The sequence below is a fragment of the Butyricicoccus pullicaecorum DSM 23266 genome, from assembly GCF_900167005.1.
In the GTDB taxonomy this organism is placed as follows: domain Bacteria; phylum Bacillota; class Clostridia; order Oscillospirales; family Butyricicoccaceae; genus Butyricicoccus; species Butyricicoccus pullicaecorum.
In genome coordinates, this window is the sequence record NZ_FUXW01000018.1 from 1 (window position 1) to 43295 (window position 43295).

The 43295-nt window shown below is 53.4% G+C and carries 33 protein-coding genes; 22 read left to right on the plus strand and 11 right to left on the minus strand.

What is annotated here, in order from left to right; translation table 11 throughout:
- Nucleotides 1-256: 256 nt before the first annotated feature.
- The 4 genes from spoVAE to B5D52_RS14410 form a co-directional block, all read right to left on the minus strand.
- Entirely contained in the window at nucleotides 257-616 is a 360-nt protein-coding gene (gene spoVAE / locus B5D52_RS14395) for a stage V sporulation protein AE (protein WP_016149151.1), read from the minus strand.
- A gap of 6 nt (nucleotides 617-622) precedes the next feature.
- A complete protein-coding gene (gene spoVAD / locus B5D52_RS14400; RefSeq protein WP_016149152.1) occupies nucleotides 623-1630 on the minus strand; it encodes a stage V sporulation protein AD in 1008 nt (335 codons plus the stop codon).
- 435 nt (nucleotides 1631-2065) lie between these two features.
- Nucleotides 2066-2887: an AIM24 family protein gene (locus tag B5D52_RS14405; protein ID WP_016149153.1), complete on the minus strand. Its 822-nt coding sequence runs from the start codon at nucleotides 2885-2887 to the stop codon at nucleotides 2066-2068.
- A gap of 38 nt (nucleotides 2888-2925) precedes the next feature.
- Nucleotides 2926-4371, minus strand: a complete 1446-nt coding sequence (locus tag B5D52_RS14410) for a S1 family peptidase (RefSeq protein WP_016149154.1) — start codon at nucleotides 4369-4371, stop codon at nucleotides 2926-2928.
- 207 nt (nucleotides 4372-4578) lie between these two features.
- On the opposite strand from B5D52_RS14410, the gene B5D52_RS14415 reads away from it, so the two are divergent.
- From B5D52_RS14415 to B5D52_RS14460, 10 genes are all read left to right on the plus strand, one after another.
- Complete coding sequence (locus B5D52_RS14415; protein WP_016149155.1) at nucleotides 4579-5529, plus strand: HpcH/HpaI aldolase/citrate lyase family protein; 951 nt, start codon at nucleotides 4579-4581, stop codon at nucleotides 5527-5529.
- Nucleotides 5526-6635 carry a phosphoribosyltransferase domain-containing protein gene (locus B5D52_RS14420; protein WP_016149156.1) on the plus strand — a complete coding sequence of 370 codons (1110 nt, stop codon included), beginning with the start codon at nucleotides 5526-5528 and terminating at the stop codon, nucleotides 6633-6635. The genes B5D52_RS14415 and B5D52_RS14420 overlap by 4 nt, the downstream gene beginning before the upstream one ends.
- Nucleotides 6626-7690: a cysteine protease StiP family protein gene (locus tag B5D52_RS14425; protein WP_330396418.1), complete on the plus strand. Its 1065-nt coding sequence runs from the start codon at nucleotides 6626-6628 to the stop codon at nucleotides 7688-7690. The genes B5D52_RS14420 and B5D52_RS14425 overlap by 10 nt, the downstream gene beginning before the upstream one ends.
- A gap of 375 nt (nucleotides 7691-8065) precedes the next feature.
- Nucleotides 8066-10504 carry a YceG family protein gene (locus B5D52_RS14430; protein ID WP_016149158.1) on the plus strand — a complete coding sequence of 813 codons (2439 nt, stop codon included), beginning with the start codon at nucleotides 8066-8068 and terminating at the stop codon, nucleotides 10502-10504.
- Nucleotides 10501-11637 (plus strand): toxic anion resistance protein, encoded by a 1137-nt coding sequence (locus B5D52_RS14435; protein WP_016149159.1) that lies wholly within the window; start codon nucleotides 10501-10503, stop codon nucleotides 11635-11637. The genes B5D52_RS14430 and B5D52_RS14435 overlap by 4 nt, the downstream gene beginning before the upstream one ends.
- A 41-nt stretch (nucleotides 11638-11678) precedes the next feature.
- On the plus strand, nucleotides 11679-12260 hold the full coding sequence (locus tag B5D52_RS14440; protein ID WP_016149160.1) for a TerD family protein: 582 nt from the start codon (nucleotides 11679-11681) through the stop codon (nucleotides 12258-12260).
- Nucleotides 12261-12290: 30 nt separating this feature from the next.
- On the plus strand, nucleotides 12291-12872 hold the full coding sequence (locus B5D52_RS14445) for a TerD family protein (protein ID WP_016149161.1): 582 nt from the start codon (nucleotides 12291-12293) through the stop codon (nucleotides 12870-12872).
- A gap of 37 nt (nucleotides 12873-12909) precedes the next feature.
- Nucleotides 12910-13506, plus strand: a complete 597-nt coding sequence (locus B5D52_RS14450; protein WP_016149162.1) for a TerD family protein — start codon at nucleotides 12910-12912, stop codon at nucleotides 13504-13506.
- 79 nt (nucleotides 13507-13585) lie between these two features.
- Entirely contained in the window at nucleotides 13586-16225 is a 2640-nt protein-coding gene (locus tag B5D52_RS14455) for a calcium-translocating P-type ATPase, PMCA-type (RefSeq protein ID WP_016149163.1), read from the plus strand.
- Between the two features lie 65 nt (nucleotides 16226-16290).
- The gene (locus tag B5D52_RS14460; protein WP_016149164.1) at nucleotides 16291-17055 is read left to right on the plus strand and encodes an HAD family hydrolase; all 765 of its coding nucleotides are present in this window, start codon (nucleotides 16291-16293) and stop codon (nucleotides 17053-17055) included.
- 35 nt (nucleotides 17056-17090) lie between these two features.
- Here the strand turns inward: B5D52_RS14460 and B5D52_RS14465 are convergent, their stop codons facing one another.
- Nucleotides 17091-17351 (minus strand): hypothetical protein, encoded by a 261-nt coding sequence (locus B5D52_RS14465; protein ID WP_178139606.1) that lies wholly within the window; start codon nucleotides 17349-17351, stop codon nucleotides 17091-17093.
- Nucleotides 17352-17475: 124 nt separating this feature from the next.
- Here B5D52_RS14465 and B5D52_RS14470 point away from each other — a divergent pair, with 124 nt between their 5' ends.
- Nucleotides 17476-20505, plus strand: coding sequence for a glycoside hydrolase family 2 TIM barrel-domain containing protein (locus B5D52_RS14470; RefSeq protein WP_016149166.1), 3030 nt, complete (start codon nucleotides 17476-17478; stop codon nucleotides 20503-20505).
- Between the two features lie 24 nt (nucleotides 20506-20529).
- Nucleotides 20530-21030, plus strand: a complete 501-nt coding sequence (locus B5D52_RS14475; protein ID WP_016149167.1) for an HD domain-containing protein — start codon at nucleotides 20530-20532, stop codon at nucleotides 21028-21030.
- 98 nt (nucleotides 21031-21128) lie between these two features.
- On the opposite strand, the gene B5D52_RS14480 is transcribed toward B5D52_RS14475, so the two are convergent.
- Together B5D52_RS14480 and B5D52_RS14485 are read right to left on the minus strand one after the other, a co-directional pair.
- A complete protein-coding gene (locus tag B5D52_RS14480) occupies nucleotides 21129-22214 on the minus strand; it encodes an ester cyclase (RefSeq protein WP_016149168.1) in 1086 nt (361 codons plus the stop codon).
- Between the two features lie 528 nt (nucleotides 22215-22742).
- The gene (locus B5D52_RS14485) at nucleotides 22743-23768 is read right to left on the minus strand and encodes a LacI family DNA-binding transcriptional regulator (protein ID WP_016149169.1); all 1026 of its coding nucleotides are present in this window, start codon (nucleotides 23766-23768) and stop codon (nucleotides 22743-22745) included.
- Nucleotides 23769-24122: 354 nt separating this feature from the next.
- Between B5D52_RS14485 and B5D52_RS14490 the strand changes: the two genes are divergently transcribed.
- The 6 genes from B5D52_RS14490 to B5D52_RS16170 all read left to right on the plus strand — a co-directional run bounded on the left by B5D52_RS14490 (nucleotide 24123) and on the right by B5D52_RS16170 (nucleotide 32837).
- On the plus strand, nucleotides 24123-25220 hold the full coding sequence (locus tag B5D52_RS14490; protein WP_016149170.1) for an ethanolamine utilization protein EutH: 1098 nt from the start codon (nucleotides 24123-24125) through the stop codon (nucleotides 25218-25220).
- Nucleotides 25221-25262: 42 nt separating this feature from the next.
- Nucleotides 25263-25790, plus strand: coding sequence for a nuclear transport factor 2 family protein (locus B5D52_RS14495; RefSeq protein WP_016149171.1), 528 nt, complete (start codon nucleotides 25263-25265; stop codon nucleotides 25788-25790).
- A 50-nt stretch (nucleotides 25791-25840) separates the two neighbouring features.
- Nucleotides 25841-26386, plus strand: coding sequence for a hypothetical protein (locus B5D52_RS14500; protein ID WP_016149172.1), 546 nt, complete (start codon nucleotides 25841-25843; stop codon nucleotides 26384-26386).
- A 51-nt stretch (nucleotides 26387-26437) separates the two neighbouring features.
- The gene (locus B5D52_RS14505) at nucleotides 26438-26650 is read left to right on the plus strand and encodes a hypothetical protein (protein ID WP_016149173.1); all 213 of its coding nucleotides are present in this window, start codon (nucleotides 26438-26440) and stop codon (nucleotides 26648-26650) included.
- Nucleotides 26651-26677: 27 nt separating this feature from the next.
- The gene (locus B5D52_RS14510) at nucleotides 26678-28324 is read left to right on the plus strand and encodes a sodium:solute symporter family protein (protein ID WP_016149174.1); all 1647 of its coding nucleotides are present in this window, start codon (nucleotides 26678-26680) and stop codon (nucleotides 28322-28324) included.
- Nucleotides 28325-29777: 1453 nt separating this feature from the next.
- On the plus strand, nucleotides 29778-32837 hold the full coding sequence (locus B5D52_RS16170) for an S-layer homology domain-containing protein (protein ID WP_143149498.1): 3060 nt from the start codon (nucleotides 29778-29780) through the stop codon (nucleotides 32835-32837).
- Between the two features lie 102 nt (nucleotides 32838-32939).
- Here the strand turns inward: B5D52_RS16170 and B5D52_RS14520 are convergent, their stop codons facing one another.
- The gene (locus B5D52_RS14520) at nucleotides 32940-33242 is read right to left on the minus strand and encodes a cation:proton antiporter (protein ID WP_016149176.1); all 303 of its coding nucleotides are present in this window, start codon (nucleotides 33240-33242) and stop codon (nucleotides 32940-32942) included.
- Between the two features lie 671 nt (nucleotides 33243-33913).
- Between B5D52_RS14520 and B5D52_RS14525 the strand changes: the two genes are divergently transcribed.
- Nucleotides 33914-35566, plus strand: a complete 1653-nt coding sequence (locus tag B5D52_RS14525; protein WP_016149177.1) for a putative manganese-dependent inorganic diphosphatase — start codon at nucleotides 33914-33916, stop codon at nucleotides 35564-35566.
- Nucleotides 35567-35639: 73 nt separating this feature from the next.
- On the opposite strand, the gene B5D52_RS14530 is transcribed toward B5D52_RS14525, so the two are convergent.
- From B5D52_RS14530 to B5D52_RS14540, 3 genes are all read right to left on the minus strand, one after another.
- Nucleotides 35640-36512: an aminoglycoside 6-adenylyltransferase gene (locus tag B5D52_RS14530; RefSeq protein WP_016149178.1), complete on the minus strand. Its 873-nt coding sequence runs from the start codon at nucleotides 36510-36512 to the stop codon at nucleotides 35640-35642.
- Between the two features lie 413 nt (nucleotides 36513-36925).
- Nucleotides 36926-38374, minus strand: coding sequence for a YfcC family protein (locus tag B5D52_RS14535; protein WP_413813337.1), 1449 nt, complete (start codon nucleotides 38372-38374; stop codon nucleotides 36926-36928).
- Nucleotides 38328-39572 carry a M20 metallopeptidase family protein gene (locus B5D52_RS14540; RefSeq protein ID WP_016149180.1) on the minus strand — a complete coding sequence of 415 codons (1245 nt, stop codon included), beginning with the start codon at nucleotides 39570-39572 and terminating at the stop codon, nucleotides 38328-38330. Before B5D52_RS14540 ends, B5D52_RS14535 begins: the two co-directional genes overlap by 47 nt.
- A gap of 225 nt (nucleotides 39573-39797) precedes the next feature.
- Between B5D52_RS14540 and B5D52_RS14545 the strand changes: the two genes are divergently transcribed.
- The 3 genes from B5D52_RS14545 to B5D52_RS14555 all read left to right on the plus strand — a co-directional run.
- The gene (locus B5D52_RS14545; RefSeq protein WP_016149181.1) at nucleotides 39798-41402 is read left to right on the plus strand and encodes an amidohydrolase; all 1605 of its coding nucleotides are present in this window, start codon (nucleotides 39798-39800) and stop codon (nucleotides 41400-41402) included.
- A gap of 45 nt (nucleotides 41403-41447) precedes the next feature.
- A complete protein-coding gene (locus B5D52_RS14550; RefSeq protein ID WP_016149182.1) occupies nucleotides 41448-42542 on the plus strand; it encodes a putative NPN-dependent ornithine cyclodeaminase in 1095 nt (364 codons plus the stop codon).
- A gap of 176 nt (nucleotides 42543-42718) precedes the next feature.
- The coding region (locus B5D52_RS14555; RefSeq protein ID WP_078689247.1) for a tyrosine-type recombinase/integrase at nucleotides 42719-43295 on the plus strand (577 nt) is incomplete at its 3' end.

The window sequence follows — 43295 nt, forward strand, 5'->3', positions numbered from 1 at the left end:
AAACCACCGCACCCCTAACTGAAAGTTTCGCCAGCCTTTTCAAAGGCTGCGGGTTCTCAGGGCAGAGCCCTGAGCCGGACTCCGCAGAGTCCGGAACCTCCTCTTGAAACCCGGTGTCGGACCCGGGTTTCAACCCAAAAATAATAAAAAGCGCGCTCCGCAGAGCGCAAGACCTCCGCGGCCAATGGCCGCTCATGAAAAAGACCGTCCCGAGGGACGGTCTTTTTCTTACTTCCTCCGCACTTCAGCTTGCGCTTCACTTCGACTTGTCTTCCGGCTTGCTTAACAGCGCAAACAGACAGCCGAACACAATCGCCGCCGCAATACCACCCGCTGCACCGGTCACACCACCGGTAAACGCACCGAGCAGACCGTCCTGCGCCACACCAACCTGTACGCCTTTGGCCAGCGAATACCCAAACCCTAACAGCGGCACAGTCGCACCCGCACCGCCCCAGTCGACCAGCGGCTGATATAGCCCCAGACCGGTCAAAATAACACCCAATACCACACAGCCGACCAGAATACGCGCCGGGGTGAGCTTGGTCTTGTCGATGAGCACCTGCGCCACGGCGCAGATCGCGCCGCCCATGATAAACGCCTGAATATATTGCATTTTGCGTTAGCTCCCTTCCAGAATAACCGCATGACAGATGCCCGCGATGCCTTGACCCTGCTGCACAGAAGTTGGACTCATCAAAGCACCCGTACCCGCGAAAATGACCCGGTGCAGCGCACCGCGCTCCATGCGGTCGAGAATGTCGCCGCACAGCACAGCCGCCGAGCAACCACAGCCCGAACCGCCCGCGTGCACGTCCTGTTCGGTGTCGTAGAGCAGAACACCGCAGTCGTCGTAGGTTGCACCCAGATCAACCCCGTCGCGCCCAAACAGATCGCGCAGCAATGCGCTGCCCACGCGGGCCAGATCACCGGTTAAAATGCGGTCGTAGTCGGATGGCTGGGTGCCGGTGTCCTCGAAGAGATGGGTCAGCGTATCGTAAGCCGCGGGCGCCATCGCCGCGCCCATGTTGTTTGCGTCGGTCACGTCCAGATCGACCATCTGACCGAAAAGCGCGTGGGTGATGCGCACCGGCGTGCGGTCACGGGTCAGAACCGCGGCACCGGCAGCGGTCGCTGTCCACTGCGCCGTCGGTGTGCGCTGGCCGCCGTAGGCCAGCGGAAAACGGTACTGTCGTTCGGCTGCGCAGAAGTGTGAGGATGCCGCGGCACACAGCCGACGTGCGGCACCACCGTCGACCAGACATGCACCGACAGCCAGACCTTCGGCCATGGTGGAACACGCACCGTACAGACCGATAAACGGAATATTACTCGAGACCGACGCCATTGCCGAGCCGATACACTGGTTGAGCAGGTCGCCCGCGAGAATAAAATCGAGGTCGGAAAGATTCAAACCGGCTTTGCCGGTGGCGGTTTCAATGGCGATGCGCTGCATACGGGATTCGGCGAGCTCCCAGGTTTTCTGACCAAAGTGCGTATCACCGGAGACCATATCGAACGTGCCCTGCAACGGGCCTTCGCCTTCTTTTTGTCCGACGATGGCGGCATGCGCCGAGACATAGACCGGACGATCGAAGCTGACCGTGCGGCAGCCCTGTCGTTTTGCCATAAAAAGATCCCCTCCTGTCCGGGTTAGTGTGGCCGGGGAGAAGGGGATTTATACTGTTGGAGAAAAAATATGGCGGATTTCCCGCCCGCAGGCGAATTGAAGCTTTCGATCAAGCCTTTCTCGAAAGGCTTGCAGGTTCTCAGGGCAGAGCCCTGAGTCGCGCTCCGCAGAGCGCGAAATCTCCTCTTGATTCCGGCCTTTTGACCGGAATCAACTAAAAAAGAATAAAAAAGCGCGTCCACAGACGCGCAATTCTCTGGAAAGACCGTCCGATTGGGACGGTCTTTCCTTTTTGTATGTTTTGATTGAAACCCGGGGCGGACACCGGGTTTCAAAAGGGGATTCCGGACTCTGCGGAGTCCGGCTCAGGGCTCTGCCCTGAGAACCCGCAGCCTCCCCCAAGGCTGGCGAAACTTTCAGTTATGGGTGCGGTCGTTAATCCTTCTTGCTTACCGGAGGCGGCGGACACAGTGCAGCGGTAAGATTATCATACACCTTGAGTGTGGGTGCGAGCCAAACCTGACCAGTACCGCGATAAACATTGACTAGACCTTCGCCGCTGACTGCCGAGCCGATGAGCGTTTTTGCGCTACGTTCGACGGTGAAGTCCAGATTTGCCGAGCGCAGGACGGCGAAGTTTCCGTCAACGCGCAGGGTATCATTCGCCAGATCGATGACATCAATTTCACTCATGGGTACGGCCGATTCCAGAATGATGATGCCGGGGCCGGTCAGTTCGGTCTGGAACAGGCTCTCGCCGCCGAGGGCTGCCGAGGAGACCGTGCGCTGAGCCGCTGCGCGGACGCTGACGCTGCCCTGTGCGCAGAAGAACATGCCGTCGTCCACGATGACGCGCTCACCGGGGGCAAGCTCCAGCACGAGGAAGTGCTTAAGGGACGGCTCGAGCACGAGCAGACCGGTGCCGGTGTACTCGGGCTGGGACATGGACTCGCCGGTGACAGCGCCGCGCAGCATGCGTCCCAGGGCGTTGCCCACGGTCACGCCGCTGACCATTTGCAGGTTGCCCTGAAAATAGCTCATTGCGCCGCGGTTGACCGTGACTTTCTCGTCGGTTAAGTACAGAGCGATCTGGCGGGCACGGATGTGCTGCTGCTCCATGAAGTAGACGGCCTGCGCCATGGAAGGCGCGGTCAGACCGCACAGTTTTTCGTATTCGAGCACTTCGACGCGCAGGCCGCCGCTCTCGAATTCTTCCAGTACGCGCATATTTTCGCGCGTGCCGATTGCTGTTCTCATAAAATGACCTCCTTTTTTGTTGGGGGGATGCGATAATATTATAGGAAACCGCGGACAAAGGGTTTGATTGCGGTGTAGGACACAGCAAGGTTGAGGTTTTGACCACCCTCGAAGCCCGCGGTGACAATGCCGATCAGACGGCCAAAACGGTCGAGCAGCGCACCGCCCGAGCTGCCGGGTGAGGTGGGTGCGGTGAACTGAATCATATCGGTGTCGCCCAGACGGCGGAACCCGGCGATGATGCCGTCCGAGACCGAGTTAAACAGGCCGAGTGGACTGCCGATGGCGACGACCGGTTGACCGCGCTTGACCTCCGCGCCGGTATAGAGTGGAATCGGACGCGCTGGGCAGCCGGACAGGCGGATGAGTGCGAGGTCGTCATCTGCATGATATTTGAGCAGCTCGCTCGTATAGAACACGGTGTCGCAGTTTTCCAGATGGATGGCGTAGGATACGCCGCGGGATGCGACATGGAAATTGGTCAGAATGATGCCGTTTGATGCGATGAGTACACCCGAACCCGAGGAACAGGGCTGACCGGAAGCGTCCAGTACGTCGATCATGACCACCGAGGACGCGAGTGCAGCGAGCGCTTCGTAGTCCGGGGGCGTGTCGGGCGCTGACGACTGTGACTGTCGGGGAGGTGTGCCCGGTGCAGAGGAAACTGCGCGGGATGGTCGGGGCGGGATGGAGACTGCCGGACGGGCAGCCGGTTGGGGCTGCATTTGGCTGGGGATAGACTGCGCGGGTGTGCGTGAAGCGGCCGGACGCGGTGACTGTTTTTGCGGTTTTTCGGCAGGTTTTGCGCTCTGTGCGGTGCGCAGCAATGCGTTCACGTCCAGATCATCCTGTGCCAGACCGTGCAGGACGACGGCATCCGTGCCGAGCAGCGGGAGCGCACCGCCTTGGGGCTGAATGAGTGCGGTGTCACAGCCAAGCTCGGGCAGGACGCGCAGCAGCAGGCAGGCGGTCTGGTCGGGGACACCAAGATAGACGCACTTGGGCTGGTCGGTCAGCATGCCGGTCGGGAAGAGCGCGGGCAGCAGGCCGGTGAGCGCACACAGCAGGCGCACGGCGCAATTTTTGACCATGGAGTCCGATGCGGACGGGTGCGCAGCGCGGTAGGCATCCAGCGCATATCCCAGCGCGCGCTCGGGCACACCCTCCAGCAGCGGGTCGGACAGCCCGGGCAGGGACAGCCTGCCGCCGGACAACAGGGTGTCAGCCTGCGCAGCCAGACGTGCCGTGTCACCCGGTGCCGGTCGGGTCTGGAGCGCAGTCACACAGACAAAACCGGTCTTGTGCGCCCTCGCCTGTGCGATGGCTGCACCAAGCTGACGGGCAAAAACATCCGGGGAGTCGGGCAGCCCCAGCCATTCGAGCAGATAAACGTCTTTTTGTTCGGCGTGCACCCGGCTGCGAATGCCGCAGAAGGCAGAGAACAGCGATAGATGCATGGGATTCTGACGGATGGACAAGGACATGGAATCGACCTCCCCGGTGAAAAAATCACTTCAAATCAATGCTATTGTATCACGGATTTTGAGTGTCGGATAGAGCCAAAAGGAGAATGTTTTACAGAAAATTTACTGGGCGTCCTCTGGCAAATAGCGGGGCAGAGCGATATAATGACATAGAATACCTTTTGGGTGTCTCAAAACACAGACACCGGGAAAGAAGGACAGGCAAACATGAAGATTTCCCCTTATGCAGTCGGTGCGCTGCTGTACGCGCCGGCCAATCAGGAAAACCTTGCACGGCGTGTCATTCAGGGGCAGATGGATGCGCCGTACTCCCTTGCACTGTGCCTCGAAGACAGCATCAGCGACTGTGCCGTGCCCGAAGCCGAGGCACGAGCCGTACAGACTTTAGACGAAATTGCACGGGCGGACGAGGACGTTTACCGTCCGCTTTTGTTTATCCGGGTGCGTCACCCCGACCAGATCCCTTCTTTGTGGACAAGACTGGGCGCGGGACGGGAAATTCTGACCGGATTTATCGCACCCAAGTTCACGCAGACAAACGGTCCGGCATACTTAGCGGCTGTGCGACAGATCAGCGAGCAGTCCGGACGGCCGGTTTATCTCATGCCCACGCTGGAATCGTCCGATCTGGCAGAGCCCGACCTGCGCCCCGAGTGCCTGCGCAGGCTCAAAACCCTGCTCGATGCCAACCGCGATCTTGTGCTGAATGTGCGCGTGGGCGGCAATGATTTTTGCGATGTGTTCGGCGTGCGCCGCGCACGTCACCAGACCATCTACGAGATCGGTTGCGTCGAGCGCATTCTGACCGATATTTTGTCTTGCTTTTCGCGGGATTACGTCGTTTCCGGCCCTGTTTGGGAGTACTTTGACGCACCGGAGGGATTAAACGGTCTGGCGCGGGAGCTGGAACGCGACTTGCTGGCAGGCTTTGTCGGCAAGACGGTCATCCATCCCAATCAGATCGTGGTCGTGCAGAACGGTCTGCGCGTGTCCAAGGCCGACGCGGACGACGCACGGCGCATTCTGGGCATGGCGGATAACGACCGGGTGCTGGTGGAAAAGAGCGCGGACGGCGGACGCATGAACGAATACAAGACCCACACGCGCTGGGCACGCAAAATCTGTGCGCTGGCCGCGATTTACGGAGTAAAACCATGAAGTTTACAGTGAGTGATCTGGTACGCGCCGCACGGCGCGACAACAATACAAAACGCCCCTATCTGCTGGTCAATCCCGCACAGGGCAAGCACATCTCGGTCGAACCGCACACCGCGCTCAGCGTGTTCGGTGCACTGGGGGAGCAGGTGCGGCAGGCCATCCCGGACGGTCAGGCGGTTCTGGTGATCGCCTTTGCCGAGACCGCGACCGCCATCGGTGCGGCCATCGCTGCCGCGCTGCCGGGAACGGTCTATTTCATGCAGACCACACGGGAAAACGTCCCGGATACCGATTACCTGTACTTTTCCGAGACGCACAGCCACGCGACTGAGCAGCGCCTGTGCACCCGTGGATTGGATGAGGTGCTGCCCAAAGTCCAGCATATCGTCTTTGCCGAGGACGAGGTCACGACCGGAAACACCATTTTGCATCTGATCGATGCCCTGCGGGCACGGTACGACCTTGCACATATTACCTTCGGCGTGGCTTCGCTGCTCAACGGCATGACCCCGGAAAGCTGGGAAGTTTACCAGAATAAGGGCATCTGGACAAGATACCTGCTCGCGACCGATAACGCAAAGCTGTCCGAGACCGCCGCGCGCTTTCCGGCCGACGGTGACCGCTTTGCCGTGCAGTCTGTGCATGGCCTGCAAGCTGAGCATGCTCAGGTGCCCGGTCTGGTCGACCCGCGGTGCGTGTGCGCGGCCGAAACCTATTACAGCGCATGCGGCGCTCTGGCACGAAAGGTCGTGCAGCTTATCCCAGAGGATGCCGCACGGGTGCTCGTACTCGGCACCGAAGAGTGCATGTACCCCGGACTGATTGCCGGATGCGTGCTCGAGCGCGTAGGTCACGACGTGCGCTTTCACGCGACCACGCGCAGCCCCATCCTGACCGACGCACACCCGGACTATCCGCTGCACGCACGGTATGAACTGCGCAGCCTGTATGATGCCGACCGCGTGACCTATTTATATAATCTGGACGCTTACGACCATGTGTGCATCGTGACCGATGCCCAGAACCCGGACAAGGGGCTGGATACCCTGCTGGCCACACTCGAACGGACGGGCAACCGCAGCGTCACCGTGCTGGAATGGAGATGAACAAGATGCGCACTAGCTACCGTCCCGAGGACGTGACCCTGCTGTTAAAGGACATCACCGGCAAGCTCGAACCACTGGACACGCGCGCCCGTGAGGCGAAAATTCAGTCGGGCGTGCATTATTCCGAAATGCTGCCCGCCGAGTATGTTCCGACCGCAAAATACATCGAGGCTTACGACCGCGCGCTCGCGTGCGAGGCCGATCACACCGCCGCTGCCGTGCGTACCTGTGCCCGTAAGATCTACGAGCAAAAAGGCAAAGATGTCGTACTCGTTTCCCTCGCACGCGCAGGCGTGCCCATCGGCATTTTGTTCCGCTGGTACCTCAAGCAGCACTACGGCATTGACGCACCGCATTACGCCATCTCGATCATTCGTGGACGCGGCATCGACCACAACGCCATGCGCTATTTGCTGGAGCGTTACCCGGCACAAAACTTGCAATTTGTGGACGGATGGATTGGAAAAGGCGCGATTTTGACCGAATTGCGTAAGGTATTGGCCGATTATCCCGGCGTCAGCACAGAACTTGCCGTCCTGTCCGACCCTGCGGGACTTACTACCCTGTGCGGCACGCATGAGGATTTTCTCATCCCCAGCTCGTGCCTCAACAGCACGGTCTCCGGCCTCATCAGCCGCACCGTGCTGCGCGATGACCTCATCGGCACAGATGACTTCCACGGTGCTGCTTACTATGGGGAACTGTCCGCGGATGATTGCTCGTATGAATTTTTGAATGCCGTCGCGGAGCGATTCGATACTGCACCCGACTTCCCGGAAATCACCCTGACGCATAGCGGATACGACGAGGCAAGAACGGTCGCAGAGCATTTCGGCGTGCCCGATATCAATTTCGTCAAACCGGGTATCGGTGAGGCGACCCGCGTGCTGCTCAGACGCTTGCCCTGGAAACTGCTGGTCAGAGAAGACCAGACCGATGCCCCCGAGCTTGCCCACCTGTATCAGCTCGCGAAGGAAAAGGGCGTCACCGTCGAACCCTACCCGCTGAAAAACTATAAAGCCTGTGGTATTATCAAAAAATTAGCCGATACCTGACGATTACCACCGCACCCAACATGGAAAGTTTCGCCAGCCTTTTCAAAGGCTGCGGGTTCTCAGGGCAGAGCCCTGAGTCGCATCCCGCAGGACGCGAAATTCCCCGTGGAAACCCGGTGTCCGCCCCGGGTTTCCATCAAGCTCTTTCTACAATCGCGTCCCGCAGGACGCGAAACTCCCTCACTCTAGCCCAAAACCCGACAAAAATCTTCCTGTCTCAGCAATTTTTACAAACTGGACATGAAATTGAGTGGGCTACATATTGAAAAACTACCAAAAAGATGGTAAAGTGATAGTATCGTTTGATGGATTAGTCCATGAAAGCGTAAAAATATCTTTCCCTTGTTTCGGGAATGCAATCAGGATGCGGAAACTATGCTCAAACGCTTGCAGCTCAGCCAATTTCAAGACTTTTGGACCCCTCTTTCTACCCGCCCTCAGCCCGGTGTCTACTTCTGCCGTGCGGCGGGTTATAGCCCTGCCCTGGAACAGTTCATCGAGCAGGCGCTGCAAAAGCGTACCGAGCTGCCCATGCGCCTGACCGGAAAACTGCAAAACCCGGATGGGGGACAACTGGCCTATTTGCGCGAGACCCTGGGCGACGACTTCGCCTGCGATCCCGCGTTTTTCGATACACAGCTGAAAAAATGGCTGCCGCGCCTGTCTGATGCACAGAGACAGAACCTATCCGGTTCTATGCATCAGACCTTGCTTTCGCTGCGCGCACAGGGCAAAAACGATAACATGCTGCGCAATGCGTACTTAAAATTCCTGTGCTGGATGTATTATCGCTTTGAACAGCTGCTGCACCGGCTGGGACAAGACCCGCTGCCCAAAATCCTGTACGACGGACAGCTGAGCGCACATGAATTGCAGCTGTTCTGCGTGCTGGCAGACGCGGGATGTGATATCATGCTGATTGAGCCGCAGGGCGACAGCGCTTATCTCGCACTCGACCCGCAGAGCCGGGAAACTTACCTGTGTCCCTTCGCCGGACAACAGCCCTTCCCGAGTGGTTTTTCGCTGGAAACCCGGATGAAGCAGTACCGACCGCCGCGCCCGGCGCAGCCTGCCCGACCGGCTACCCCGTCGGCTGCACGTCCGACCGCTCCGTCATCATCCCGTCCGGCTACCCCGTCGGCTGCACGTCCAGCCGCTTCGGCTCCATCCCGACCGGCTCCATCGACCCCATCGCCCAGCAGTCCGGCGCAAGCCTCGCGCCCCGCGCCCAGACCCTCCCGCACGCCGGCAGAACTGTTCCCCAATGCACCGGTGTGTGCGGTCAATACCTGGCTTTCGGGCGACCTCATGGCCGACTCGCTACGCGACCCTGCCGAGCGCGGCACGGAACAATCTTACATTTACAACATGTTCGTCCGCATTTTGGGCGTATCCGATAAATCTTCGTACACCCGTGACCTGTTCCTGTGGCGCAAGAAACTAGCCGACACCGGCAGGCACGTGACCGTACTCGAAGAGCTTCCCATCCCGACCCCGAACGAGACGGCAAAGGTCGCCCAGTGCAGCGCGCAGTCGGCCGCGCAGGTCATCGCCGGACTGCTGCCCATGCTCCAGCCCACGGCTAACGCCAAGCTGGACGCGGCTGCTGGTCGGGCACTCGTCGAGCTGCTGACCGAGATGGAGAAGGCAAACGAGTCGCCCATGCGCATCAAAAACCGTGCGGTGTACATCATCTGCTGGTTCAATCGCTACTTCCGTACCTTGTTCGAGGGCTATTCCAATGGAAAACTGCCCGTTTTGTTCTACTTCGGCATCTGCCGGACGGCGTTCGAGGCCATGTTCCTGCGTTTTCTGGCACGCATGCCCATCGATGTGATCGAAATTTACCCCGAACACGCGTCAGACTGCCGTCTGACCGACAAGCTGCTCTTTGACCGGGTGTACGACGACACCCTGCACCTTGACCGCTTCCCGCAGTCGGCAGACGCGGCCGAGTACAGCACGGCAGCCTACCATGCCGAGCAGGAACTGACCGAAACCCTGTATCAGGACTCCGGCTTGTACCGCGACCGCCAGCACCACAAGGCGACTGCGGTCACGCTGCGCACCATGTGCGAGGAAGTCTACCTGCTGTGGGACAAGGAAGCGCTGCTGCGTCCGGGCTTTGAGACGGTCGATGACACCGTACTTGTTCCCGTGCTGACCGCCAAGGTCAGCGGCGTGAAAAACGCCGATACCGGCGCGTACTGGTCGCAGATCAAGCGTCTGGTCGACGAGGACACTCAGGTCGTCACTCGCTTGCCCTATCTGGGCGCGGTCGATCAGAGTCGACTCAACCCGGTACCGTTCATCAAAAACCGCAAACTCCAGCGCGATGCGCTCAAAAATAGTCCGGCCTATCCCTACGCCTTGCTCCGACCGGAAATTCAGGACTTCCTGCTGGACAAGGTACAGGCGCTCTTGGACAGCGGACTCATCCGCGGCACGTTCTCGCAGGGAATGGAATACAAGATTTTGTCTGTCGCCATGAACCTGCCCAAGGACATTGTGCGCATCCTGCAAAAGGCCGACTTCACCAAGACCGTGCCCAAGCTCATGGTCGTATCGACCGGCGAAGCCCAGTGCAGTCTGGAAGACGCGATTTTCCTCGCACTTCTGCACCTGTGCTGCTTCGACGTGGTGCTGTTCGTGCCGACCGGCTATCAGATCGTGGAGAAATATTACGCCGAGCCGCTCTTTGACGAGCATCAGGCAGGCGAATATCTATATGACTTGCAGCCGCCCTATCTGGGCGGGCCTGCATCCGCAAATGAAGGAATCTTCACCCGATTTTTTAGGAGGGGACATTTATGAGCATCAATTTCGGCTCCCGCGCACCCAGTCCGGCGCCCGCACAGCCGCAGGACACCGGGATGGAAGTCGTGCCGTACAACATTCAGGACGATCGCGCCCAGATGACACAGGCGCTGACCGGTACCAAGGAAGTTGACGACATCGTATCCACCATCGAGGTGTACAACCTCGAAACCATCGTCGGGTTTGGCGGTGAGGTTGCATCCGAGATCGCCAAGTGCTCGGATGCGGTGCTGAGCGGCATGAACATGCGCCAGATCGACGATTCGGGCGCGATGCTTGCCGCACTGAGCAAGATCATGGACAAGTTCGACATCGAGGAGATCCGCGAAGACCCCGGATTCTTCGGTCGTCTGTTCTCCAATATGCGCAAGCAGCTGGACAAGATCCTGGATAAGTACCGCACGATGGGCGACGAGGTCGACAAGATCTACGTTCAGCTCAAACAGTACGAGTCCGAGATCAAGGAGTCCAACCGCAAGCTCGAGCAGATGTTCCAGTCCAATCTGGGTTACTATCACGAGCTGGTCAAGTACATTCTGGCAGGCGAACAGGGCTGTCAGGAGATCGCGGCCTACATCGACCAGCGCCGCACCGATCTCGAGCAGAGCGGTGACCAGTCCATTCAGTTCGAACTGCAAACCCTCGAGCAGGCACAGATGATGCTCGAGCAGCGCACCCACGACCTGCGCATCGCGGAAAATGTGGCCATGCAGTCCATTCCGATGATTAAGACCATGCAGTTTGCCAACATGAATCTGGTGCGCAAGATCAATTCGGCCTTTATCATCACTCTGCCGGTATTCAAGCAGGCACTGGCACAGGCTATCCTGCTCAAGCGCCAGCGCATTCAGGCCGAGGCCATGAGCGCACTCGACGAAAAGACCAACGAGATGCTGCTGCGCAACGCGCAGAACACCGCCGACCAGTCGCGCATGACCGCACAGCTGGCGTCGGGCAGCTCGGTCAAGATCGAGACGCTGGAAAAGACCTGGAAGACCATCGTGCAGGGCATCGACGATACCCGCCGCATTCAGGAGGACGCACGCAAGCAGCGTGAGAGCGATACCGAGCGCCTGCGCGTCATCCAGGGCGAGTTCGAGCAGATGATGCGCGGACAGAACAGACAGTGATATATATAACACAGTAAACACCCTATAAAGGAGGAAATATTATGCCGATCAGCTTACAAAAAGGACAGAAAGTCGACCTGACCAAGGGAAACCCTACACTCAAGCACGTCCTCGTCGGACTGGGTTGGGATGTCAACCGCTATGACGGCGGCTTTGCCTTCGACCTCGACGCGTCGGCGTTTCTGCTGGGCGCGAACGGTCAGACCCCGAATACCGATGCGTTCATTTTCTACGGCAACCTCAAGCACCCCTCGGGCGCGGTCGAGCACATGGGCGATAACTTGACCGGTGAGGGCGACGGTGACGACGAGCAGATCATGGTCGACCTGACCAAGATTCCGGACTCGATCGAAAAGATTGCGTTTACGGTCACCATCTACGAGGCAGAGCAGCGCCGCCAGAACTTCGGACAGGTGGACAACTCGTTCATCCGCATCGTGGACAACGATACCGGCAAGGAACTCATTCGTTACGATCTGGGTGAGGATTTCTCCATCGAGACCGCCATCGTTGTCGGTGAAATCTATCGTCACGGCGGCGGATGGAAGTTCAACGCCGTTGGTTCGGGCTTCCAGGGCGGTCTTGCCGCACTGTGTGCAAATTACGGTATTGAGACCTGCTAAGGTTCAATCGATAAAAAGGAGCGTATTATTATGCCAGTATGTTTACAGAAGGGTCAGAAAGTCAGCCTGACCAAGGATAATCCGGGACTGACCAAGGTAGTTGTCGGCATCGGCTGGGACATCAACCAGTACGACACCGGTACGAGCTTTGACCTCGACTCGTCGGCTTTCCTGCTGACCGGTGCAGGCAAGGTCAGCTGTGCAGAAGACTTCGTCTTCTACGGCAACTTGAAGCACCCGTCCGGCGCTGTTGAGCACCTCGGTGACAACCGCACGGGCGCAGGCGCAGGCGATGACGAGCAGATCAAGATCGATCTGTCCAAGGTACCCGCAAACATTGAAAAGATCGCCTTCACCGTCACCATCTACGACGCTGAGACCCGCAACCAGAACTTTGGTCAGGTGGGTAACGCCTTCGTCCGCATCTACAACGAGGCAACCGGCGAGGAAATGATGCGTTACGATCTGGGCGAGGACTTCTCCATCGAGACCGCAGCCGTATTCGGCGAGCTGTACAAGCACGGCAGCGAGTGGAAGTTCAACGCCATCGGTTCGGGCTTCTACGGCGGTCTGGCTGCGCTGTGCGCAAACTACGGCGTCGAGACCGAATAAAAAAGAAAGATAACTCTGTTTCAGGAGGGATTGTATTATGGCAGTCAGCTTACAGAAGGGTCAAAAAGTCAGCCTGAGCAAGGAAAACCCCGGCCTGTCCCGCGTCATTGTCGGACTGGGATGGGATGAAGCCAAGCCCGCAAAGCGCGGCCTGTTTGGCTTCGGTGCACGCACCCAGGCCATCGACTGCGACGCATCCGCACTCGTATGCGTGGACGGCAAGATTCAGAACACCAAGGATGTCGTCTTTTACAACAACCTGACCCATCCGTCCGGTGCAGTCAAGCACATGGGCGATAACCTGACCGGCGCAGGCGAGGGTGACGACGAGCAGATCGTGATCGATCTCGACCGCCTCCCCGAGCAGTACGACCGCGTTGTCATGTGTGTCACCATCTATCAGGCACGCGAGCGGGGTCAGCAGTTCGGCATGATTCAGAACAGCTTTATCCGACTGGTCGATGCGCGCAACAATCAGGAAATCTGCCGTTACAACCTCAGCGAGAGCTACGACGGTGCAACCGCTGTCGTATTCGGTGAGGTGTACCGCAGAAATGGTGAGTGGAAGTTCAACGCCATGGGCCAGCCGCTCCAGGTGGGCGGTATCGCCGAGCTGGTCGAGCATTTCCGCTGATCTACAATAGATAGAAAGATGGGGAGAGCGTCCGCCCTCCCTGTTTTTCCGAGATTTTTTTGAGAGAGGTAAGAACCCCATGCATAAGAAGTTAAACGGCTTGACCGCGGCTGAGGTCGAGGAAAGCAGGAAAAAACACGGCGCGAACAGTATCCCGGAGGCAGAGCCCGAAACCTTCTGGCAGCTGTTCCTCGAGGGATTCCAGGACCCGATGATCCGCATTCTGTGCGTCATCGCGGTTATCATGTTCGGTATGTTCCTCGTGGGCGAGAGCGACTGGTATGAGCCGGTCGGCACCATCATCGCCATTCTGCTGGTAAACTTTGTCTCGGCACGCACCGGTGTGGCCAACGACCGCGCATACCGTGACCTTAAAGCATCCCAGAAGAAGGATACGGTCAAGGTACTGCGCGAGAGCGTCATCAAGGTCATCCCGGCAGACGAAGTCGTTGTCGGCGACGTCATCCTGCTCCAGTCGGGCGATAAGATTCTGGCCGACGGTATTCTGGCAGAAGGCGCGCTGTCGGTCGATAACAGTGCGCTCAACGGCGAGGCCGAGGAGTGCCCCAAGAGCGAAGCCCCCGACGGCTTTGCCATCCCCGAGACCATCACGGGCGACACCTTCGTTGACGCACACAGCCTGTTCCGCGGCGCAACCGTGCTCGACGGTGAGGGCTACATGATCGTCCAGAAGGTCGGCCTTGACACCATGATGGGCAAGATGGCCAAGGACATGGAAGACAAGGAGCCCGACTCGCCGCTCAAGGTCAAGCTCAACAAGCTGGCCGGTCAGATTTCGGTATTCGGCTACATCGGCGCAATCATCATTGCACTGGCTTACTTTGTCCACTTTGTCATGTTGGCAGGCGGTCTGTCCGCTTATCTGGCAACCGGCGGTCTGTCCATTCTGGGCGACGTTATGAACGCTATTGCCATCGCCATCACCATCATCGTCTGTGCGGTTCCCGAGGGTCTGCCGCTGGTTATCGCCCTCGTGCTCATGCAGAACACCGGCAAGCTGCTCAAGGTCAACGTGCTGGTGCGTAAGTCCATCGGTATCGAGACCGCAGGTTCGCTCAACATCCTGTTCAGCGATAAGACCGGTACGATCACCAAGGGTCAGCTGGAAGTTGTCGAGTTCTTCGACGGCTGCGGCCGTACGACCGACATCAATACGGCAGCTGCGATGCGCGAAGCGCTGCACCTGTCCATCGGTAAGAACACCGGTGCGCTGTTCGACGACCAGCATCACGTCGTCGGCGGCAACATGACCGATCAGGCGCTGCTGAAATTCCTCGGTGAGGAGGCATTCCACGCGCTGGCAGCCCGCGACGACTGCGAGATCGGCGCACAGCAGGACTTTAACAGCGCCAATAAGTTCAGCCAGGCGTATCTGCCCGGTCAGGGACGCACCTTCTACAAGGGCGCACCCGAACGCCTGCTGGCCAAAGCCAAGAAGTGCCTGGACACGCAGGGCAACGAGGTTGATATCGATGAGACTGCCCTGGGTCAGAAGATCGACGATTTGGCAAACCGCGCCATGCGCGTGCTGGCCTTCGGCTACAGCCGTGAGAAGCTCGTCCGCGACGAGATTCACGACGATCTGGTGCTGATCGGTCTGGTTGGTATCCGTGATGACGTACGTCCCGAGGCGCGCGAGGCCATCGAGGAGGTACAGAAGGCGGGTATTCAGGTCGTTATGATTACTGGCGACCGCCGCGAGACCGCAATGGCCATCGCACGCGAGGCAAATCTGTACCACGGCGGCGACGAGCTGGTTCTGACCTCTGCCGAGCTGGCTGAGATGAGCGACGACGAGGTCAAGAAGATCATCCCGCGCATCCGCGTCATCTCCCGTGCGCTGCCGACCGATAAGAGCCGTATGGTGCGCCTGTGTCAGGAAATGAATCTGGTTGTCGGTATGACCGGCGACGGTGTCAACGACAGCCCGGCGCTCAAGCGTGCCGATGTTGGCTTCGCGATGGGTTCGGGTACTGAGGTCGCCAAGGAAGCCGGTAAGCTGGTTATTCTGGACGATAACTTTAACTCCATCAAGAACGCTATCTGGTATGGCCGTACCCTGTATATCAACATCCTGAAGTTCTGCAAGATGCAGCTGGTCATCAACCTGGCGGCGGTCTTTGTCTCGGCAATTTCGCCCTTTATCGGCATCGAAAGCCCGCTCAAGGTTACCCACCTGCTGTGGATTAACCTCTGTATGGACTCCCTCGCATCGCTCATGTTCGCGGGCGAGCCGGCACTCAAGAAGTATATGCGCATGAAGCCGCGCCGTCGTGATGAGAGCATCATCAGCCGTCCGATGGCCATTCAGATCGTCATTATGAGTATCTGGCTGACCATCCTGAGCCTTGTATGGTTCAAGGTGCCCTTCTTCCGCGCATGCTTTGCCACCGAAGCCCAGTGGTACACCGGTTTCTTCTGCATGTTCGTCTTTGCCTTCATGGTCAACGCGTTTAACGTGCGCTCGGACAGCCTGAACGTCTTCGAGCACATTGGTGAGAACAAGCGCTTCATCCATATCTGGCTGGCGATCATGGCAGTACAGGTGCTTCTGGTTTCGATCGGCGGCGTGATCGGCGAGATATTCAGCTGCGTACGCTTCGGTTTGGATGGCTGGATCGCGGTCTGCCTGATGGCACTGACCATGTATCCGGTCGACCTCATCCGCAAGGTACTCACCCCCAAGCCCAAGGCATAACAAACAATTCGGTGTCCCGTACCCGTCTTCGGGGTGCGGGGCACTTTTTTGGTCAGGAGGCGTTTATGGATCTCTTTGCGTCCGATCTGGACAATACCCTGATTTATTCCTACAAGCGGGATATCGGGACGGATACCGTGTGTGCCGAGGTGTACGAGGGAAGACAGGTATCGTTTATGACCAAACGGTCACGCGAGTTGCTCGAAAAGGTGAACCAGACCATGCACTTTGTACCGGTTACCACCCGGTCGGTGCAGCAGTACGAGCGTATTCGTTTCGGGGATACTTGGTCGCCGCGCCTGGCATTGGCCGCAAACGGCGGTGTATTGCTGCGGGATGGTGTATCCGACCCCGATTGGTACAAAGCGTCGTGCGACCTCATCGCACCGGCAGAACCGGCTTTACAGCAGGCCGAAGCCGTGCTCGAACATGACCCGAACCGCACGCTGGACGTGCGGCGGGTAGACGGCCTGTTTGTGTTCACCAAGAGCGCGGATGTGCCGCGCACGCTGGCATGCCTGCGGGATGCACTCGACCTGACCCACGTCGAGTTGTTCGAAAATGGGGTCAAGGTGTACGTCGTGCCGCGTGTGCTCAATAAGGGCACCGGCGTGCGCCGCCTGCGCGAGTGGTTTCCCGAAGCCCGGGTGTTTGCCGCGGGGGACAGTTTGTTCGACCTGCCGCTGCTCGCGGCTGCCGACACGGCATTCTGCCCCGATGCGCTGGATTATACCGGTCAGCCCGGACAGACAGTCGTCACCGTATCCCCGCAGGATGGAATCTTTTCCGACGTGGTGCTCGGTCGGTTGACCGCAAACATAGACGGATAATAGGAAAGGCTCCCAATCGGGAGCCTTTTTGTGCGTTATACCTGCGGAACAACGGTCTCGGGGACGGGCGGTACCACTTCACCGCAGCCGGTGCAGATGTCCTGATCGGAAGCACCGTTGCAGCTGATGTAGCTGTCGCCGACCGACGCGACCGCGCCGAACTCAACCGGGACAGCGACGCAGATGTCCTGCGAGATGGTGAAAACGCAGTAGCCACTGTCATTGTATGTGACAGACCAAAAGAGATTCCATAAAAATAGGAAAAATCCCGCCGGGGACTGCACAGAGGGTTTCAAAAGACGAGAAGGTAATCTCGCTTGCCGCAAACCGTGTGAAAGAGAACTGGTATTCGATAGCCTGTCATGGTAAAATGAAGCCAGAGCCCAAATAAAAGAATTTGCGCAAGATGGAGGCATACCGATGAACCTGCCCACATATAATGAAGATCCCGCCGTGCTGCACGTCGGGACGATAGAAAATCACGCGTATTTCATCCCGTTTTCGGACGAGGAGAGCGCACGCACGCACGACCGCACACGCTCGGCGCGTATGACCTTGCTCAGCGGCACCTGGCGTTTTGCCTACTATCCGAACCAGTGGGACGTGCCCGATGCATTCAAAGAAGCCGACTTTGACGCCGACAGCTGGGATGCTATCCCGGTGCCGAGCTGCTGGCAAATGCTCGGATATGATCGGCATCAGTATACCAACATCCGCTATCCCTTCCCGTTCGACCCGCCGTACGTTCCCGAGGACAACCCCTGCGGCGCGTATGTGACCGATTTTACGCTGGATACCCCGGACGACGTGACTGAACTGCACTTTGAGGGCGTGGATTCGTGCTTTTATGTCTGGGTCAATGGCAATTTGGTGGGATACAGTCAGGTTTCGCACTCGACCAGCGCATTCGATATCAGTGCCTTTGTCCATGCCGGACGCAACCGGCTGGCGGTATTGGTGATGAAGTGGTGCGACGGCAGCTATCTGGAAGATCAGGACAAGCTGCGCATGAGCGGTATTTTTCGCGATGTGTACCTGCTGCACCGTCCGCAGCACCACATTTTTGATTACACCGTGCGCACACCGGTGTCGGACGATCTGCGCGAAGCCGCGATTGACTTGTCGGTGGTCTGGAACGATGCACCCGGGCAGGCGATGTGCACGCTGTACGCACCGGACGGCACCCTGCTGGCACAGCAGCCGACCGACACGAGCGGGAGCGTGCACTTTGCCCTTGACCATCCGGTGCTGTGGAATGCCGAGCACCCGGCACTCTATGAACTGGTCATCTGCGCTGACGGCGAAACCATCGTCCAGCAGGTCGGTGTCAAGCACATTGCCGTTCGGGACGCGGTGTTGTACGTCAACGGCGTCAATATCAAGATCAAGGGCGTCAATCGTCACGACAGCGATCCCTTTGTCGGCTATGCCGTCGGACGGGAACATGTTCTGCGCGATTTGCGCATGATGAAACAGCATAACTTCAACGCCCTGCGCACCAGCCATTACCCGAATGCGCCGTGGCTGCCCGAACTATGCGCACGGATGGGCTTTTATATGATCGCTGAGGCCGATTTGGAGACGCACGGCGCGTTCAGCATCTATAACAGCCAGCCCTATGCCGAAGGTGAGTTCGATTATGAGCGCGAACATCCCTCGTTTGGCATGCTGTGCCACGATCCCGGGTTTGCCGATGCCATGCTCGACCGCGTTCAGCGCTCGGTCATCCGCGATAAGAACTGCGCAGCGATTTTGATGTGGTCGCTGGGCAATGAATCGGGTTTTGGTCCCAATCTGGAGCGCGCAGCGCACTGGGTCAAGACCTACGACCCCACAAGGCTGACGCACTACGAGAGCAGCATTTATTATTTGCCGGACAAGCCAAACGACCTGTCGGACATCGACGTGTACAGCCGCATGTACTCGTCTCCGGCAGCGTGCGACATGTATTGCGAAGAAGACGTGGTGCAAAAGCCCTTTGTACAGTGTGAGTTTGTGCACGCGATGGGCAACGGCCCGGGCGATATCGAGGACTATTTCGCACGTATTTACCGATATGACCAGTTCATGGGCGGCTTTGTGTGGGAGTGGTGCGACCACGCGGTCTGGATGGGCAAGACCCCGGAGGGCAAAGACCGGTATTTCTACGGCGGCGATTTCGGTGAGTTCCCGCACGATGGCAATTTCTGCATGGACGGTCTGGTCTATCCCGATCGTACCCCGCATACCGGCCTCAAAGAATGGAAAAACGCGGCGCGTCCGGTGCGTGCACAGTGGAAGAGCGACGACATCGGACGGGTCACGCTCAAAAATTGCCTGGACTTTACCGATTTGTGCGACGCAGTCACCTTGCGGTACGAAGTCACACAGGACGGCGCAGTCACCCAGAGCGGCACCTGTGATTTGCCGTCCATCCATCCCCACACCGAAGCCGAATTGAACTTGCCGCTTTGCATCCCCCAGACCGGCACCTGCTGTGTCAACCTGTATTATCTGCAAAAGCAGGCTGACGGTGTGCACGAGGTCGGCGAGGAACTGGGCTTTGACCAGTATGTTGTGCGGCGTGAGCAGCCGAAACAGCCAGAAAAGGCATCCTCTGCTGTGACTTGGCAGGAAGATCGTCGTATGGTGATCGTCACCGGAGCTGACTTCCGCTACGTGTGGAACCGCTGCACTGGGCTGTTTGACGAGATGACCGCCGGACAGATGACCTACTGTAAGCAGCCGCAGCAGTGGAATATCTGGCGTGCGCCGACCGACAACGACCGGGAAATCGCGCCGGTGTGGCGGCAGGCCGGGTACGATCGCGCACTGGTGCGCGTGTACGACAGCGGCGTGCGGCAGACCGAGGACGGCATCGAGCTGTGGGCGAATGCGGCACTGAACGCCATCCACATCCAGCACATTGTCGATCTGACGGTTTGTTGGACGATCATGGGCGACGGCAGCGTGCATCTGCGCGTGGATGGCAAGCGCAATGGACAGATGCCGTTTTTGCCGCGTTTTGGCCTGCGTCTGTTCCTGCCGCATGACTTTGAAACCGTGGATTATCTGGGATACGGCCCGCTGGAAAGCTATATCGATAAACATCAGGCATCTAAATTCGGACGCTACCGGGCTACCGTCACCAGCCTGCACGAAGATTACATCAAACCGCAGGAGAACGGCAGCCATTACGGCTGTACACGGTTGGAAATTGCGTCCGACCGCGGCGCAGCCATCGCGGTGACCGGTGACAGCTTCAGCTTTAACGCCTCGCACTACACCCAGGAGGAACTTGAGCACAAAGCGCATAACTTTGAGCTGACACCCTGCGACGCGACCGTGCTGTGCCTGGACTATAAGATGTCCGGTGTCGGCTCGAACAGCTGCGGTCCCAAGCTGGCCGAGGCTTACCAGTTGTGCGAAACGCAGTTTACCTGGGAGCTGGATCTGCGGCTTGGCCGGTGAGATAGAAAGGAATTTAAATCATCAATGAATCAGGAAAGCATACTGCTGCAAAACGCACTGCGCTACGAAGCTGGACACAATCGGCGCACACAGCACATTTTAAAGGTTTATGCCTTAACCCAGCTGATCGGGGAAGCGATGGGATTGGATGCACACGAACGCCGGATTGCGCAGGCAGCCGCCATTCTGCACGATATCGCAATCAAATATTGTAAGGAGCACTTTGACGGCGATGCCAGTCAGCAAAATCAGCGCCGTGTGGCACCCGAATTGGTGCACGAATTTTTGCAGCAGGCTGGGTATCCGATGGAGGACGAGCCCGAGATTGTGGCACTCGTCGAACAGCATCACGACTATGACCACCCGCACAGTCCCATGCTGCAAGCCTTGATTGAGGCCGATCTCATTGTCAATTGCTATGAGAGTGCACCGGATGAAGCGCAGCGGGCACGTATTCGCTCGTATTTTGTGAGCGATTTGGGCCGGGAACTGTTTGATTTGTACGTGCAGGGCTGCGCAAAATAATGGGTTCTGAACAGATAGCAAAAATCCCACCTGTTTTCAGGTGGGATTTTTTGCGCTTCCTTGGATGGTATATAAATATAGTATGGTTGCTTTTTGTTTTATGCTTCGGTTGCAGGTTGGTCTCCTAAGCAGAGCTGGCGCATGACATCCAGACCGTCATAGATTTCCCATGCCTCGACGATCTTGCCGTTTTCAAAGCGATATTGGGTGATGCCCAGAATCTCGACTGGCTTGCCGGTCGGTGCGCCGTACATACCGATACCCTCATGCAGGCCGCGCAGACGCCAGCGTGCCGATACATGCCATGAGCCGTCGGCACTGTCGTTGCAGGTCACACGGTCGACGATCATACGTGCATTGGGGAAAGAGGACAGCAGGCTGATGACCGCGCCCTGAATTTCATCATGACCGATCTGATCTTGGTTGCAAATACTGTGTACCACCGCGTTATCGGCATAGAAATCGCAGATTCGATTGATGAGCTTGCGATTGTATACCTCGTTGAGCAATTCAAGTACCTGTTCGCCGACCGAGCTATCCTTTGCACGATAAACTTCAGGGAGAAATTGACCTTCCATACACTCATCCCGTCCATACACTTGCTTTTCAGGCTGACTGGCAGCCATTTTTGCAGCCAATTCCCACGGATTCAGACCCAGCTGCTGCACAATCCACAGATTGTCGCGCACCAGCCATTCCTCGAAGATCTTGTTTTTGGTGCATGCACAGTCGGCAATGGTGCGGAAATAGACTTTTTTGCCGGTTGCCGGGCCGAAATTGCTATCGCCAAGGTTGGTGCCGGTGGACAGAATACGGTGGGAAGACAGAAAAACACCGGGGCTGTTTTCCGACCACACGACATCTTCTGCCATCAAACGGCGATCGGGGAAAGCGTGCAGGGTCATGAGGGTGTTGGCGATAACGCCGGACACGCCGGTCGAGGTGCTGTCACCAGAGTGAACCAGACAGTTATTGGCATAGGTATCATAAATCACGCCGATGCCCTTTTCCTCCCAGATGCGATGGGTGATTTTGAGGATATAGTCGACGATGTCCAGATATTCCTCGTCAAAACCGGGCAGTTCCTGCTTCTTTTCGGTGTGTTTGAGGAATTCTGCATAATTCTTGTGATCGATTGCGTTGACCTGAGAGCTGTCACCGTAATATACAACTGCATCTTTCATTGTGATACCTCCGTTGGGAATACATGATATTTTACTGGCGGGAATGTGCCAGAATTCGGATCAAAACAACCGAAAGACTCGGGCAGACAAGGGAATTGGACGAAGGCTGTACGGCCATATTGTTGCGTGGCTGCAACAAGTGTGCGCAAAAATGCATACACTGATATTGTGAATGACAATTTTTGCATTGCACTTTAAAGCCGAATTTTATCTGATTTGAGTCGATAACCGGATGAAATCAGAGCGGAATGGGAAGACATTTTTGCGTTCTTATCATCGAGATGGAGAGAACAAGACGTGCGTGACACGAGCCAAGCACCTGATATTTTAAATATGCAGCAAAAATTATGCCAAGTGCGGAAATACCCCGAAAACTGGAAAGGCAAATAAAAAAAACAGTCCCCAGATCGTTATGATCGGCATGGGACTGGTTTCTTTGTTTCAGTTTTTGATGTGAAAAAGTTCTGAACTGGTTGTAATACATAGGAAATCACGCGGAAACAAATAGGGGGTTGCGAAGGATGTATTTTATGCCTGCGGAAGCTCGTATTTGGGTGCAACACTTCCGCGCTTGATCAGCTCCATGTCAAAGACACGTTCGACGTGGGTGGAAGGCGAGCTGAGAATGCGCTCCAACAGGTCTACCGTGCATGGGATCATGCGTTCAAACGGGTAACTGATGGTCGTGAGATCATAGGCATCGAAGGAGCTGGCCGGGATGTTATCGAAACCAATGACCGAGATATCCTGCGGGATGGATTTGTGGAATTTCTTCCGAATCACATCCATAACACCCAGTGCAATGATATCAGAAGTGCAAAAAATGGCATCCGGCCAGGGCTGTTCGCTCAATGTAGCGAGAGCGGTTTCGTGTCCGGCGGTATAGCTGAAATCACATTCCTGCGTCCAGAGAATGCTTCCGCCGCGCTTGTTCACTTGCGCCGTGAAGCCATCAACACGCTCGATTTCCTTGGCGATGGTTGCGCTGCCGTTGAAAATACCGAAGGTTTTATGGCCTTGCGCCATCAAATAGTCGGCAGCCTGCGCGGTTGCAGCCGTGACATCGCAATAGACCGCGCTGAAATTGGAGTCGGGAATGTATCGGTTGAAGATGATAATGGGGATGTTGGTGCTGAAGAAGGGATTGATGATCTCGGAGCTGGTTGCGCTGGACGCGATGATGATTGCGTCTGTGCGGTATCGATGTACCTGCGTCAAAATGTTTTCCACACCGACGACAGGGTCAATTTCAAAAATCAGCACCTGTTTGCCGCGTTCTTGCAGCAGCGGCAGGAACTTTTTGACAATGTCGATGTAGAAATCACTTACACTTTTTCCGATAACGAAAGCGATAATGCCAGATCTTTGCGTAAACAATCCGCGCGCAAGCGCATTGCTTCCGTGATAACCCAGTTGATTTGCCGTTTGCAGCACAATTCTTCGTGTTTCCTCACGGATGCGGCCGTTCCAGCTCGGATCGAACACTCTGGATACGGTGGAGGGGGAAACACCGGCCTGCTGCGCGACATCAATGATGGTTGGGTTTTTCTTCATAATTCACCTCGTCACACTGATGACAATATTTGAACTTTTATATTACTCCTTTCATTACACAGATTCAAGCCTAAAATACAACAAAAAAATATGCATATTTTTGAAATATACATTGGTTGACAATCGCGTTGTTGCCATATTATACTGTGAGCAGACAAAATCTTGCAACTTATGAAAATATTGTCATTTGCATTAAGAGCGAGAATATGTGAAAATAAGGCTATATAGCCAGATATATGTGAGCAATTTTGAATATATCTGGGAGCAATATTTTTAACATGAAAATGTTACCATTCACAAAATTTCGTTTGGTGATTTTGCATATATGAATATATATACAGGTGGTGAGTAGAGGTGTCATTGGATCAGATCATTCTCTGGTTTGTCGCGATCGGCTTTGTGCTGGGCGGTATCGATAAGATTTTGGGTGGTCGATTTGGACTTGCACCCAAGTTTGAAGAAGGTTTTCATGCGATGGGCACGCTGGCCCTGGGCATGGTGGGTATTATCTGCCTGACGCCGCTGATTACAGACACCCTTGGTGCAGCAATCACGCCGCTGTTTACCGCGATCGGCGTAGATCCCGGCATGTTTGGCTCGATTTTGGCGAACGACATGGGTGGATACCCGCTGGCGATGGAGCTTGCGATTGATGAACGAGCCGGGCTTCTGGGCGGCGCGATTGTCGCTTCCATGTTCGGCGTCATTCTGGTGTTCCACATTCCGGTTGGCTTGGGACTGATTCCCAAGGAAAAGCATCCGTGGTTCGCACAGGGCCTGCTCATTGGCTTTATTGTCACCCCGATTGGCAGTATTCTGGGCGGTCTGGTAGCCAGATTCCCGCTGACGTTCATTCTGCGTAATATGGTGCCCATCATTTTGATTTCGGTTCTGCTGGCCATCGGCCTGCGCCTGGCGCCGAATGCCATGGTCAAAGGGTCGCTCTGGTTTGGACGTGCCGTCACAGCGCTTATCTACTTTGGACTGATATGCGCGGGGTTTGAAACCATCACCGGCGTCACAATTTTGCCCGGTATGACGCCGATTTCCGAAGCAATGCAGACGGTTGGACACATTGGTGTCATCCTTGCGGGTACATTCCCGGTGCTGTTCATTCTCCTGCGTGTGCTCGACCGGCCGCTGAAGGCTGTGGGACGGCACTTGGGACTGGACTCCAACGCGACTGCGGGACTCATTTTTGCATTGGCAAACTCGGTTCCGGTGTTCACCATGATTAAGGACATGGATCGAAAGGCGACCATCATTAACACCGTGTGGGCGATTACGGTAGGCGCTGCGCTGGGCGATCATCTGGGATACACCGCAGGCGTGCGGCCGGATATGATCGTGCCCATGATCGTCGCTAAAGTTTCGGCAGGTATCTGCGGCGTTGCCATTGTCATGGCACAGGAATGGCTGCGTGGGAAAAAACAAGTAAAAATCAGCGGCTGAGACCGTTGACATAGAACAACGACTCTGGGAGGTAATGAAGTAATGGAAACCATGTACAAGGCGGATCGGCTTTACAACGAAATGATGGAAGTCGATCGAAAGATCAAGGCTCTGGAAGTGAAGGATGAGCAATCCATCACGGAGTATTTCCGACTGTATAAAGAGCTGATTTACAACCATAAGTGGATTGGTAGCGTATACGACATCTATGCGGACGATGCAAAGTTGTATCGCGAAAACGGTGATCTGTACGATGGCGCACATGCAATCATGCAGGAAGCGCTCAAGTTCACCGCAGCATTCCCCGATCTGAAGATTCACATGCGTGATTGCTTTGCAGTCAAGAAGGGTGACGAGTACAAGGTATGGCAGTACTACACCATGGAGGGCAGCAACCGCAATCAGAGCATTTACGGCCCGGCAACCATGCGCGAGCTCAATCCCAACGAGTGCATCACCATGAGCATGGCAACCGTCCGCAACATCAACGGAAAGTGGCGTATTGTGCGTGAGTTTACCATGTACAGCATGGAGTGCATCAAGGCCGCCTGCAAGCCTGCGGAGCAGTAAGGCGATCCTTCTATCAAAAAACAGATTTGAGAAAGGCTGGTTAGAGTCCAATGTTGGCCAATATCACAGAAAATAAAAAGATCACCGAAATGACGGTGGATGAAATCATGGCGGAGCGTGCGCTCTATGAAGAGGTCATCCGCAACTGTACGTACAAGGAACCCCAGGAGATTGCAGATTTGTTCGAGGCATACACCATGCTGATCTGGAAGCACAAGCAGGTGGGCCGCGTGTATGATTTCTACTTTGACGGCCTGAAGGAAGAGCGCGACGGCGGCGCGAACCTGGAAGGTTCGGATCATGTCGTTTGGGATACGCTGCGCACGCTCGCACAGTTCCCCGATCTGAATGTAGAGTTTGTAGATATTCACTGTGTCCGCGATGGCGACAACTACCGCTTCGGTCAGGTCGTTTACAATACTGCCTGCGGTAAGGGCGGCGTTGGCCCGAATGGTCCCGGCAAGGATCTGAGCTTCGAACCCTACGAAGACTTGGAGATGTGCGAATGCTGGATCCAGTTTATTGATGGCAAGTGGCGCGTCGGTAAGGAGGCGAGCATCCGCAGCAATGATGCATACCGTCGTCTTCTGGAGTAATTAACAGCGAGAAAAAAGAGAAAAAGAGATTGAGAAAGGAGATTTATCCTTATGGTACGTAAGATCGTTATTGTACTGCTCGGCATCGTTTACCTGTTCGGATGCGGCGTAATTCCGCAGCTGATGAATGTCTGGAATGTAGAAGGGTTTATAGGTCCTTTCCCCTGCTTCTTTGTTGGCCTGTATGCAATCTCTGGCCTTCTGGTTTTGTTGACCTTGTTCCTGTTCTTGTATGAACGGAATGATAAGACATTCGAAGACTGATTCTAGAGAAAGAGAGGAAAGAACCCAATGGATGTTGAACTGATTAAAAGCCCAATTCCGATCATCATGATGGTGATTTACATTGCCATTGTCATTTGGATGGCATGGTATCAGGGATTTTCTAAGAAGGCACTGGAGCGCAAAAAGAACCAGACCTTTGAGGATTATCTCACCGGCGGTAAATCCAGAAATGCAATCATTGTATTCCTGATTACCTGTGTCACATTCTATTCCGGTACTACCTTTACCGGCCGTGTCGGCTTCTTCTACAACTTCGGTGTAGCTGGTTTGAACTCGGTTATCACTTGTGCGGCTACAGGCCTGGTTATGTACTTCCTTAGTGAGAAAGTATGGCCGATTGCAAAGAAGTATCGTCTTTCGACGCTGCCCGATATCATGGAACTGCGCTATCAGAGCCGTTATGTCAAGATGCTGGTTTCCCTGATTATCGTTTGCTTTAACATCATCTGGCTCATTACCGAGATCCGCACGCTGGGTCTGGCGATGAATCTGGCTTCCGGCGGCACCCTCCCGATCGTGGTTGGTTCTGCAATCGCATTCACCATCATCATTATCTATGTCGCAACTGGCGGCGTAAATTCGGTATCCATGGTCGATAGCTTCTCTGCATGTGTCATGCTGGGCGGCTCACTGATGGTACTGGCCTACATCATCAGCCATTTCTTTGGCGGCAGCCTGGGCGATATGTTCCACTCTGCACAGGAAGCAGCTTCGACGCTGTATGCCGGCGAGACCCAGGCCTCCATCTTCACCCTTGCTAACAGCGGCGATTACAACCGTCCGTACTGGGTTTCTAATGTTGTTCTCGGTACCCTGGTTATGCTGGTATATCCCTCGAACTTCATGAGCATCTGCCTGGCTAAGAACGTACGCGAAGTCAAGAAGTCCTCTCTGGCGACTGCGGCTTCCGGCATCTGGCTGAGCATTTACGGTATCTTTGGTGCGTGCGTTCTGGGCGCTGTTGCCAAGGGCTACACCATCCAGAACCCCGAAGCAGGTCTGCTGGAACTGTGCTCGCTGGGCGGCAATCCCATCATGCTGGGTCTGGTCTGCACCTTCATTCTGGCTGCTGCACTGGGCACTCTGGACTCGACGCTGATTTCTCTGTCCGGTCTGGTATCCAACGACCTCATCACCAATGTAATGCATATCAGAAAGGGCACGCCTCCGGTCGGTGCCGACGGTATCCAGAGTGCAGAAGCAATCCAGCAGCGCGTACAGAGGGATGCAAAGAAGGAAGTATTCCGTACCCGTGTTATCGTTGTCATCCTGGGCGTGATCGGTTTCTGCTTCAGCCTGACCGATCTGCCGCTGCTGACCCTGCTGACCGATATGGCAACCAACGGTATGGTACTGGTTACCCCGACGATCGCAGCGGGTCTGTTCTGGAAGAAGGCAACTCCGCATGGCGCAATTGCGAGCATGGTTGTAGCGGAAGCTGTTTACCTCGGAATGTATTTCTCTGGTATCCGCTATGTATGGGGCGGTTTCTTCCTTGGCTTCCCGGCAATTTTCTGCGGTATCATTACGATCATCGTGGTTTCTCTGGCAACCGAGAAGAAGTTCTACGAGAAGCACAGCGCACAGACCGATATCTTCAAGGATTTCTTCATTCGTGGTCGCGTTTCTGCTTGGATTCGCGAGAACATGTAAAAATTTGATTCCAATGCTGCATGCGCCGTGTGCACGCGGCGCATGTATAGACGCAATCAGGCTGATGTGAAATATCATCGGTTTGCATTGGATACATAAATAACTCCCCCTCAGTTTTGTGAGACCTCTCCGGACATGTACGTTGCATGCCTGGAGAGGTCTTCGTCTTGTTTGCGGGATTGAGGTGACCCGGATGCATGCATGATTATGTGGGGGGATGGTAAATATTATTTGTTGGAATTTAACCGTGTGATCTTAAAATGTACAGGGACTGTATCGAAATCGTGTGATTTTCAATTATAAGAAATTATAACATCCACGCAGATGTACTGTTCTTTGAAGCTGTTTTGCTTGGAGAAAATGAGGAAGTTTACTGTGCAGTAGAACATAAAAACTGCCTTGGACTGGAATGACCGCATACAAAAAGAGAACGATCAAAATTCCCGTATCGAAAGATACGGGAATTTTTTATGAAGTGGGCAAAGCCTCTACATCATCTCTTGTTTAAGTTTGAGCCCTTCAATCGTATCACATAACTTGATAATTTCGTCGGGATAAATGTCAGCTTTCAACATACTTCATCCTCCACAGTATTCGTCTGGACAGTTGGCGCAACATCCATGATCATGATACGGTTAATCAATTCTTCACTGCGTGTGATTCATTCTTCGATAATCTTCTAGAATACGAAGTCATGGTTTTTTATATCTTTCGTTTCAGATGAATAGAAATTTATCTGAGATAGATCAGAATTTTGCTTAAATGTGTCGATAATCGAAATTAGAAGAACTTGATAGATGGAACCATGATTGAATCGTTTTGGCTGGGGTAACGGGGGAAGAAGATGCTTATTTGAGTGTTCTAATTTGCTGTTACAAAACAAAGTTAGTTTTTGCAATTTAATTGCAAAAATAGTTATATTTTTATAAAAATTCAAATGAATCCCTAGATGTTCATATCCGTTTCTCTCGTGAGCAGAATTTATTTAAAGAGTACATAAATAATAAAAATATGGAATTTAGTCACAATATACAATTGAAATAGCAACAGAATAGTGCTACAATACATATATTATGTGAAGCTGGAGGATTCAAAATAAGAAAGATATTAAAGTTATAGTATTATCGATAATATTATAAAAACATTAAAATATAATAAAAGGTTTGCACGTTAGATTCATTTGAAGCTGTATTTTAGATAGAGAAGTGTATAAAAAGGAGGAAATAATATGAAAAAAAGATGGCTAGCCGCATTATTGTCACTGTGTATGACAGTGACAATGGTTCCTGTGGGGGCGATGGCAGCTGATATCGAAAATGATATCGCAGAGTCCCCTGTCAACCTCACAGAGATTGTGCCGCAAGACCCGTCAGCGCTGGACGAACAACCTGTATCGTCTGAGACGACCCTGCTGGAAGAATCTGAGCCAGCAGAAGATGAGCCGAAAGCTGAAATGGTAGCCGAGGTAGAGGGAAAGCAGTATGAGACCCTGGAAGCGGCCATTGAGGCGGCTCAGGATGGAGACAAGGTAGAATTACTGCAGGATGTTACGTTAAATACCATTATTACCATCAGTAATAAATCCATTACATTCGATATGAATGGAAAAACGATTACTTATGGTGCAACGGTAGAAGATGCTGGTGCGTTTATTTTTTCTGAGAATTCTAATGTTGTAATCTGCGGCAACGGAAAGGTTACTTTTAACGATAGTTATATGGCTGACGATGCAAACAGTACAGGACGTATGTTTGAAGCGGAGAACAACGCTGTATTAACGATTGAAAATGGTACATTCTTCGGGGGTCTAACTTGTGTTTTAGCAGACGGAGACTCACGGGTATATATTAAAGACGGATCATTTTCTGCGTACGTAAATTCCGATGGCAGAAGCTGGGTGCTAAATCGACAAGATAAGTCTAATTCGCGCTTTATTGTTACGGGAGGTATCTTCGAAAATTATGATCCATCTCATAGCAAAACAGAAAATCCTGAAGAAAATTTCTGTGCGGAAGGCTATGTCACGACAAGTGAGGAAAATGATGGCAGTACGTTTTACACCGTAGAAGCTGCTACTGCCAAGACTGACAGCGAGTATTATGCTACCCTCGCTGAGGCGGTTCAGGCAGTTGTATCTTCCAAAAGCAAAACTGGTACAGTTACCCTCCTGAAGGATGCTGTTGGCGGTGGTATTGGCCTTTTCAACGCGAAAGATGCGGTCAATGTCAATCTGACCATTGATTTCGGCGGTTTTACCTACACCTGTGATGATCCTGCAGTTGGTTCTGTTGGCACCGAAAGTCAGGGCTTCCATCTGGAAAAGGGCAATACAGTTACCCTGAAAAATGGCACGATCAAGGTATCTCCCGATAGCCAAAATACGAGTATGTTGATTCAGAATTATTGCGACTTGACGCTGGAAAATCTGGATCTATATGGCAGCAATATTACAAAGTACATAATTTCTTCCAACTATGGAGATACCGTACTGAAAAATGTCAATATTGATGGTACGAATAATAATATTGTTGCAATCGACTTGATGCATTGGTTGAACGACAGCTATAAGGATCAGTCACCGACAATTCAGATCCTTAATGATAGCAGTAATACAATTAACGGTAGTATTGATGTATATTGCTGGGGCACTGATGCTGCCGAATGTCAGGACAAGCCGACGCTGACTATTTATGGTGGTCATTATACAGTTGATCCGTCTGCATATCTTGCAGCTGGTTATGCAGCTGCAGCCAGCAACAAGGATGGCTATGTTTATCAGGTTGTAAAAGCATCCAAAGCTCCGGCAGAGGTGGTTCCGGAAGCGCCTAAGGTAGAAAATAAACTGCCGGACAACGCTTCTGCTGACGATAAGGAGCTTGCAGCATCCGTTTCGGAAAAGCTCAATAACCTTGTTGTTGATGAAGACATCGTAAAGGCTGCAGCTGGAACAGTGGCGAGCCAGAATGAGATCTCAACCGAGCAAGGTAAAGCAGAACTGGATAAGGCTAATATTATCACTGACGATTCCAATGTTACCATCGTTGTTCAGCCCTATCTCGATGTTACTCTGACCAATGCAACTTCTGGTGAACAGAAGAGCTTTACCGCAGATATTACCCCGATGTACCGTACGGTTGCAACGACCAACGTTGATAATATTGTCGTTAAGGGAGAAGCTACAGGGAGTGAAACGGTAAATGCTGTTGTAATCGGAGAGCCCAAGGAGCTGTCGATTAACAAGACCGTAGAGGTCACCATTCCGCTGCCGACTGACTTTGTAGCTTCTGGTATAGACAAGCTTTATATTCACCATCAGAAGAATGGCATTACTTACGTTTATGAGGGTGCGGAAAAGGGTAATGCTCTGACTTTCACCAACCCGCACGGCTTTAGCCTGTTCACCATTACTTCTGCCGCACCGCAGGCAAAGATTGGTGATATCAATTACGCAACCCTTCAGGATGCAGTCAATGCAGTAGAGAATAATCAGACAATTACGCTGCTGGCTAATGGTTCGGCAACGGTATCCCGTGAGATCACCTTCACAATCACTGGTGATTTCAAGGCTGAGATCACTGCTGACTCTGGTTATAAACTGACGCAGAACGGTAACACTTACACGATTACCGAGAAATCCACTTCCGGCGGTGCATCGCATCCGGAAGCTGGCAGCTCTTCCTCCTCTTCCGACCGCTACCAGATCGACAAGCCCTCTAATGTAGAGAACGGCTCGATCAAGGTCAGCGACTCCAAGGCCCAGAAGGGCGACACCGTCACCATCACGGTCACCCCGGACGAGGGCTATGAGCTGGACAAGCTGGCAGTTTACGACAAGGACGGCGATAAGCTCGATCTCAAGGACAAGGGCGAAGGCAAGTTTACCTTCGAGATGCCTAAGGGCGATGTTGAGATCGAAGTATCCTTTGCTCAGATCGAGGACGAGACGGTCAAGGCCAACTTCGCGGACGTTGCAGCCGATGCTTGGTACGCAGATGCAGTCCAGTACGTCTATGAGAACGGCATGATGAGTGGCACCAGTGAGACCACCTTCAGCCCGGATGTGACCACCACTCGCGGCATGATCGTAACCATTCTGTATCGTCTGGAAGGTTCTCCTGACCTTTCGAATGAGAATCTGGGCTATCCGTATGCTGATGTTGACGCAAACGCTTACTATGCAGATGCGGTTTATTGGGCACGCCAGAACGGCATTGTTTCCGGTATGAGTGCAGAACAGTTTGCACCGAACAATGCAATTACCCGTGAGCAGATGGCGGCAATTCTGTACCGCTATGCACAGTTCAAGGGCTACGATGTATCGGCTAAGGCTGATCTGTCCGTTTACACCGATGCTGCAAACGTAGGTACTTATGCAACCGACGCAATGGCATGGGCAAACGGTGCGCAGCTGATTGCTGGCACCAGCCAGGCCACGCTGACCCCGGCTGGTAATGCAACTCGTGCACAGGTTGCAACGATTCTGATGCGTTTCTGCGAGAATATTGCAAAGTAAATCATTTTCTTGTTAAAAAGAGGCTGACCCAAAGGTCAGCCTCTTTTATTCGTCTTAATCGCTGATACGCGAAGTTTAAATGAAAGGTTGTCTGAAATTGTATCATGCAGATTGTGCAGACGGCGTACTTGAAGATTGTGCTGCATTGAGCTCTCCCGCAAGCTGGAAGCCCTTTCGCGCCAGAAAGACTGCGATGACCTCGTTGATAACAGCAGCGGCGGCGATGGTGCCGCGCACGATGTCACCATACTGGCTGAATGTGCCGGTCAGGGATGAGATTGCAATATCGGTCAAGACCAGAGAGACACCCGAGTGCGGCATGAGGGTCAGTCCCAGATATTTGCGTACGGTTACCGGTGCATGGGATAGGTGTGCACCGATGGCAGCGCCGCCGATCTTTCCCACGGCATGGTGAAAGATCCGGACGCGACCGTCGCCATTTTAGAAGAGCTGCTCTCCGGTGAAATCTTCCGTCAAATTATCGCGCAGCAAGACCACACAGAACCTTGATTGTGTAACCTCGGCACAATCGCAATTGCGCGCATCTGTCCTAAATTTCGACCGCTGTTCGGGATATTTGACTTCATGCCATTGGATTTTGCAGTCCGATGGCCTTTTTGTTCGCTGTGGAGTCCTCCTCACGATACCATAAAGGATAGCAGTGTTTGGTACCGATTTGTACTGATATTTTCATGGAATTGTCCGATTTTTGAACAAACGAAAATAGTTGTACCGGTGCAAACCGAGTTTGGTGAGAGAGGATGAAAGAGGATGAAAGCAGAATAACAGGCATCCCGATACATCAGATTTGGATGACAGGGGAGTCAAACGTATTTCTATCATTTCACGTATTTTATTACACATCTTTTGACAGGAATGGTTGGTTAAATATTTGTCAAAGAATTTCGCATAAAAATCGAATTAAGCGAGCAATTTTGAATAAATTACCCACAAATATAACATTTTTGTTTGAACTTGTGGTGGGTCTATGGTATGATACTAATAAAAGAACGTGCGCAGCAACCGATCGTAGACGTTTGCTATTCATGCATGTTTGTAAAGGAGCTAGAGAGCAAATGAAATCAGTCTTTGTGATCGGGCACAGAAACCCGGACACTGATTCAATCTGTTCTGCGATTTGTTACGCCCATTTAAAGCAGATTCTGACCGGCCAGGAGCATATTGCCTGCCGTGCGGGGCAGATCAACCCGGAAACGAAGTTTGTCCTTGATCATTTCAAGGTGGAGCCGCCGCGTTATTTGGCTTCGCTCAACCCGCGCCTGTCCGATGTGCAGTACCGTGATGTACCCGGTATTCGTGCAGATCTGTCCCTGCGCCGCGCATGGGAATACATGAATAATAACAATATTCATACAGTCGCGATCGTTGATGAAGACAATCACCTGCAAGGCCTGCTGACGCTCAGTGACATCGCCCGATTTTACATGGAAGATCTGGGTGCGGATGCACTGGCCGCAGCCAAGACCAGCTATCACAACCTGGTCGATGTTCTGGGTGGCGAGCTGGTTGTCGGCACCGCCGAGAACCGTTTCGAGGAGGGCCGTGTTGTAATCGGTGCGGCCAATCCTGACATGCTCGAGGAGCATATCAACGAACACGATCTGGTCATTCTGGGTAACCGATACGAGTCTCAGCTGTGCTCGATCGAGATGAACGCCGACTGTATCGTCATCAGTCTGGGTGCTGGCGTATCGCGAACCATTAAAAAACTGGCAGTTGCTGCTGGCTGTGCCGTGATTGCAACCCCGATGGATACATATACCTGTGCCAAGGTCATCAACCAGGCAGTACCGGTTGCGCACATTATGCGCAAGAACGGACTCATTTCGTTCCATCCGGGCGATCTGGTAGAGGACGTCAAAAAGACGGTTTCCAAGAAGAGAATCCGTTACTACCCGATTTTGGACGAGGACGGCAAGTATATCGGTATGGTCTCCCAGCGTAACTTGCTGGACATTGAGAAGCAGCAGGTCATCATGGTCGACCACAACGAGCGCGATCAGGCAGTCGAGGGTATCGATGCGGCACAGGTCACCGAGATCATCGACCATCACCGCATCGGTGCGCTGGAAACCACCAATCCTATTTACTTCCGCAACCAGCCGCTTGGCTGTACGGCAACCATCGTCACGCAGCTGTACCATGAAAATCGTGTAGAGATCGAACCGGCCATTGCCGGACTGCTGTGTTCGGCGATTTTGTCGGACACGCTCATGTTCCGTTCGCCCACCTGCACGCCGATCGACCGCTACACGGCGGAGGAGCTCGCAAAGATTGCAGGCATTGACATTCCCACTCATGCTGTTGCCATGTTCCGCGCAGGTTCCGAGCTGGTTGGCCGTTCGATGGACGATATTTTCCACATTGACTACAAGTCTTATCAGGTCAAGAGCAAGCGTATTGCAATCTCGCAGGTTACGAGCGTCAATCAGGAAGAATTGCACGAACTCAAGCCGCAGATGCTCGACTATATGCGCAGCAGCTTGGAAAAATCCGGCTTGAACATGATGTTTGTTATGCTCACCAACATCATCGAGGAGACAACCGAGCTGTTGTTTGTCGGACACAATGCTGCTGAACTGGTGCAGATTGCGTTCCAGCAGCCCGGCGGTGTCGATTCGATCACACTGCCCGGTGTTGTCAGCCGTAAAAAGCAGCTGGTATCGCCGCTGCTCGCCGCACTGGAAGATGAAAGCATCGCAGATTAAAATGAAAACGCGTAAATCGGAAAACTCCGATTTACGCGTTTTTTCGTAGGTTGAATTTCCGCTCTGCACCATCTCATGCGAGCGTTGACCGAATGTATTGCATGTACTTCTTAGCAGCCTGCTCTTTCTGCTCGGGGTAAGAAAATCCGCCATCCTGTGCGACCAAAAGAGCTGCCTTTCGAAACAGCTGAATGGCCGTATCAATCGGTGCCCAGAAGCTCGTGTAAGATGCATCGCAGTAGATGTTCTGATACGCCGTATAAAAATCTGAGGGCAGATATTTTTTCAGATACTTGTGTAGTTTTCCGCCGGATACTGCGTAATGGGTGCCGATTCCAATATACCAGTCCAGCATGACTTCCAGCATCTCTCGGGAAAGCGCGTGGTAGGTTGTCATGGCAAACGGAAGCTTATCTCTTGCGATTCCCTTTGCAACATCGCACAGGCTCCAAAAGAATTCGTTGCAGTATCCGTGAAATCGCTTTTCCGACGGCTTTTTGATGTGAAAATCCTCGTCAGTTGGCGGAGGCAGATGCGGCAGACAGCCCACTTTGTCCAAAAGCGGCAGGAACAATTTATTGCGGTTTCTGCCGCTCTCCATCACCGCAAGCGTCTCAACACCCACGTCAATCCGGTTTCCATCGTCAAATAGCAGCAGCCACGAATAGCTCTCGTCATAGTTACTTCGTATCTGGAAGCGTCCTCCATAGCCGAAGTCGGTGTCTTGCTCCTGCATGAGCATCACCGTGCCGAAGTGCTTCATCCAGCTCGTATCGTGGATAAAACTATATGTTTCAGTCACCACATACATGATGTCAAAATCTCTGTAAATGTCCGGGGGGACATTGGGATTTGTCCGTGATCCTTTCAGGTATGCTGCAAGAATGCGGTCGTCCATTTTTGCAAAATCAAGAATCAAGTTCATCATTTCCTGTTCTGTCCGCAACGTACATTCTCCTCTCGATACAAGCTATAAATTGATTTTATCATAGCACGGTATTGCGTGATGCTGCAATATCTGTTCAAGGTATCATCCTGGTATGTGACAGAATGTTGAGCTAGGAAGGAGGAGATGGTTTGGCTCAGGCGAAAGATCAGTGTTTGTAAAAGAAAGATATTTCCGCAAATGATTCCTGTGGTTTCCTTTGCGATTTGGCAGATAAAAATTGACGCTCCGTGTAACACGGAGCGTTTTTATATGCATGGAATCTGTGCATCAAATATGTGATTGCTATTGCGCGTGAACGAGGTTGACGGCTTTACCCAATCCGGATATACTGAACACAGTAGAGCGGGAAGCGCCAGAAGGGTTTTACACGGGAACACTGGTTTTACGTAATATCTGTTGTTTTCACCTCTTTAGAACGGACCATATCCGATTCCGTAAGCGATGATAATCAGAGCAAAGGCGCTTGCAATAAATCCCAAATAGATCTTCCAGCAGAACCGAATCCAGGAACCATAGTCCACACCGCACATGGAAAGCTGAACCAGAGAACTTCCGGGCCAAAAACTATTGGTGATTCCGTCGCCGTACTGATAGGTCAGAACCAGAACCTGCTGGTTGATGTTCAGAATTTTTCCGAGCGGGTGCAGAATCGGCATGATGATGACGGCCTTTCCGCTGCCGGAAACGACAAGGAAATTAAAGAGCGTCACAAATACGAAGATAACGAAGATTGCCAGGATCGCACTTCTGTGTTCCAAAAGCTGCGACATGGCGTGCACGATCGTATCGATGATACATGCCTGATTCATCAGCACGACCACGGACTGTGCCAGACCGACCGCAAATGCCGCGGAAAATACGCGCACGGCGCCGGTGCAGAAGAGCTGGCATGCTGGGCTGGGCGCAATCCGGAAAATTGCAGCGAGAAGAAATGCCATGATGACATAGATGCCTGCAATCTGCGGAAAAGACCAGCCAAAGCGAATGCATCCGATGCCCTGCGCAACCACGACGCCCAAGAAAACAAGAAGTCCCAATGCGCGTCTTGCGTTCATTTCTTCGGTCTGCTCGGCGTGATCTTCCTGCGACTGGCTGATATATTCCTGACTGAGCAGGCTCGCCGAAGGGTCTTTCTTGATCTTACGGCAGTAGGCATAAAGGCCGATCAAACCAATGATATAAAATACCGCCAGACCGACCGCACGGAAGCCAATACCGGAGAACAGAGGCAGTCCGACGATCTGCTGTGCAACACCGGTGGTGAATGTATTCATCAGACCGGAAGTGAATCCGACCGTGCTGCCGACAATGGCAAAAGCCGTGCCTACCATTCGGTCATAGCCCAAGGCAAAGCCGATCGTGACTGCCAGCGGGTAAAAGGGATAGGCAGCCTCGCCATATCCCAGAACGCCGAATACCACGAAAATCGTGTAAAAAATACAGACGACAGAGAACTCTTTGCCTCTCGTTTTCTTTAGAATCAGATTGATGCCTGCGCCGAACGCACCGCTGACTTCCAGCAGGTAAATGGCGCCGGAACTGATAAAGAGCGTGCCCATGATGGTTGCGCCATTGACAAAACCGGTGTAAATGGCTTCAAAATAGTCCATAAACCCGATGGGCGTCTCATTCTCTACATATTGAAACGTGTTCGGATCAATTACGGTAATTCCCGAAGCGTCCTGCAGCCGCTGGTACGAGCCGCTTGGAACGATGTAGGAAAGTACCACAACGAAAAGCATAATAAAAAGTAGTATAATAAATACATGGGGCATCCGAAACCCCTGTTGCTTCTTTCCGGTTTGATTCATGTTAAACCGTCTCCCTTCCATTTTCCTGCAGCCAGGCTGCCGCTGCATTTGCGTGGAGTGCGGCACCCAACGGCAGGACCGCTTCGTCCAGCACCATTTTCGGGCTGTGAAGCGGCGCATTTCCGCGCTGTCCAGCTCCGAGGAATACAAACATGCCGGGCACTTCCTTCGTTACATACCCAAAATCTTCGGTACCGGTCATAGGCGGGATTTGGTGGACCTTGTCCGCTCCCACGATTTCAGCGAGGTGCGGAACGAGGCTTTCACACAATTCCTGATCGGAAAACGTGCAGGGTGTATGGAATTCGGTCAGCTCGTATGTTCCATTCCACGCTTTGACATAGTGATCGATCATTTCCGGAATGCGCTGCTTCAGGTGCTCGGCAGCTTCCACATCCAGTGTCCGCATGCCGATGTGAAGCTCGGCTTTGTCCGGGATAATGTTGACCGCTGTACCTCCCTTAGCCACACCACAGGTGAGCGTCACCATGGCGGCAGGGTCAGCTTCGCGCGTCACCAGCAGATTCACTGCCTGATACACCTGATTGAGAATCATCAGGGGATCGGTGCAAAGCTGCGGCTGCGAGCTGTGGCCGCCGCTTCCTTGGATTTTCAGAATAAACGTGTCCAAAGATGCGGAATTTACGCCTGCTGCATAGCCAATGGTTCCGGTCGCTTCGGTGGGCTGTACATGCAGTCCGAAAGCGACGTCCACCTTCGGGGAAGTCAGTGCTCCGTTTTCCACCATGATGCGTGCGCCGGCTCCGGTCTCTTCTCCCGGCTGGAACATCAGCTTTACCGAGCCGTGCAGCTGGTCTTCGTGTTCTTTCAGAATTTGTGCTGCGCCCAGAAGCATGGCTGCGTGACTGTCATGACCGCACATGTGGCTTGCGCTGCTGCACGATTGAAAATCAAGACCGCTGTCCTCTTTGAGCGGCAATGCATCCATATCCGCACGCAGAAGGATGCACGGACTGCCGTGTCCGATCTGCGCAAGGACTCCGGTCGCCTTTTCCATCTTTGGAAATCCGGCTTCCACAAAGTCTGCGGTCAGTTTTTGGGGCAGCGCGCCGCCGCATGCTTTCCATGAGATTCCCATTTCGGTCAGACGCTGCTGGATGTATGCACTGGTCTTTGGCAGATCGGTTCCGATTTCTGCGATCTGGTGCAGGTATCTTCTGTCTTTTATGATCTGATTTTCTAACTGATATGCCCGTTTTTTAATCTCTTCTGCCGATATTCCCATATTTGCGCCCCTCTTAGTACCATTCCGGATGTCTTTGCAGTAACATCAAAGTTCCGGATACTGCTTGTATCTGCAGTGGTTTTGATTTATAATTATAATATGTTGTTGCATAAATATTCTTTATATTACCACCTTTTTTATGAATTTACAAGTTTTTTTCGCGAAAATTTTTCCGATAAAAATTGCAAGTTTGCCATCAAAAGTATAGAAGGAGTGCATAATCGCATGAAACATCTTTTTATAAATGGAAAAATATTCACTTCGGATACCAAGCATCCTTATGCAGACGCTATGGTCGTGCAGGACGGAAAAATCCTCTGGACCGGCGAGCGGGACGCGATGCCCGCAGCGTGGAAAGAGGAGATTGCTTCTGTAACCAATTTGGAGGGTCGGCGCGTGATTCCCGGCTTTGTAGACGCACACATGCACCCGGTCATGCTCGCGGATTTCCGCAAAAAAATCACGATTATGCCGCCGGAGATCAATTCGATCGAAGAGTTGGTATCTGCGATTCAGAAGAAACGCAGCCAGCAGCCAGCCGGCGCGTGGATTCAGGGCTGGGGCTATGATGAGCAGGGATTTTCCGAGAAACGATCGCCCAATCGATATGATCTGGATCGCGGATGCAGTGATTCTCCGGTATCCATCACGCGCACCTGCGCTCATATTCGCTGCGTCAACAGTATGGCGCTGAAAATGGCGGGCATTGATCGAAATACGCCCGACCCTCCCGGAGGAGAGATCGAGCGCGACGAAAACGGAGAACCGACCGGCGTACTGAAAGAAAATGCACGCAATCTGGTGCTTCCGCTGATGCCGCAGGAGACAGCCGAGGAGCATGTCGAAAACCTGCTGGAACTCGGACAGGTTCTGATCTCACAGGGAATCACCTCTATCTGTGATATGGGAAATCTGGATACAGGCGATAACATTCCGCTCTATGAAGCAGCAGCACAAAAAGGCTTCTACCCGCGGGTAGGCGTGTATTACATGTGGGATTTCTTTGCAGACGACCCGGACTTTGACATTCCGCAGAGCCGCATGGACCGAAATCGTCAGATCTTTGCCGCAGGTCTAAAGCTGATCGGTGACGGCAGTATTTCCGGTCGAACCGCATGGATGAGCCGTCCCTACTACGGCTCCGATGAGGAGTATGGTATTTCGGTGTGCAGCGATGAACTGCTGGAGAGTGCAATTGACTTTTGCAAGAAAAATCACTGCCAGCTTTCCATACATGCCATGGGCGGCAGAGCGATTTCACGCATGATTGACCGGGTATGCCGGGAATCTGCCTGGACTTGCGAAAACATTCCTTACACCAGAATCGAGCACGTCACAGACCCTTCTGCGGACAGCATCCGCAAAGCGGCTGAACACGGAATTTCTTTCTTATCTCAGCCCATTTTCCCCTATGCGGAGAGCAAAAGCTATGTGAAAAATCTGGGAGAGGCATGGCTGAAAGAATGCTACCCTTATAAAGACATGTTGGATGCCGGTGTATCGCTCGGCTTTTCCACCGATGCCCCGGCTACTTACTGGTCGGACCCGACCGACCCCTTCCCGGGACTGAAATTTGCCGTAACGCGCACCTGTGCGGACGGTACAGACGGTGGACAGGCGCAGGCGGTAGAGATCGAGACCGCGATTCGGTTGTACACCATTGGCGCTGCACAGGCAGCTGGATTCCCGGATACTGGCATGCTGGCCGCTGGTTATCGTGCGGATTTTGTGGTATTAAGCGATGATATTCTGCATGTGCCGTCCGAGGACATTGACAAAGTCAAAGTGGTACAGACATACATTGGCGGAACCTGCGTATATCAGCGCTGACCGATACAGAAATGTGATGCTTGCAGAAGAAAGGAGCTTGCAAATATGTTTCATTTACCAGAATACAGACAGCCTGACTTTACGGAAAAGAGATTTGTCGATGCACCGGATGCTGTCTGGGAGACCGTGACCATCAAGGGTGTCGCCCCTGAAAATTATCACAGCACCTCCATGTACCCGGAATACTTCAAGATCAACGGAAAATGGATTCTCGCAGAACAAAGCCGTATGGATTCCAGTGTGGTACTCTGCGAAGACGGACATTTGAAGGTTGTCGAAAACCGTAATCTGGAAGTGGGGGATAAAGTCATTCTGGGCCGTACGGAAAATGGTCAGGATGGCATCTATCTTTACACGGATGCTTTTGAGGATCCGGATGATACCGAAAGTGATCGCTTCGTCTTTCGTCAGGGAAGAAGCCGTGAGACCTCCTATGCCAGAGACTATGACCGCCTCTTTGAACTGCTGAAATATGAGAAAGAGCACGGCAATATCCTCTGGGTCATGGGACCTGCATTTTCGTTTGATGCCGATGCAAGACGCGCCATGCAGGCCATGATCGAAAACGGCTATGTAGACGGCCTGATGGCTGGCAATGCACTGGCAACGCATGATCTGGAAGGTGCTATGTTCCATACCGCGCTGGGACAGGACATTTATACACAGAAATCTCAGCCGAACGGACATTACAACCATTTGGATGTCATCAATCGCGTCCGAAAGAGCGGTTCCATCGCGCAGTTTATTGACGATTATCAGCTGGATAACGGCATTATGTATGGCTGTGTCAAAAACAATGTACCCTTTGTCCTGACCGGCTCCATCCGTGACGACGGCCCGCTTCCCGAAGTCATCGGGGATGCGTATGAGGGTCAGAGCGCAATGCGCAAAATGGTTGAAAAATCCACAACCGTAATTTGCTTGGCCACCATGCTTCATACCATTGCAACCGGAAATATGACTCCTTCTTACAGAGTCCTTGAGGATGGCACCGTGCGTCCTGTATTCCTTTATACGGTGGATGCCGATGAATTTGTCGTGAATAAGCTTTTGGATCGTGGAAGCCTTAGCGCAACCACCATCGTCACCAATGTACAGGATTTTATTATGATCGTGGCAAAAGGACTTGGCGTGATTTAACATCATGATTGAGTAATTCGGTAAATACAAAAAACGCTCCGCGTTATGCGGAGCGTTTTTTTGTGACTGTAACATCGCTGCTATGGAACAGGAAAGATTCATCTGCCGCATATCTTCGACTTTTTCGATAAAATGGATATAATAAGTTCATATTTATGCGAACAGGAGAAGTTACCATGCAGGATCAAATAGATTACTTGTCGGACTTTGCTGTCTATCTTCGCACGGAAGAGCGCAGCGCGGGTACGATTGAGAAATATTTGCGCGATGTGCGCAAATTTTTTTGCTGGTTGGCAGATAAATCTTTGGAAAAGGCACAGGTTTCTGCGTGGAGAGCACAGCTGCTCTCCGATGGCTACGCACCGGAAACGGTCAACTCGATGATTGTCGCACTCAATCAATTTCTGGACTTTATCGGTCGTTCGGACTGCCGGGTGCATACCTTGCGCATCCAGCGTAAATTATTCCGCAGTCAGGAACGAGAATTAACCCGAGAAGAATACGAACAGCTTGTCCAGACTGCCCAGCGCAAGGGACAGGAACGCCTCGCGCTGCTGCTGGAAGCTATCGCTGCAACTGGAATCCGGGTGTCCGAGGTCAAATATCTGACGGTCGAAGCTGCCAGAGCCGGACGCGCGGAAATTGCGCTCAAGGGTAAGATTCGTGTGATTTTACTGCCGAATAAGCTGTGCCGCAAGCTATTGAAGTATGCAAAAAAACAAAAAACCGTTTCCGGTGAGATTTTTCTCACGA

What these genes read in the sequence shown, in the direction of transcription:
- spoVAE (WP_016149151.1), bottom strand. Translation starts at nt 616, where the DNA reads ATGCAATATATTCAGGCGTTTATCATGGGCGGCGCGATCTGCGCCGTG.
- spoVAD (WP_016149152.1), bottom strand. Translation starts at nt 1,630, where the DNA reads ATGGCAAAACGACAGGGCTGCCGCACGGTCAGCTTCGATCGTCCGGTC.
- B5D52_RS14405 (WP_016149153.1), bottom strand. Translation starts at nt 2,887, where the DNA reads ATGAGAACAGCAATCGGCACGCGCGAAAATATGCGCGTACTGGAAGAA.
- B5D52_RS14410 (WP_016149154.1), bottom strand. Translation starts at nt 4,371, where the DNA reads ATGTCCTTGTCCATCCGTCAGAATCCCATGCATCTATCGCTGTTCTCT.
- B5D52_RS14415 (WP_016149155.1), top strand. Translation starts at nt 4,579, where the DNA reads ATGAAGATTTCCCCTTATGCAGTCGGTGCGCTGCTGTACGCGCCGGCC.
- B5D52_RS14420 (WP_016149156.1), top strand. Translation starts at nt 5,526, where the DNA reads ATGAAGTTTACAGTGAGTGATCTGGTACGCGCCGCACGGCGCGACAAC.
- B5D52_RS14425 (WP_330396418.1), top strand. Translation starts at nt 6,626, where the DNA reads ATGGAGATGAACAAGATGCGCACTAGCTACCGTCCCGAGGACGTGACC.
- B5D52_RS14430 (WP_016149158.1), top strand. Translation starts at nt 8,066, where the DNA reads ATGCTCAAACGCTTGCAGCTCAGCCAATTTCAAGACTTTTGGACCCCT.
- B5D52_RS14435 (WP_016149159.1), top strand. Translation starts at nt 10,501, where the DNA reads ATGAGCATCAATTTCGGCTCCCGCGCACCCAGTCCGGCGCCCGCACAG.
- B5D52_RS14440 (WP_016149160.1), top strand. Translation starts at nt 11,679, where the DNA reads ATGCCGATCAGCTTACAAAAAGGACAGAAAGTCGACCTGACCAAGGGA.
- B5D52_RS14445 (WP_016149161.1), top strand. Translation starts at nt 12,291, where the DNA reads ATGCCAGTATGTTTACAGAAGGGTCAGAAAGTCAGCCTGACCAAGGAT.
- B5D52_RS14450 (WP_016149162.1), top strand. Translation starts at nt 12,910, where the DNA reads ATGGCAGTCAGCTTACAGAAGGGTCAAAAAGTCAGCCTGAGCAAGGAA.
- B5D52_RS14455 (WP_016149163.1), top strand. Translation starts at nt 13,586, where the DNA reads ATGCATAAGAAGTTAAACGGCTTGACCGCGGCTGAGGTCGAGGAAAGC.
- B5D52_RS14460 (WP_016149164.1), top strand. Translation starts at nt 16,291, where the DNA reads ATGGATCTCTTTGCGTCCGATCTGGACAATACCCTGATTTATTCCTAC.
- B5D52_RS14470 (WP_016149166.1), top strand. Translation starts at nt 17,476, where the DNA reads ATGAACCTGCCCACATATAATGAAGATCCCGCCGTGCTGCACGTCGGG.
- B5D52_RS14475 (WP_016149167.1), top strand. Translation starts at nt 20,530, where the DNA reads ATGAATCAGGAAAGCATACTGCTGCAAAACGCACTGCGCTACGAAGCT.
- B5D52_RS14480 (WP_016149168.1), bottom strand. Translation starts at nt 22,214, where the DNA reads ATGAAAGATGCAGTTGTATATTACGGTGACAGCTCTCAGGTCAACGCA.
- B5D52_RS14485 (WP_016149169.1), bottom strand. Translation starts at nt 23,768, where the DNA reads ATGAAGAAAAACCCAACCATCATTGATGTCGCGCAGCAGGCCGGTGTT.
- B5D52_RS14495 (WP_016149171.1), top strand. Translation starts at nt 25,263, where the DNA reads ATGGAAACCATGTACAAGGCGGATCGGCTTTACAACGAAATGATGGAA.
- B5D52_RS14500 (WP_016149172.1), top strand. Translation starts at nt 25,841, where the DNA reads ATGTTGGCCAATATCACAGAAAATAAAAAGATCACCGAAATGACGGTG.
- B5D52_RS14505 (WP_016149173.1), top strand. Translation starts at nt 26,438, where the DNA reads ATGGTACGTAAGATCGTTATTGTACTGCTCGGCATCGTTTACCTGTTC.
- B5D52_RS14510 (WP_016149174.1), top strand. Translation starts at nt 26,678, where the DNA reads ATGGATGTTGAACTGATTAAAAGCCCAATTCCGATCATCATGATGGTG.
- B5D52_RS16170 (WP_143149498.1), top strand. Translation starts at nt 29,778, where the DNA reads ATGGTAGCCGAGGTAGAGGGAAAGCAGTATGAGACCCTGGAAGCGGCC.
- B5D52_RS14525 (WP_016149177.1), top strand. Translation starts at nt 33,914, where the DNA reads ATGAAATCAGTCTTTGTGATCGGGCACAGAAACCCGGACACTGATTCA.
- B5D52_RS14535 (WP_413813337.1), bottom strand. Translation starts at nt 38,374, where the DNA reads ATGCAGCGGCAGCCTGGCTGCAGGAAAATGGAAGGGAGACGGTTTAAC.
- B5D52_RS14540 (WP_016149180.1), bottom strand. Translation starts at nt 39,572, where the DNA reads ATGGGAATATCGGCAGAAGAGATTAAAAAACGGGCATATCAGTTAGAA.
- B5D52_RS14545 (WP_016149181.1), top strand. Translation starts at nt 39,798, where the DNA reads ATGAAACATCTTTTTATAAATGGAAAAATATTCACTTCGGATACCAAG.
- B5D52_RS14550 (WP_016149182.1), top strand. Translation starts at nt 41,448, where the DNA reads ATGTTTCATTTACCAGAATACAGACAGCCTGACTTTACGGAAAAGAGA.